Origin of the sequence: Nostoc parmelioides FACHB-3921, assembly GCF_014696625.1 — a bacterium.
Classification (GTDB): Bacteria; Cyanobacteriota; Cyanobacteriia; order Cyanobacteriales; family Nostocaceae; genus Trichormus; species Trichormus parmelioides.
The window spans coordinates 1-57,671 of the sequence record NZ_JACJQL010000005.1; the positions used below are offsets into that span (position 1 = coordinate 1).

A 57,671-nucleotide genomic window follows, 5' to 3' on the forward strand; every position below is an offset into this window, starting at 1 on the left:
TTTATCCTTTGACTTACATTCACTATTTATCTAAGACAATTGGCTTTATTCTAGATGTTTGAATTTGCTTCCCAATTCTTATTAGCAATTAAGATGCGTTCGCCCTGTTGTGGCTGCACAAAATGTAAAAATGCCTTCATCAAGAAATATTTTTTCTTGAATTACTTCTCTGTCATCGCCAACAACTGGAATATCACGACTCCAAAAGCTGACTTTCCCCATCTCTACTTGGACTGTTTTACCTGCATCTTTGATCGCAGATTCCACTAGTCCACCTACAGTTTCAATTGAGAATGGATTTTCATCAACTAGTCCCATATCCCATAAATAACGGGAGAAAATCCGCAGTCCATTACCGCTTTTTTCTGCCTCACTTCCGTCGGGGTTGAAAATGCGTAAGGCGAATTGTGCTTTTGTTGATGCTAAAGGCCCCAACAAAATACCATCAGATCCAATACCAAAATTTCGATGGCAAATTATTTTAATTTTTTCAGGCGTTAGGCTAAATTTTAAATCCTGAGGATTGATAACTAAATAATCGTTACCAAGAGCATGATATTTATAGAACTTCATTCGTTGAAGTAAATAATTAGGAGAAATAAATAAACCCAACTTGTAGTGAGTTGGGTTTATTTTAAGTTTTATGCTGTTACTTCTGTTTGCTTATCTTGAGTCTGCAAGGATGCGTATAAACGATTTAGGGCGTTAACGTAGGCTTGTGCAGAGGCGACGATGATATCGGTGTTGGCCGCATGACCGGAAAATACTCGTGATTCATACCGCAAACGAATTGTCACTTCCCCGATAGCATCTATCCCGGCTGTTACTGACTGCACGGAGAACTCAATTAATTGGTTGGGGACGTTGACCACGCGGTTAATCGCTTTATATACCGCGTCTACTGGCCCTGTACCAATGGCTGCGTCGGTGAGTTCTTCGCCGTCTGGGGTGCGGAGGGTAACTGTTGCTGTTGGACGTGCATTGCTACCGCAGGAAACTTGTACCAACTCTACGCGGAATAAATCGGGGGCTTGTTGGATTTCGTCGTTAACAATTGCTTCCAAATCCCAATCGGAGATTTCTTTCTTTTTATCGGCGACTTCTTTGAATTTGACGAAGGCTTTATTTAACTCAGTTTCTGATAGTTCAAAGCCTAATTCTTTCAAGCGGGTACGGAAAGCATTACGCCCAGAATGTTTGCCTAAAACTATTTGATTGTCTGTTAAGCCAATCAATTGGGCATCCATGATTTCGTAGGTGAGTTTGTTTTTCAAAACTCCATCTTGGTGAATTCCTGATTCATGGGCGAAGGCGTTAGCCCCAACGATCGCCTTATTGGGTTGTACTAACATTCCTGTTAAATTAGAAACCAAGCGTGAGGTTTTATATATTTGCTTGGTGTCAATATTGGTGAGTGGTTCTTCCGAATCTGGGTGTCTACCTAAGAAGGGATTAAAGTATTGTCTGCGGACGTGCATCGCCATTACCAATTCTTCTAAGGCGGCGTTTCCTGCTCTTTCACCAATACCATTGATGGTGCATTCTAGTTGTCTTGCACCATTTTTAACTGCTTCTAAGAAGTTGGCAACTGCCAAGCCTAAATCATTGTGTCCGTGAACAGAAATAATTGCTTGGTCGATGTTGGGGACATTTTCTTTAATGCCCTTAATTATTGCCCCAAATTCGCTTGGTGTGGTGTAACCAACGGTATCCGGAATGTTAATTGTTGTTGCACCGGCGGCGATCGCTCGCTCTAAAACTTGATACAAAAATTCTGGGTCTGAACGTCCAGCATCTTCTGGGGAAAATTCCACGTCATCGGTGAAACTTTTGGCATAAGCTACCATTTCTTCGGCGATCGCAATCACTTCTGGTCTGGTTTTTTTCAGCTTGTACTGGAGGTGAATATCAGAAGTAGCAATAAAGGTGTGAATTCTGCCTTTAGCTGCTGGTTTAATCGCTTCGGCTGCGGCTTTGATATCATCATGTCTAGCTCTTGCCAAACTGCAAATTACCGGGCCATTTTCTGTCCCTACAGTTTGGGCAATTTTATGGACTGCTTCAAAATCCCCAGGACTAGCAAAAGCAAAACCTGCCTCGATGATATCTACACCTAAACGGGCTAACTGTTTGGCGATCGCCAGCTTTTCATCTATATTCAGTGTTGCACCCGGACACTGCTCCCCATCACGCAGTGTTGTATCAAAAATGATGATTCTCTCTGGTTTAGTTGTCATTTTCGCTATTTGTTTAGTTGTACGTTTTGCTTAAAATATCTAGAACCTAAGTTTGTGTAGTTTTAATTTTGTAAATAATTACTAAGGATATTAACCTTCGGCTTTTTCTATACGGTCTCTAATATCATTTAAGTCTATATATCTATCCGTAGCATTACGTAATTCTCTGGCTATCATTCCTTCCGTCGATACTACTGTGATGTGTGTATTTTTTGAACGTAATAACTCAATTGCTCTTTCAAAATCACCATCACCACTAAATAGAACTACTCGGTCGTACTGGTCTACCGTATTAAACATATCAACGACAATTTCAATATCTAAATTAGCTTTTTGTGAGTAACGACCGGACGAATCATCGTAATATTCTTTGAGTATTTTAGTCCTAACTGTGTACCCTAAACTAATGAGAGCATCTCTAAAACCTCGTTGATCTTGGGGGTCTTTTAACCCAGTGTACCAAAATGCGTTAATTAATGTTGTTTCTGATTGCTCGTTTTTGAAGTATTCTAAAACCCGTCTTGGATCAAAAAACCACCCATTCTTTTGTTGAGCATAGAACATATTGTTTCCGTCTACAAAAATAGACAGACGATTCATTGGGGAACCCATAGAAAAATACACCTAATATATAGTAAAGAATTTAGAATGGACAATAGATTATAGCAATTCTCATTTGATAAATTGACTAATAGCTCTAGCGGAACTTTTCATGTATAGATTTTATCTTACCTCTTTCAATGACTAAAGTTAGGAACAATATAGGAATTCATCTGCTGGTTGTTGAACATTTTAACTCCCAACACTATGAGAAACACCCTGTAATCAAAATCTACCAATAAAATCGACACAGTAACAGGATGGTTTGCTATCCATCTATCAAGTTTACTTCTAAAGAGGTAAGGCATAGGTCTGAAGATAGGAGATTGGGGAAGTAACATATATCGGTCGTGCAATTAACAATAAAGGCGAGTGAAAAATACCAATTCTGTATAGGCGGTATAGGTAGCAGGTGAGAGGTCAATAGATTAGGGGTGAGAAGCTAGGGTCTAATATTGTTTACTCAACAGGGGCTAGGTTAACAGTATTTTTTTCAGTCAGCCATTTGCGGAGAAATCCTATGACTCAGCATGAAAAACTCTTTTATCTACACCCTATATCCTTTCACTTATTCCCTATTATTCAGACTTTACATACAACTAAAGGAGAAAAATCTCTGTTTTCTAGTGTTTAACCTTTAATCTTTAGCCCCTATTATCTTGACTGAGTGGAGATTGTTTAACATAAGTTTGGCGCAGAATAAAATTTATATTACAAATGTATAAGATTATCATTTAAGTTCTGATTTCAATGTGGTTGTAGTATAAATGAAACTAAATAAATAAAAAAATTGTACTTAAACCAATTATTAACACGATATGGCAGAAGAACCTACAGAAAAAATCAACAAAAAAAATGGGTCTACTGCCAATATAGCGTCAAATAAAACAACCAAAGCCACTTTAACAGCAGCAGCACGCCAGTCTCAGCGTCTAGTACGTTTAGGAAACATACTCACTGTTGCTTTCACAACGGGTGCAGCCTTGTTGACAACTTCTGGCTTAAGTTTAGTGCAGTTGCTGGAAAATCAAGCAATATCTGCATTTTTTCAAATCAGAGGACCACTTACCCCGCCAGAGGACATAGTGATCTTAGCAATTGATGATCAGTCCATATCAGTACCCGAACAATACTATAGAACAGATCCACAGAAATATGCCTACCTAGAACCACTGAGTAAGTTTCCATTTAAGCGTGTTGCCTATGCTCAGGTAGTGGAAAAATTGATGCAGGCTGGGGCTAAATCCGTCGCTTTGGATGTGGTTTTCGACCTTCCTGGAAGCTACGGAAATGAAGACGATCGCCAACTGCAAGCGGTATTACAAAAATATAGCAGCCAGGTGACATTAGCGGCACAATACGAAATTTCTCAATCCCACCAGGGATTCTTTACTCAATTGAGATTGCCCTATGAAAAATTTCGTCACGATGAAGCATCAATAGGTACAGTGAATTTTCCTGTAGAGGTGGATGGCAAAGTACATCGCTTAGGTAGTGAATTTGCAAAGATATTAGGCGGAGTGGATGCCCTCACAGATAAAATTCCATCCTTTGACCAAGCGGTGTTGGGAACAGCACAGGTAAAGTATCCTCGTTCAGCAGGAGAACGCATTTATTTTTGGGGGCCGGCTGGCACATTTGCCACGATTCCCTTTTGGCACGTCCTCGACCCGCAAAACTGGAATACTTATTTACAGCAAGGGCAAGTATTTCAAAACAAAATTGTGATTATTGGTGCAACTGCCCAGTTAGCAAATGATTATCATGCTGTAGCGGTTAGTAGCGCTTGGTTATCGTCTGAAAAAATGTCAGGAGTAGAAATTCACGCCAATGCGATCGCCACCTTGATGGAAGGGAAAGCGATCGCCCAAGCAATTCCAAGTCAATCTTTGCAAGCTTTGTTTGTGTTGGGATTAGTTGGTGGTACATCTTTCATCATTACCAGAAGCAAAAGCGGATTTAAGCGATTGATTTTAAGTTTGGCTGTCGCCGGTGGTTGGGGGAGTATTAGCTATATCAGCTTTGTTTATGCACAGTTACTATTTCCTACAGCTATACCAATGTTGGCGATCGCTTTTTGTGGCATATCTTATCTGGGAACAGAAGTAGCTAAAGAAAAAATCCGGACTCGCCAAATAGTTGATATTTTTCAGAAATATAAAACTTCTCCTGTTGTTCAGGAAATTATTAGCCAACAACAAGAACTGCAAGACTTATTACAGCAAAGAAATATAGCCGTATCGGGAAAAATCCTCAGTGGACGCTACAAAATTCTCAAAGTACTTGGTTACGGTGGATTTAGTGAAACATATATTGCCGAAGATACCCAGCGTCCAGGTAATCCGCAATGTGTAGTTAAGCAGCTAAAACCAGTTAACACCCAAGCAAAAGGATTGCAATTAGCTAGGCGCTTGTTTAATTTAGAAGCGCAAAGTTTAGAAAAATTGGGTTCACACCAGCAAATACCCCAACTTTTGGCTTATTTTGAACAGGAAGCAGAATTTTATCTAGTTCAAGAATATATTATTGGTCATCCTCTCAACCAAGAACTGCCGTCAGGTAGAAGTATTAGTGAAGCAGAGACGGTGGCAATTATTAGGGAAATACTGGAAATTTTAGTATTCGTGCATGAAAATGGGGTCATTCATCGAGATATTAAACCCAGCAATATTATTCGCAGAGACTCAGACCGCAAATTAGTGTTAATTGACTTTGGTGCAGTCAAAGAAATTTCCTTACCCCAAACAAACAATCAAGAGCCAGTCCCCTTTACTATTGGTATTGGTACTAAAGGTTACGCACCCAGCGAACAATGTTTTGGTCGTCCCCAATACAACAGTGATATCTATGCAGTCGGCATGATTGGCATTAAAGCCTTAACAGGTATCTCCCCCCACGACCTCCCAAAAGATGAGAATGAAGAAATAAAATGGAGCGATAAGGCACTCGTTAGCCAAGGCTTTGCCCAAATTTTGACCAACATGGTGCGGGAAGATTTTAAACAGCGTTATCAGTCTGCATCAGCAGTCCTAGCAGCACTTGATCAGTTAGCCAATACCCCAGATAAAAACTTTGGACAGCAAAATGACTCATCAATGAAGACCATGATATCCATAGATGAGTCAGATTTGCCGACTACACATTGGCCTTGAATTAATTGGGGATTGGAGATTTTAACTATACCAAGATTCTTCCTTGGCTTTATCGCTAAATAAACCCAACAATGGCCCCAGGAGTGCGCCGAAAATAAAGCCGCCAGCATGGGCCCAGTAGGCAATACCGCCACTTTCCATACCGATGTTAGTGCGTGCTTGTAAACCAGCAAGTCCGTAAAAGGATTGTTGCAGGAACCAAAAACCTAAAAAGAAGTATGCAGGAACACGGAAAGTTGGGAAGAAGAAACCTAAAGGGACTACACCGAGAATTTCGGCGTTGGGAAAACGCAGAATGTATGCACCCATCACACCAGCGATCGCCCCACTAGCACCTAAAGAAGGAATGCTAGAATCTTGGGAGAAGTACCATTGGCTTAAAGAGGCTAAAACACCACAAGCCAGATAAAACAGCAAATATCTGGCATGACCAAGTTTTTCTTCTACGTTGTTACCAAAAATCCACAAAAACAACATATTCCCCGCTAGGTGCAGAAAGCCACCGTGGAGAAATTGGGAGGTGATCAAAGTTGCCCACTCTGGTACAGGTTGATGCACAGAAACACCAGCAAAGCTTAAACTCAGTTCTCGCGGAACAACAGCCGCCAAATGTAAAAAGCCGTCCAATGCTTGGGGAGGAAGATTGGCTTCATACAAAAAAGCGAGGACATTGGCAGCAATTAGCCCATAAGTCACATAAGGCGTAATTGTTACAGGATTATTATCTCTAATGGGAACCACTGGCGTTTTTCCTGATTTTTAACTCACTAGACTCAGAGTAGTAAATTTTGCTAGTAGTTTCTTCTAGCCAGTGGATGAATAAGCTATTCTGCTTTTATATTACATAATCCATCGTGAGGGTTGTTGACCGTTGACTGTTGGCAGTTAACCGTTAGCAATCAAATCATGGTTATGTAATAAATTGACAATTATAGGAAACAGCTGCTTGACCACAATACTGGTGTTGTTCATCCAGCAGATTCCAGATGATACCGTCTTGCATATAAAAGCGTTTGCCAGTGCTGGTAATGCGTACACCAGAGTAGTAACTAAAACCTTGAGTTGCTGCTTCTGCTAACAGGCGATCGCGTTCTTGTTGTACCATCTCCTCAGCACTCTTGCGCGAAGGCATTTTCGTAAATTCATCCCAAGACAGTTCCCATAGTTCTAAAGCTTTGCGATTACCGTAGTTAAAAATTGGGTCTGGTTCCGTACCATGAGAAACTAAGACAAATGGTGCTTCAAATAATGCCAACGCTATTTCATCAGGTGATCCATGCACATCTAGTAATAAATTTCCTGTCCAATGCTGAAAACTTTTAATTAAGCGTTGACTGTGGCGAATAATTATGTATTGTTCCCCAGGATATTCTTTCAAACCAGACATAGATCAATATAAATTGAACACCAAGAACTCAGTATGACATAACAAGCTGTCTTTCCCCCCTCTCTGTGTCTGTGCGTGAATAATTTACTATCCCACTCAAATCAGCAGGATTACTTGAAAGTAGAATTAAACATAAATTAAACTGTGACGCATTTAAATCCTATATTTCGCACTCAGGTTGTCAAAAGTCCACAGTCCACAGTCCAAGCTAGCCTTTAACTCTGGACTCTTGACTATGGACAGCCCTGACGCAAGAGTATTTGATTTAGGTGCATATCACCTTATTCACTTGCAGTTTTTGATAGTTAAAATTACCATTTATAAATCATGTTATTTGCCAACTCTTTAGAAAATCAATTCCAGCAATGGAACGAAGTTATTAGTAAACAACCTAACAATCCTAATGCTTATGTCCGTCGGGGTATGGTGCAATTTCAGTTAGCGAAAATTGCAGAATCAATTGATGATTTTGACACAGCAGAAAAACTAGATAATCGAATTAAGCCTTACCTTTGGCAACGAGGGTTATCTTATTATTATGCAGATAGATTTGCTGAAGGCGCTCAACAATTTGAAATAGATTTAACAGTCAATTCCCAAGACGTGGAAGAAACAGTTTGGCGATATCTGTGCATGGTGCGTTTAGTCGGTGTAACAGAGGCGAGAAATAACTTATTAACCGTGAAAAATGACCCCAGACAATTATGCGTTCTGTCTATGATTTGTTTGCCGGAAATTGCACACCAAATGATGTATTCAATATTGGACAAGCAGAAGGTAATAAAGGTAAATTTTACAGCCATCTTTATTTGGGATTGTATTACGAGGCAGAAAATAATTTACCTTTAGCTCAAGAATATATAGTTAAGGCTGCTGAGAAATATAAACTTGATGACTATATGTGGCATTTGGCGCAAGTGCATAAAAAGCTGCGGGGTTGGATGTAGTTGCTGGATTATTCCCTGTAAAAATAAAAAGTACACCCACAAGGGGTTAGGATATTAGACCAGATTCTTTCAACAACTGACAACTGACACGCAAAGCAAAATAAAATTAAACTAGTAGAAAATAACCTTTTATTAGCAATTTCTAATTATTAGGAATGATATCGCTATAATCCTGAAATACAGGGCTATTACTAGGCTGATTTCGGGTGTTTTCTCATGAAGTTAGATTTAATCAGGTTTTTTCAGGCGTGCAACCCTAGCAAGACTTTGGCTGTCAGCAAACCGGAGGATAGACAATATTACATTGATTTCTCTAAAGTTCGGGGTAGCAAGATTATTGACGAATTAGGGCGAACTATCACCAGGCTTTCCCCAGATGAACCTACTTGTCAGTTGTTTACTGGTCATATTGGTTGTGGGAAATCAACGGAATTACTCCGCCTGAAATCAGAGTTAGAACAGCAGGGATTTCATGTAGTGTACTTTGAGTCTAGCCAAAGCCTGGATATGGCTGATGTAGACGTGACAGATATTTTATTAGCTATAGCCCGTGAGGTGAGTCAAAGTCTAGAGGCAATCAAGATTAACCTCAAACCTGGATACTTCCAAAATTTGTTTACAGAAATTGTCGGTTTTTTGCAAACACCGCTAGATATTGGCGTGGAAGCTGAGTTATCTGTGGGTATTGGCAAAATTACCGCTAAAACAAAAGATAGTCCCAAACTGCGATCGCAATTACGGCAATATCTAGAACCACGCACCAATGGTATTTTAGAGTCTATCAATAAAGAACTACTACAACCAGCGATCGCTAAACTCAAGCTGCAAGGTAAAAAAGGATTAGTCGTCATCATCGACAATCTTGACCGCATCGATAACTCATTGAAGCCTACAGGTCAAATCCAGCCTGAATATTTATTTGTAGAACGCGGCGAACAGTTAAACCAACTCAGCTGCCATGTTGTCTACACAATTCCTTTAGTTTTAATATTCTCCAATGCTTTAGGTAGATTAACAAATCGCTTTGGTATTGACCCCAAAGTCCTGCCAATGGTACCTGTAAAACTTCAGAATGGTCATAAATTTGCCCAGGGAATTAACCTACTGCAACAGATGGTCATGGCTAGGGCGTTTCCTGGGGTGAGTTGGGAACAAAACCAAACATTAATTACAGAGGTTTTTGACAGCCCTGAGACCTTAGATAGACTGTGCTTAGTTAGTGGTGGTCATTTGCGTAATTTGCTGATGATATTATTTCGCTGTCTTCAACAAGAAGACCCGCCCATTTCGCGGGAATGTCTAGACAGGGTAATTAAACAACGCTGTAATGAACTTTCTTTGGCTATTACCCCTGATGAGTGGGAAGTTCTTTACCAAGTAGCGCAAGATAAAAGCCTGAGGGGTCATGAAAAATATGAACTTTTGCTTCCCAGTATGTTTGTATTTGAATACCGGGATGAGGACGGTTCTTGGTTTGATATTAATCCGATTTTGGCAGAAGCCAAAGACTTTAAATTATAAGATGTTGTCTTGTTTATAAGATGAATAATCTACCTAATTCCCATAACTTAACCCCTGAGAATGAGCAGTCGTTACAAACTTTGGTAAGGGCAATTACTTTTTCTCAGGGAGAATTCTCCTTAATATTATTGCGTTGTAATTACGCGGCTTTGCGTAAACGCATTACCCAACAACTACACCTAATTTCTCCAATCAAAATACATGAAATCACTTTACCAGAAACAGTAAAAACACTCTACACCAATATCAATGAACAATTAAGCGATGAACAACCACCCGCATTGATTGTCTTTGGCTTAGAGTCAGCTAAAGACATTGATACTGTGCTGACTGCGGCTAACCGAGTCAGAGAAGAGTTTAGAAAAAACTTTCCCTTCCCCATACTTATCTGGGTTAATGACCAAGTTCTCCAAAAGTTTATTAGATTAGCCACTGATTTAGAAAATTGGGCAACTATTATTGCATTTGAAAGTAGTACTAATGAATTAATTAGTTTTATTCAGAAAAAAACTGACGAAGTTTTTATAGGTGATTTAATTCCCAATCCACAAATTTGTTGGGAATTAAATCGAGGAATCCAAGATTTACAAAACCGAGGTAGAGAATTAAATCAAATCATCCAGGCTAACTTGGAGTTTGTCCGGGGTTTACATGATTATTTATACGATAATACAGACTCTGCTTTGGCTCATTATCAAGATAGTTTAGATTTTTGGCAAAAAAATCATAATTTGAAACGGCAAGGAATATTACTATTTAACATCGGTTTGACTTATGTGAGACAGGCGCAGAAGAATCAGATAGATAATCAGGACTGTTACCAAAAAGCTAGGAAATATCTTCAGCGATGTATTGCAATTTTAGAAAAAGGACACTTTGATAATTTAATCGCTAAGTATATTAATACCTTAGGAGAAGTGTTAAGAAACTTAAATGCTTGGCCAGATTTATATAACCTAGCACATAAATCCTTGAAACTACATAAAAATTATGGGCAGTCTTTAAAAATAGCCCAATCTTATGGGTTTTTAGCTGAAGTTTCTTTAGAAAGTTTTCAATGGTATGAAGCTAAAAAACTTGCTCAAAAAGCATTACAAAGACTGAAGAATATTTCAAATCAAAAAGTCCCTGAACGGAGTTTATATCTATTTATTTTAGCTCGTTCTCAAAAAGAATTAAATGAGAATATCGATGCTATTAGTAATTTATTGACAGCTAAAAATGAAACCTGTGCTTACTATAATCCCAGGCTTTATATTAACATTTTAGAGATGTTAAGTAACGTCTACTTTGAACAAAGTCAATATTTAGCAGCTTTTCAAATTAAACAAGAACAACTACAAATTGAACAGCAGTATGGTTTCCGTGCTTTTGTTGGTGCATCTTATCTTAATCCTCAGCTTCAGGCGATTAATCCCGCCCAATTACAAGTATATAGAAAGGGAACAATTGCTCAAGAAATAGTTGCTTCTGGTAGAGAAAAGGATGTTCAACGTTTGCGAGAAAGGATTAGTAGTACTGAACATAAATTGACTGTTATTCATGGTCAATCAGGGGTGGGTAAAAGTTCTATTTTACAAGCTGGTTTAATACCCGCTTTGCAGGAAAAGCCAATTGCTGAACGTGATGCTTTACCTATATTGTTAAGAGTGTATACAGATTGGGTGGGGACATTAGGACAAAACTTAGCTCAAGCTGTTGAAGAAGTTAGAGGCTATAAGTTATCTCATAATCTTAATTCAGCCGTAGCCATTAGAGAGCAATTACAGAAAAATTCTGAGCGCCATCTGTTAACAGTGTTAATTTTTGACCAGTTTGAGGAATTTTTCTTCGTTTATACCGATAAAGCTAGCAGAAAAGCCTTTTACGAATTTTTACGTTTTTGTTTGGATATACCTTTTGTCAAGATTGTACTTTCGTTGCGGGAAGATTATTTACATTACTTACTAGAGTTAGAACGATTATTTAATTTGGGGTCAATTAATAATAATATTTTAGATAAAAATATTCGCTATTATTTGGGTAATTTTACCCCAGCAGATGCCAAAGCTATTATTCAAAACCTGACAGAGAAAACACACTTTTACCTAGAACCTAAACTCATAGATAAGCTAGTTGAAGATTTATCATGCCAGTTTGGGGAAGTGCGCCCCATTGAATTACAGATTGTGGGGGCGCAAATGCAAACAGAAAAAATTAATACTCTGGCAAAGTATTGTCAGTTCGGTACTAAAGAAAAATTAGTAGAAAGGTTTTTAGAAACGGTTATTAGAAATTGTGGTTCTGAAAATGAACAAATGGCGCGCCTAGTACTATATTTACTCACAGATGAAAACGGTACTCGTCCTCTGAAAACTCGGACTGATTTGGCCTCAGATTTAAAACCAGAGGTAAAAACATTAGATTTAATCTTAGAAATTTTTGTGAAATCTGGATTAGTGTTACTTTTACCAGAAGTACCAGCAGATCGCTATCAATTAGTACATGATTATTTAGTTCCGTTCATTCGTCAACAGCAGGGAAATGAGTTGTTGGCAGAACTCGAACAAGAACGGGAACAAAGAAAACAGATTGAACAAGAGCTAGAGCGGGTAGAAACCATACTAACTCAAGTCAACGCAGAATTAGAAAAACAACAAATTGTCCTCAGAGAAGTACAAGCAGGAACAACCTTAGAGCAGGAAGGAGTCAGCGCTTTACGTCAGTTCGATTTTGCACAATTAGACTCCCTTGTGTCAGCAATGCGGAGTGGAAAAGCTTTGCAAGCTTTAGTCAAAGATGGTCGCGCTCTGGCAAAGTACCCAGCAACTAGTCCATTACTAGCTTTGCAGACGATTCTAGACAATATCCAAGAGCGTAATCAGTTCCAAGGACATCAAGGCTGGGTGAGGAGCGTCAGTTTTAGTCCTGATGGTGAGTATATCCTTACGGCTTCTGATGACTGTACCGCCAGATTATGGAATCTCCAAGGCAAGCAATTAATCTCATTACAAGGGCATGAAGATACAATCTGGAGTGCCAATTTCAGCCCTGATGGCAAATACATGGCGACTGCTTCCTCTGACCGGACAGCCAGGTTATGGAACTTTAGGGGTCAACAATTAGCTAAAATCCAAGGGCATCAGGGCTATGTGCGGAGTGTGAGTTTCAGCCCTGATGGTAAGTACATCGCCACTAGTTCTGATGACCGCACAGCTAGGTTATGGAATTTTAGCGGTCAGCAGCTAGCGCAGTTTTCCGGACATCAGGGAACCGTCTGGTGTGTTAGTTTTAGCCCTGATGGTAAACACATCGCCACTGCTGCTGATGACCGAATAGTCCGGTTATGGAACCTCAAGGGTAAATTGCTTGTCCGCTTCCCAGGGCATCAAGATTGTGTTTGGGATGTAAGTTTTAGCCCCGATGGTCAGTACATTGCTACCGCCTCCTCTGACGGTACAGCCCGATTATGGAACTTAGCAGGGGAACAGATAAGCCGATTTCGCGGCCATCAAGATGTGGTTTGGAGTGTGCGTTTTAGCCCCAATGGTAAATATATCGCCACCGCTTCCTCTGACCGTACCGCTAGGGTTTGGAATCTCAATGGCCAGCAACTAGACCAATTCCCAGGACATCAGGACTACGTGCGAAGTGTGAGTTTTAGCCCTGATGGTAAATATATTGCAACTGCATCTTCTGACCGCACAGTCCGATTGTGGCACCTAAACAAGCAGCAATTCGCCCCATTTAAAGGACATCAGAGTACAGTGAGGAGCATAGATTTTAGCCCTGATGGGCAACAGGTTGTTACGGCTTCTGATGACCGGACGGTACGTTTGTGGAGTATTCAAGGTGAGGAGATTTTACAGTTCCTTGGACATCGAGGAAAAGTTTGGAGTGTGAGTTTTAGCCCCGATGGTAAATACATTGCTACTACTTCCTCTGACCGGACGGTACGATTATGGGGTGTTACAGGGCAAATGCTTCAGCAATTTCCAGGGCATCAAGGTACAGTTTGGAGTGTGAATTTTAGCCCTGATGGCCAGCATATCGCTACTGCTGCTTCTGACTTGACGGCTAGATTATGGAGTCTTGATGGTCAGGAGTTGATGCGATTTAAAGGGCATGATAAATGGGTGCGATATGTGAGTTTTAGTTGCAATAGAGAGTATATTGCGACTGCGGCTGATGATTGTACAGCTAGATTGTGGAATCTCCAGGGACAACAGGTGGGGCAATTCTTGGGGCATCAAAGTACAGTTTGGAGTGTGAATTTTAGCCCTGATTGTCAATATCTTGTGACTGCTTCGGAAGACCATACAGCCAAGTTGTGGACTCTGGATGGGCAAATACTCACCGAATTTAGAGGACATCAAGCCCCCCTGAAAAGTGCAGTTTTTAGTCATAATGGGCAGTATATCGCCACTAGTTCCGACGATCGCACAGTGAGGTTATGGAATCTTAACGGACAGCAACTAGCGCAATTCAAAGGGCATAAAGGTGCAGTCAGAAGTATTAGTATTAGTCCTAATGATCAGTATATTGCTACGGCCTCAGACGATCGCACTGTGAGATTATGGCCCATAGAAAATTTAGACCAACTACTGGCGCGTGGTTGCAATTGGCTACAAGATTATCTAGAGAATAACACTCATGTCACAGAGAGCGATCGCCGTCTCTGCGATATATTAAAGTCTTGATTGGGGCGCGATCGCTCTATGGGAAAATAATATAGGCGATCGCTGTGGCAATTAACTATACTTCTACAGGGTTTTTGATTTTTTGGTGCTGTGCGGTGGCGATTAACCATTTACCACCAGAGGGTGCTAAGGTGACACCGCGCCGGGTGGGTTTGACGGGATAGTTATCAACTAATGCTAAATCTACATTTGCTAAGACCGTCGCCAAAATTAATTTCATCTCATACAAGGCAAAGGCCATACCGACACAGCGACGGTTACTGCCACCAAATGGTAGATACTCATATAATGAATACTGCTTTTCTAAAAACCGTTCTGGTTTAAACTCCTGCGGTTGGGGATATAAATCTGGTCGGCGGTGCATTAAATAAATGCAGCCTACAAGCATTGTTCCTGGTGCAAATTGATGACCACCAATTTCTAAATTTGTCTTGGTAATACGCGGAATGGTCACCATCACAATGGGATAAATGCGTAGTGTCTCCTGACAGACAGCCGTTAAATAAGGTAAACGAGTGATTTCATTTACGTCGCCATTGTCACCAAAATTATCTAACTCAGCCAGAAGTTTCTCTCGCACTTGCGGTAATTTGTGAATCCAGTATAAAGCCCATGTCAAAGCTGAGGCGGTTGTTTCATGACCTGCGACTAACAACGTCATCAATTCATCACGCAATTCAACATCAGTCATGGCTTCGCCATTTTCATCCCGCGCCGCCATCATCAAGGACAGGATATCAGTCCGGGATGGGTCTGGATGATCTCTGCGGTCTTGAATTTCGGCGTAAAGTAGTTGGTCAATTGCAGCTCTTTGACGCAAGAAGTAACCCCAAGGACTCCAGCTACCTAAGTCTATCTGCAATGCAGGCAAGAAGGATAGGGTAGAACGTAAGGCAGAACCGCTTAAATCTAGGATGTCACAGAGGCGTTTTTGCAGTTGGGTGTAACGTTCTCCCTCACGTAAACCAAAAACAGCTTGTAAAATTACCCGCAAGGTAATTTCCTGCATGGAGTCGCGCACTGAGAAGGGTTTGCCTAATTGCCAATTACTGATGACTTCTTTGGTGATGTTAGTAATGATATCGCCGTAAGCCCTCATGCGATCGCCATGAAAAGGCGGTGTTAACAACTTGCGCTGGCGTTGGTGAGTTTCTCCAGACAGCAGCAATAAAGAATTTTCCCCTACTAAAGGTTGTAAAATTTGGGCTGTTCCTCTAGCGTCTAATTGTTCTAATGGAGTAGTAAAAAGTTCTTGAATTGCTTGTGGGTTACTCAAAAATACTAATGGTCGTTTGTTTGTCAGCCATAGTGTAAAACAATCCCCGTGAGCTTTGGCAGATGCTTCCATTAGTTGCAATGGCTGATAAATCCACCGCACTAGCTGCATAAATTTTGGTATTTTTGGACTATCTGGAAGTTCCATAACAAATGCTCCTTTTGGCACTATCCTAACTCAGCTAGCAGAAGTATAAATAAAGATAAATTATCTTAATAATATCTATCTGTAGATCATTTATACAAATAGGCGATCGCTTCTAGAATAGCCTAGCTATCCAGATTTTTTATACATAACTTATATGGTGGATATTTACATTATTGACCTATTTGTAATTGGTCTACTGTTACTGATAGTTACATTAGGTTCTGGTTGGATTGCGCGTTTACCTCTGTCTTTTGCTTTGATATATCTCTTAGTAGGCATCATCCTTGGGCCTTATGGCTTTGGGTTGATACAATTACGGCGAGATGATGTATTTAATGCAGATTTATTAGAAAGAATTACAGAATTTGTCGTTATCGTTTCCGTTTTTAGTTGTGGGTTAAAAATCATTCATCCCCGTAGACGTAGAGTTTGGAATATTACTGCACGCCTCATTGGTTTCTTAATGCCCATTTCTATTTTCGCTATAGCAATTGTAGCTAAATTGTTTTTAGGCATGAATTGGGGCGAAGCAATTCTATTAGGAGCTATTCTTGCACCTACTGACCCAGTTTTAGCATCAGAAGTTCAACTAACAGATATTAATGATAAAGATGAGCTACGCTTTGGTTTAACTTCCGAAGGTGGCTTAAATGATGCCTTAGCATTTCCTTTTGTCTATTTTGGACTTTTTGCTATTAAAGATAACAACTGGAACACCTGGTTTAAGCAGTGGGTAGCTATTGATTTAATTTGGGCGATCGCTGCTGGATTAATTATGGGTTTTGTTGTTGCTAAAGCTATTGTGTGGATTGACCAAAAAATCCAGAAGCGTCGTTCTGCTGATGCCTTGATGGAAGACTTTATTGCTCTCAGTGCAATTTTGTTAACTTATTCTCTAACAGAAGTTGTCAACGGTTATGGATTTTTAGCAGTATTTATTGCAGGATTAGTTTTCCAAGATACTTATAGAAATCCAGAAAAACCACTTGCACAATTAGAATTTATTGAACGCTTAGAAAAACTTTTAGAAGTTGGCACAATATTATTATTAGGTTCCATATTACTATGGCAACCAATAGTTAATTATAGCTATCAGTCTTTAATAGTAATTATTTTCCTGTTTTTAATTATTCGACCTATTGGAGCCTGGATTAGCACTATTGGTAAACGCCCTTTAGCATCCCATCGCCGCCGCCTCCATCCTGGAACTCGCTGGTTATTTGGCTGGTTTGGTATTCGTGGTGTTGGTTCCTTATATTATCTTGCCTATGCCTTTGGTCATGGTTTAAAGGATACAGTTGGCGAAGAAATAGCTTGGATAACTTACACTACGATTGTAGTTTCTGTCGTTATACATGGCATATCTGCTACGCCATTAATGAGTTGGTACGAACGTAATATTGCTAATGAGAAAAAAACTTCTTTACCTGAAACTTTAAATTAAATATGTTATCGTTTTTGACCGAACTAGTATGAGTGGTTAAAGAGGGGGTAGAGGAGCAGAGAAAAAATTCTGACTCAATACCCAGCACTCATGACTCAACTCTCAGCTTTGAGAATCTCGTCATCTACAGAGAAATCGATTTCTGATTTATCACGTCCACTTGCTACATAATCGTTTTCATAAGCATCAGCTAACCCAGAAATTAAATCATATTGGGGTTGCCAATTTAATTCTGTCTGTGCTTTGTTGACTGAAGCAAAGAAATGTTGCACTCGCATGGGGAAGGCTTTGCGTTTGCCAAAATCAAATTTCTTCGGGTCGTAATGGACAATTTTAAGATCATCGGCTGATTTTCCCAAGGCTTGGGCGCAAGCACGAGCTAAACCATCAAACGTGACATAGCGATCGCCGGAAATATTATATACTTGCCCAATCGCCTGTTTGTTACCAATCACTTGCGACATTGCCGTTGCTAAATCCTTGACATGACCTAGCTGAGTGATATGTAACCCGTTACCTGGAATTGGCAGGGGGCGATCGCGTACAATTCGATCAAAGAACCAGCTTTCTAAATCATTGTAGTTACGTGGGCCGTAAATGTAGGTGGGACGAATCGAGGTAAAGGGTAATCCTGTTTGCTGCAAATAAGCTTCCGTTTCATGCTTACCCTTGTGACGACTTTTGGGGTCTACCTTATCCCCTTCTATGTGCGGTAGCTGGTCGGATTTGAGATAAACCCCCGCAGAACTCATATAAACAAAATGCTGCACTCTATCTTGGAAAATTTCCGCCAGTGGTTGAGTATCCGTTAATTCCCGGCCGTTATTGTCAAAAACAACATCAAAATTTTCTGCTGATAATTTTTCTTTGAGCTGCATGGCATCCGTGCGATCGCCTATAATTTGTCCTACTCCCTGTAAAGCTGGTAACGGTCGATTACCACGATTGAAAAGTACTACCTCATGTCCTTGTTCAACCAGGATTTGCGTCAAATAGACACCAATGAACCTAGTACCACCCATTATTAAAATTCGCATAAATTACCCATTGCTATGTTTTTGAGGGAATGGTGACTGGTGACTGGTGACTGGGAAAAGACATAAGAATCAATAAAGAAAATATTATTCCCTGACTCAATCCCTAGTACCCAATCCCCAATCTCCAATCCCTGATTTGAGGTTATCAGGTTGCTGTATCCTTCTGGAACCTCCCCTCAGAGAAGTACGTCTGTATTTTTTATCTGAAGCGCTTTCCATTTCTTGCTTGCAAAAGGAAATTTGCCTGAAAAAGTCATAACTTTTGCATCAGCTTGCCAGAGAGTAATTTTTTCCGTGGCTTCAAGGTTGGAGGGGTTTAATTTGCTTCTGGCTTACTCCCTCTTTATGCCTCCTGCCTCCTTTAATTTCTACACCTTAAAGTTAGTTAACTGTGCCATTGAAATATGCTCTTGTTCATGAGTGGCTGACACCAAAAGCCACCGGCGGTTCAGAACTCGTTGTCAAAGAAATTCTGCATCATATCGATGCCGATTTATACGCCCTCATCGACTTTGAGTCTAACAATCCTGAAAGTTATTTATACCAACGTCAGATTGGCAAGACCTTCCTCCAGCACTTTCCCTTGGCCCGTAATGGTATCCAAAAGTATCTACCATTTTTACCCCTGGCAATCGAACAATTGGACTTGCGCCAGTATGACGTAATCTTGTCCTCATCTCATGCTGTCGCCAAAGGCGTATTAACCACGGCTGACCAGTTACATATTTGTTATTGCCATAGTCCCATGCGCTACGCCTGGGACTTAACCTTTGATTATTTGCGTTCCAGTCAAATGGGGAATGGTGTTGCGGGATGGGTGACTCGATACTTATTACATCGTTTACGCCAGTGGGATGTGTTAAGCGCCAATCGAGTCGATTACTTCATTGCCAATTCCCATTACACAGCTAGGCGTATATGGCGCTGCTATCGGCGAGAAGCCAAAGTTATTTATCCCCCGGTAAATGTGGCAGAATTTCCGTTTTCACCCCACAAAGAGGATTTTTATCTCACAGTTTGCCGATTAGTGAGTTATAAACAGGTATCCCTAATTGTGAGAGCGTTTAACCAATTGCAACGGCCATTAGTCATCATTGGTACAGGTTCTGAAATGAAACAGATTCGCCAGCTAGCTAATTCTAATATCCAAATATTAGGGTGGCAACCTGATGATGTAGTCAAAAAGTATATGGCCAAAGCCAAGGCTTTTGTCTATGCTGCCTGCGAAGATTTTGGTATAGCTTTAGTGGAAGCACAAGCTTGTGGTACTCCCGTAATTGCCTATGGTATCGGAGGTGCCACGGAAACAGTTAGGGATGTACGATCTTATAAAGATACAGGAACAGGTATATTTTTTAAAATGCAAACTCAAGCAGCTTTGGTGGAGGCAGTAGAAAAATTTGAAATGTATCAAGATGCTCTTGACCCTGAGTATATGCGATCGCACGCTGCCGAGTTTTCCCCGCAAAACTTTGCCAAGCACTATCTAGATTTTTTAGACCAGTGCCATCAACAAAAGCCTAATTTAGCAGGTTAGGCAGAATTTTTTGTAATTCTTTTGTATGCTTTTGGCAATTTAACCCCAGAAGCACATCCTTTTGGCTTTAAGATTGGGACTATGTGTGGTGTGGATTATTAAGGAGTATGATGACTGCCCAGAGTTCACTCCTCTCCGGCAAACGACGCTTACGGCAAGATGCTAGCTCGTCTATGCGTTCTACAGTCAAGCGTGGTCAAAAAACAAAGACACCTAAAATCAAACCCAAAGGTTTGTCTTTGCAAGGTATCAACGGAGAGTTTGCGAAAAGACTTTTCGATATTGTGTTTTCTTTATTGGTGTTGATCCTCTTCTCACCAGTCTATTTAATCCTGGCTTTGCTGATTGCTCTAAGCTCAGAAGGCCCAATTTTTTATGTCCAAGAAAGAATCGGCCAAAACTACAAACCGTTTAATTGTATTAAATTCCGGACAATGGTCAGCAACGCTGACGAAGTACTCATGCAAATGATGGAAACATCGCCACAATTGCGACAGGAATTTGAAAGTAGTTTTAAACTCAAAAAAGACCCCAGAATTACTAAAATTGGTCAATTTTTACGAATTACCAGTCTGGATGAATTTCCCCAATTCTGGAATGTTTTAAAAGGGGATATGAGTGTTGTTGGCCCGCGCCCTTTAGTAGCAGAAGAATTACCAAAATATGGTGATCATATCGAACAAGTGCTAACAATTCGACCAGGAATTACTGGATTATGGCAAGTTTCAGGAAGGAATGACATTCCCTATCCCCGAAGAGTTCAAATCGACTTGCACTATGTCAAGTCTAGAACTCTCTGGTTGGACTTATGGATTATATTGAAAACAATTGATGTAGTAATCATGCCCAAAAATAACGGAGCATACTGACAAAAAGCATTTTTTTGCTAGGGGGCATTATTTCCCCCTTCACACAAATAATATTATGTTCGTCTGGACAATATATTTTTGGTAGTTGGTAATCAGAAATTGGTATTAGAAAAAATTCACCTATTACCTATTAGCTATTACCAATTACCGACCATTAGACTATTATTTATTATCTAACTGTGTGAACTAAATCCTCTGACTTATTCTAATCTAGCTATAATCTATATCCATTAATAGTCAGTATTTGATTAATTCCAACTTAATAAAAGTGACATTTGTGTAAAGTTTTGGCCAAGAAAAATCTTTGTAAAATCGCTGAAAGAAAGGGTAAAGTGCCTTAAAAAACTTAGCTTGTGAGTCTTAAAGCTCAGTTGCCAGAAAAAATTGCTCTTTATTAAGTATATTTATTTACGATACAATCCGGGTACTCTTTAAAACGCGTAAGTTTACCGTTAGGCAATTGAGTTATTACCTGCTAGGTTTTATCAATTGACCTGCGAAAATTTCATCACCGAGAACAAGGAATAAACAAAGCATGAACCAACACAAGCGAGCATTAATAACGGGGATTACTGGTCAAGATGGTTCATACCTGAGCGAATTTCTCATAGAACAAGGTTATGAAGTTCATGGTATTATTCGCCGGACTTCCACATTCAATACAGACCGCATCGATCACATTTATGAAGATCCCCACCAAGAAGGAGCGCGGTTATTTCTTCACTACGGTGACTTAACCGATGGTACAACGCTACGCCGAATTCTTGAAGAAGTTCAACCAACAGAAATATATAACTTAGGCGCTCAATCTCATGTGCGAGTAAGCTTTGATTCGCCAGAATATACAGTAGATGCCGTAGGTATGGGAACACTACGGTTATTAGAAGCAATCCGTGACTACCAGCACCGCACAGGTATTCAAGTGCGATTTTATCAAGCAGGTTCTTCGGAAATGTACGGTTTAGTACAAGCCGTACCCCAAAGTGAAACTACACCATTTTATCCCCGTAGCCCCTACGCTTGTGCCAAAGTTTATGCCCACTGGCAAACAGTAAATTACCGAGAATCTTACGGTTTATTTGCTTGTAATGGCATACTTTTTAACCATGAATCACCCCGTCGCGGTGAAACTTTTGTCACCCGCAAAATTACAAGAGCTGTCGCCCAGATTGTAGCCGGCAATCAGAAAAACATCTATATGGGTAATCTTGATGCTAAAAGAGATTGGGGTTACGCCAAAGATTATGTCCGCGCAATGTGGCTGATGTTACAGCAAGAGCAACCAGATGATTATGTAATTGCTACAGGAGAAACCCACTCAGTACGCGAATTTCTAGAGTTAGCGTTTGGCTATGTAAATCTTAACTGGCAAGATTATGTAGAGTTTGATGAGCGTTATCTGCGTCCAGCAGAAGTAGATTTATTAATTGGTGACCCTGCCAAAGCACAACAAAAATTGGGATGGAAGCCTTCGGTCACCTTTAAAGAATTGGTAGCACTAATGGTAGAAGCCGACCTGCAAGCTTTAGGTCAGACTTCGCCCAATGGTAATACTTCAATCCTACCGCAGGATATTGCTACTATTCGCCAACAACTGGGTGTACTCCACTTCTGATTAATTCTTGCCAAGGATGAAAGTATGACCGCCTTAGAACTAAAAAATAAACGGATTCTTGTCACTGGTGGGGCAGGGTTTCTAGGTCGTCAGGTAATAGATCAGCTGTGTCAAGCTGGGGCTGATACGGCGAAAATTAGTGTACCGCGATCGCGTGACTTGGATTTACGTGTTTGGGAAAATTGCCAACGCGCAGTAGATCAACAAGATATTATTATCCACTTAGCTGCTCATGTGGGTGGTATTGGACTCAACCGGGAAAAACCCGCAGAGTTGTTCTACGATAACTTGATTATGGGTACTCAATTAATCCATGCTGCCCATCAAGCTGGAGTAGAAAAATTTGTGTGTGTGGGTACAATCTGTGCCTATCCCAAATTTACCCCAGTACCATTTAAAGAAGACGACCTGTGGAACGGTTACCCAGAAGAAACTAACGCCCCATACGGAGTTGCTAAAAAAGCTCTTTTAGTTCAATTGCAATCTTACCGTCAGCAGTATGGCTTTAATGGCGTTTACTTGCTGCCGGTAAATTTATATGGGCCGGAAGATAACTTTGACCCCGGTAGTTCTCACGTCATCCCAGCATTAATTCGCAAAGTCTATGAAGCCCAAGTTAGGGGTGATAAAGAACTTCCAGTTTGGGGGGATGGTAGCCCTACCCGCGAGTTTCTTTATTCTGAAGATGCAGCGCGGGGTATTGTGATGGGAACTCAATTCTACAATGACTCCGAACCAGTCAATTTGGGTACTGGTTACGAAATCTCCATCCGCGATTTAGTTACACTCATTTGCGAATTGATGGAGTTTAAAGGTGAAATTGTTTGGGAAACCGATAAACCCAACGGTCAACCCCGGCGTTGTTTGGATACCGAACGAGCAAAGCAAGCTTTTAATTTCACGGCCCAAGTAGACTTTAAACAGGGATTGAAAAATACCATTGATTGGTATCGGCAAAACGCTGCTTAGTTAACACTCCCACACTTTCCAGGTGTGGGATTCTTCTTTAAGAGAGCTAACTGTATAGCTGTTGACGGTTGACTGTTGACAGACTTAAAGGCCTTTTATTGTCAGGCTTTTATCTTAGCTTGATGTCCAAAGCTATCTAGATATAGCTATACATTCAATTTGTGAATGTACATTATTTACTTTACTTATATTGTTAAAGCCAGCAGTCGGATTTGAACCGACGACCTTCCGATTACAAGTCGGATGCACTACCACTGTGCTATGCTGGCAACTTAGTAATTGCTTTAACGCACTCACCGATTTTTAATTATATCACAGGTAATTTATTTGTCTACCCCTAAAGCAACTTAATTTGGCTTGGTGGATACAAGGGAATTGGGAGGAGGAAGAGAAGCCCTCCTTGTGGATTTACCTACCGAAAAACACGGAAATTTGAGACTACGCATCAACTCCTTACTGGTAGGTGAGGGGGTTATTTTTGTTCAAGCTAACTGTATTTTTTTTGCTTGACTGGGTCAAGGAATAGAGATTTATAATTATTCTTTAACAGATCACAAGCATGGCAGCATTGTTAGGACGAGATTTGTTAAGTCTGGCAGACTTGACTCCTACAGAACTTCAGGAACTTCTGCAATTGGCGACCCAATTGAAATCACAACAGTTGAAGTTGCGGTGTAATAAGGTATTGGGTTTGTTATTTTCTAAGGCTTCAACTCGGACACGAGTCAGTTTTACCGTGGCGATGTACCAACTGGGTGGACAAGTAATTGATCTTAACCCTAATGTTACTCAGGTTAGTCGGGGAGAACCAGTACAAGATACTGCACGAGTATTAGAGCGATATTTGGATGTTTTGGCAATTCGCACTTTTGAACAGCAGGAGTTAGCAACTTTTGCTGAATATGCGAAAATTCCTGTGATTAATGCACTGACAGATTTAGAACATCCTTGCCAGATATTAGCGGATTTATTAACTGCACAAGAATGTTTTGACTCAATTTCTGGGCTAACTTTGACCTATGTTGGTGATGGTAATAATGTCGCTAATTCTTTGATGCTTGGCTGCGCTTTGGCAGGGATGAATGTGAGAATTGCCACACCTAGTGGATATGAACCAAATCCGCAAGTTGTCGCACAAGCACAAGCAATAGCTGATGGGAAAACGGAAATCCTGCTAACCAATGACCCAGAATTAGCAACCAAAGGTGCATCGGTACTTTACACTGATGTTTGGGCGAGTATGGGGCAAGAAGCAGAAGCAGACGATCGCTTTCCTATTTTCCAACCTTATCAAATTTCTGAGCAGTTATTAAGTCTGGCTGAACCAAATGCAATTGTTTTACATTGCTTACCAGCCCATCGTGGTGAAGAAATTACCGAAGAAGTAATCGAAGGTTCTCAATCACGAGTTTGGCAACAAGCCGAAAATCGATTGCACGTTCAAAAAGCTTTGCTTGCTAGTATCTTGGGGGCAGAGTGAAAAGTTAAAGGTCGAAAATAAAAAGGCAAAAGAACAGTAACTTATCTTTCTTTTGCCTTTTAAATTTTTATTTTTATCTTGTTATTAGAGATATTTTGTAGTACTAATGTTCTAGGGACATTTATATTTACCTCCCTATTATTTTATGGAACGCCTAACAGAAGCGCAACAAGAACTTTATGAATGGCTGGCAGAATATATCCGTATTCACCAACATTCACCTTCAATTCGCCAAATGATGCAGGCGATGAATTTAAAATCCCCTGCACCTATTCAAAGTCGTTTAGAACATTTACGTACTAAAGGATATATTGAATGGACTGAAGGTAAAGCCCGGACTATTCGAGTTTTACAACCTATTAAGCAAGGTGTACCGGTTTTGGGAGCGATCGCCGCAGGTGGTTTAATAGAACCATTCACTGATGCTGTCGAGCATATCGACTTTTCTAATTTCGTTTTACCTGCACAAACTTATGCTTTGCGGGTAACTGGTGACAGCATGATTGAAGATTTAATTACTGATGGGGATTTGGTATTCTTGCGTCCAGTTCCCGAACCAGATCAATTAAAAAATGGTACTATCGTCGCGGCCAGAGTGGATGGTTATGGTAATACATTAAAACGTTTTTACCGAAGTGGCGATCGCATCACTCTTAAACCAGCTAATCCCAAATACAACCCAATTGAAGTTGCGGCCATACAGGTAGAGGTGCAAGGTTCTCTTGTCGGTGTTTGGCGCGGTTATGCGTGAATGACTGGGGACTGGGGGGAGATGGGGAAGAATTTCACCTACTGGCGTGTCTAATCTAAAATAGTGCATTAGATTAGAAAAAATTAAACGCGGATGAACGCGGATAAACGCGGATAAAACTGATTTCTATTGCAACATTTTAGCCTTGACACGCCACTACCTTGCTTCCCTCATCCTTCTCATCTCTCAATGTCCAATCCCTAGAAATTTTGAATTTTGAATCGGTATTATGTACCTGAAGCAAGAACCAGTGCAGCAATTTCCTGCTTTTCGGCTCAAATTACCATTTGTCCGGGAAAGTCAAGGTAGTTATCAGACTCAGCCATTACCAGGGTGTCCTAGAATGGCGCTATCTGTGCAGTTGCGCCAGTATCAGCGTCAAGCTATGACTAACTGGTTTGCGAACAATGGCCGAGGAACGCTGAAGATGGCGACTGGTAGCGGGAAAACTATAACTGCACTGGCGATTACTTGCGAGTTATACCAGCAGATTAGCTTACAGGTGTTGTTGGTGGTGTGTCCCTATCGTCATTTGGTGACACAATGGGCGCGAGAATGCGAGAAGTTTAATTTACAACCGATATTAGCCTTTGAGAATTTACGCAGTTGGCAAAGTCAACTTTCTACCCAACTTTACAATCTGCGTTCTGGTTCTCAAGGCTTTGTGACTGTGATTACTACCAATTCCACCTTAATTGGGGATGGGTTCCAGTCACAACTCAAGTATTTTCCGGCTAAGACTTTAATTGTTGGTGATGAAGCCCATAATTTAGGCGCACCTAAGTTAGAAGAAAGTTTACCCCGGCGGGTGGGTTTGCGGCTGGCTTTATCAGCGACACCAGAAAGATATTTTGATGATGGTGGTACGCAATCTTTATTTGATTACTTCGGCCCAGTTTTACAACCAGAGTTTACTTTACGGGATGCGATCGCTCAAGGTGCTTTGGTGCATTATTTATATTATCCCATCTTAGTAGAGTTAACTGAGGCGGAAAGTATTGCTTATCTGAAACTAACTAAACGCATCGGGCGTTCTTTATTATATAGAGAACGCAATAACGGCGAATCACCTCATTTTGAAGACAACGAAGATTTAAAGCCTTTATTAATGCAACGTGCCAGATTAATTGGTGCAGCAGCAAATAAATTAAATGCTTTACGTCAATTAATGGCTACTCGTCGGGAAACCACTCATACCCTTTTTTATTGTAGTGACGGTTCACTAGAAACAGGACAACGTTCATCTCTGCATCAACTCAAAGCTGTGGCGAAAATTCTGGGCGGAGAATTAGGGTATAAGGTAAGTACATACACAGCGCAAACATCTTTACAAGAAAGAGAAGTTTTACGTCGTCAATTTGAAAGTGGCGCATTACAAGGTTTAGTGGCAATTCGCTGTTTAGATGAAGGGGTGGATATTCCGGCAATTCAAACTGCCGTGATTTTATCAAGTTCTGGTAATCCTCGTCAGTTTATTCAGCGACGGGGTAGGGTTTTACGTCCTCATCCCAGTAAGGAAAGGGCGACTATATACGACATGATTGTTTTACCGCCAGATTTGGATAGGGAAACTATAGAAGTTGAACGCAATCTGTTAAGAAAAGAGTTGCGGCGCTTTGTAGAATTTGCTGATTTAGCTGATAATGCTGGTGAAGCTCGCATCAAGTTGCTGGATTTACAAAAGCGATATGGATTATTAGATGTTTAGTCATTACTCATTCTTTTATAGTTAATTATGTAAAATTTTGTTCGCTGGCTGAAAATATTTTTAGTAAATATGCGAGAATAAAATATGATCATAATGGGATGCAAGTAAAATTTTTAAAGCAACAAACACTCCATTATAATCAAGACTTACTTTATTTAATAAGCATATCAGTGAACAGCACAAAAATAAAGTCATTTTTATCAAAAACATTTAAAATTTTCCGAGCATAATCCGCAGAAATTAAAGATAAGAGTAATAGTGGCTTCACGGATGTAAAATCAACGATAGGGAAGACTAGAATAAAGCATAACCTATTGCCGAATTAAGATGTCTCAAGAGCAAAATATCGATGATGTTCAGGAGCCAATTATTAATGCACCGCCGGAGGTACGGCAAATTATTGAGCGGGTATGGCATCTGGAAAAAAACAGACTAGATAAAAAAAGCAATAGCCCCATCAATGATGATATTTTGACAATTGTGAAGGAAGCGGTGCAATGAAGCTGACTTCAATTAAACTATGCAATTTTCGCTCCTTTTATGGCAGAACACCGGAGATAGTTATTGCTGGAGGAGATGTTCTTAACACCACAATTATTCATGGGAATAATGGCTCAGGTAAAACCAGTTTACTTAATGCCTTTACGTGGGTATTATATGAGAAGTTTAGTGCAGCATTTGCCTCGATAGAACAACTAGTTAATAAACGAGCGATCGCCGAAGCTAAACTTGGACAAGCTGTAGAATGTTGGGTAGAGATTAACTGGGAACACGAAGGTAAACGCTACAACGTTAAACGCCAATGTAAGGGCTATAAAAATAAAACCGGCTTTGCTGTGGGTAAAACTGAATTACTCATGCAGGTAGCTGGGGATGATGGCAGATGGTATTACCCAAGCCAACAACCAGAAGAAATCATCGGGCAGATTTTACCAGTTAGTTTACATCAATATTTTTTCTTTGACGGCGAACGCATAGAAGAAATCGTTCGTTCTGATAAAAAAGCAGAAATTGCCGAAGCGACTAAAATCTTTTTGGGTGTAGAAGTCATTAACCGTTCCATCAGACATTTAGGTGAAGCTAAAAAAAGTTTAGAAAATGAGTTAAAAGCCATTGGGGATTCTGAGATTAAACAGCTTTTACGTGAACAAGAGAAACTAGAACAAGAAATTGAACGCATTCACACCAGACAAACAGAAATTAAGCAAGAGTTAGAATATCAGCAAACTTTTAAAAAAGAAACTGGTAACCGTTTACAAGAACTGAGTGCTGCTAAGGAATTGCAACAAAGACGACAAGAACTAGAAAATCAAAAAAACTCCAATCAAGAAAGCGTCAGGCAAACTAGAGAATCGCTGAAGAAAATTATTTCTGCACGCGGGTACACAGTATTATTGTCAGATACTACAGCCCAATTTCGGACGATTATAAATCAACTGAAGCAACAAGGTGACTTAACTGCGGGAATTTCACGGGAATTTATTCATGAATTATTAAAATCCCAACGCTGTATTTGTGGTGCAGACTTACATGAAGGTAATCATGCTCACACAAACGTGAGTCTCTGGTTAAATCAAGCAGGTTCCTCGGCTGTAGAAGAAACAGCAATTCGTATGAGCGCTCAAGTAGACGAAATCGATAAGCAAGCCATCGCATTTTGGGAAGAAGTAGATAAGGAACAAGCGAGAATCAATCAGTTACGGCAAAATATATCTCAAGTTGAAAATGAATTAGAAACTATTCAAGAACGCTTACGCAAAGACGCTAACGAAGAAATTAGCAGTTTACAAAAGCGGTTAGATGAGATTGAAAGTAAAATTGATGAATTAAATAGAGAACAAGGTGCAAATCAGCAAGAAATTTCTCATATACAGGCTGATATTGATGCTTTAGTTAAACAAATTGCTAAACAAAAGCTCAACGAAGAAAAACAGTTGTTAGCACAAAGACGAATTAACGCCACACAAGATGCTATTGAACGCTTAACAGAAGTCAGAAATCGACAAGAAAATCAGTTTCGACTGCAATTAGAAAAGCGATTACAAGAGATATTTAACTCCGTATCTTTTACGCCTTATGTACCTAAAATTAGTGATAAATATGAATTGACTCTGGTAGAAAGTACATCAGGGATGGAAGCGTCAGTTGCAGCGTCTACTGGTGAAAACCAAATTCTCAGTTTGTCTTTTATTGCCAGTATTATTGATAAAGTCAGAGATTGGAGCGAAAAACGCAAAATCTTAACGGTACCTGATAGCAGTACTTTTCCCATCGTCATGGATTCGCCTTTTGGGAGTTTGGATGAAACTTATCGTCGGCGCATTGCTCAAACATTACCTGAGTTAGCTAATCAGTTAATAGTGTTAGTCACAAAAACTCAATGGCGGGGAGAAGTGGAAACAGAGATGACAGATAGAATTGGTAGGGAATACGTGCTGACTTACTACTCTTCTAAGCCAGATTGTGAACAAGATTATATTGAATTGAGTGGGGGAAGATTTCCTTTGGTGAAACAAAGCCCGAATGAGTTTGAATATACTGAGGTGATAGTGGTAGAGAGGGAGTGGTGATATTCGTTCGCACAATTTTGAGAGGTTATTTATAGCGATTCTTCGTGAAGTTGGGTGCAGAATTAATGTTTTTAAACGCGGAGGGGCGCGGAGGGAAACGCGGAGGGGCGCGGAGAGTTTTTATTAGTGCAGTTGAGAAAAAGGGAGTTGGTTATGGTTGCAAGTCCAGACCGGAATTATATGTCTCCTCAAGAATATTTGGAATGGGAAGAACGCCAAGATATTAAATATGAGTATGTCAATGGTGAAGTTTTTGCCAAGACTGGGGAAACTCTTCCTCACACTACTATTGCTTTAAACTTAGCCTCAGCATTAAAAAGCCATGTACGCGGTGGTTCCTGTCGTGCTTTTATGTCTGACGCGAAAGTAGCAGTATCTGAGGGTATGTCGTTTCATTACCCTGATGTTGTTGTGAGTTGTGATGAAAGAGATAGACAGGCTATTAAATTTCTTCAGTATCCTTGTCTAATTGTCGAAGTTTTATCTCCAAGTACGGAAGCTTACGACCAAGGTGCTAAATTTAAGCAATATCGCCGCATTCAAACCTTAAAAGAATACGTCCTAATTGATGCAGAAAAAATCAATTTAGATTGTTTTCGGTTAAATGAAAACGGTATTTGGGAGTTGTATTCTTACGAAGAGGGAAACGAGGTTTATTTGCAGAGTATTGATTTTCGCTTTCCCATATCTTTGGTTTATGAGGATATATTTTTGGGTTAATTTTCACGCAGAGACTAGGAGAGATTGTTAGATTAAAATTATCTACACTTTCTATTAAGTGGTTGATGAATATCAAAACTGAGGCGAATATTGAAGAATTGTACAGCTTACCTGACAATTGTAAAGCAGAAATTGTCAATGAAAAATTAGTGTTGATGTCTCCAACTGGATTTTTACCAGGACGTGCTGGGGGTGAAATTTATGCAAGTCTGCGGGACTATGAACGTCTGACAAAAAGCGGTTACGCTTTGCCTGATAATGTTGGTTTCTTGATTAATCTTCCTCATCGACGTTCGTTAAGTCCTGATGCTGCGTTTTATCGTGGACAACCTACAGGCGGAAAGTTTCTGAATGGTGCGCCTGTGTTTGCGGTTGAAGTGAGAAGTGAAAATGATTATGGGGATAAAGCTGAGGAAGAAATGGCAAAAAAACGTCGTGATTATTTTGCGGCTGGTACTTTGGTGGTGTGGGACGTAGATGTACTCAAGGACGAAGTGATTAGAGTGTATTGTGCTGACAACCCAGAACAAATGCAGGTTTATCACCGTGGTGAAGTAGCAGAAGCTGAAACTACTTTACCAGTATGGTCTATGCCGGTAGATAATTTGTTTATGTAGACTATGTGGGTGTAAGTGCAACCCATCGCTCTTTTACTTGGTATAAAATTATAAGAAGTGACACTTGTACCTTTCGGTTAAAATAGCAACAAAGTAGAGATTCAATTCATGGCTGCAAACAGAATCAGGGTTGCTAAAGATAAGGCTGAGTTAGTGAAATCACTTTTAGCATCAAAAGACACAACCGGCCCTTTTCAGACTTATGTAGAAGTCATGGTTTTTGCAGCTGCATTGGGCGTTAAATATAAAAAGCGAGTTCCTCTTGGTGAAACGACTAAAAGAGAACCTTCCCCCATTCCCCAAGAAAATTTTGCATCATTGGGACATGAGCTAATCATTAAATTATTAGCCATCAATGAAACACATGATATAGAAATAATTTCTTCTAGAGAAGAAGAGTATGAAGATAAACGTACCGAAATATTTGAAGAATATGCTAACGGAGGACTAGCAATATTAGAAACTGAATTACGTGGTTCCGTTGATTATTCAGAACGGATTCTCTTATTTTTAATTTCCGAGAGAGATAATAAAGAAACATTAGAAGAAGAATTTGATTTAAGTAAATTCTTACCCTAATTCAAATTAATATATGAAAAATATAGATTATTATTGCCAGTCATTTTCTCAGTTAAATGTAAGTAGTACTCGCAAGCGTGGTAATGCTCAATATAAACCAATTTTAGTTTTAACGGTAATTGATTTGATTACCCAAGGACTTATTACTGATAATCAAATTCGAGTTTCTGAAGAATTAATTCAAACATTTACTTGTTATTGGAGTATCTTAGGTTCTGAATCTTATAAAGGTGGTTTACACTATCCGTTCTTTCATTTACAGAGTGATGGGTTTTGGCACTTAGTATTTAAGCCCGAATTTAATGGATTACAACCAAAAACAACTAATAAGCTGAAAGAAGCTGTTGAATATGCTTATCTTGATAAAGAACTATTCAATTTTTTACAAAATGAGTCTCCCAGACAAGAATTAATTGATGCACTGGTAACAACGTTTTTTCAAGAACAACAGGATGAACTTGAAGAGATGTTACAAATTAATCAATCTTTTCAAGATGCTGACTTAGCTACAGAAACATCATCTGGCTCAATAAACTTAGAAAATAATCCAACATGGGGCTTTAGAAAAGCAATTATTAGAAATGCTTTTTTCCGAAAAACTATTGTTCGCGTTTATGACTACAAATGTGCATTTTGTGGTTTAAGAGTGACTAAAGCCATAAATCAAAATATTGTGGATGGCGCACACATCAAACCATTTGCACAATTCTATGACAGTAGAATCCATAATGGTATTGCTCTTTGCAAAAATCACCACTGGGCTTTTGACCGTGGTTGGTTTACTGTGGATGAGCAGTATAAAATCATTGTTAGCAAAGAATTACAAGAAATATCCCCCCACAGTAAACCCATGAAAGATTTTCATGGCGAAAGACTACTCCTACCAAATCAAGAGCAATATTTACCAGAGTTAGAATCCCTGCAATGGCATCGCCAAAATGTATTTCAAGCGTAGTTACAAGACGGGCGGAAGCCCTACCTCCTTTGGTTCAACTAACTCACCATTAAACCCAATTGTTTTATTTTCTACAGTCCTAGCATTAGCCAAAGCCTTACGAAGTTCAGCACGTTCCATAGAATCTTGAATTCCGCCAAGGATATAAATTAATAACTTTGTGGCCAATTCCTTTCCTGAAACCTGCACTCGCTTTTTATTAGGGTCATACAATACCCCATACCACAGAGATTGAGGGTATTCCATACCAGTAAAACCCCCTTGCTGGTCAAACTTGCGTAACTTCTTAAAAATGCTGGCTACAGACAAACCTTTTTTAAAAACTAAAAATCCTAAAGCTTGCGCTAAAGCCACTTGTGCTACAGGACGAAAAAGTATATTTGCTTCACCACCGCCCTTTTCAAAACTGAAGCGTCGTAAAATAGGTGTATCTTCGTGTTCCAAAATCTTATAACTAGGTAAGCTTGCCAAGTTATCAAAGAGTTTGGTGAATTCTGCAATTCCCTCCTCAATTTCCTCATCTTCTGGACGCATAGGAATTAAACCTTTCTCAAAAGGTTTCCAGTGTGGGAATTTTTGACCCAAGTATCTTTCTGACATATCTTGCAATGCTTGCAAAGTTGTCAAAACTGTGGAATTTGCTGCTACTGTTGCACTATTCCAATTAACGCGGGGGTTACGATTTGGTTTTTGTTCCAAAAGCGGATGAGTAACTGCAATTTTTCGCGCCACAATTGCAAAACCATCATCTTCGTTTAGCTGTGCTAACTGACCTTTAGTTAACGGTGCAGCCATTAAGTTAACATGAACAAAAACTGACCTTACCCTTCGCCTTGCTTCGGTGCGAGTCTCCCCAGCATTCACCGCGCAAATGAACTCAATACCTATTTTTTCTTTGGGTAAACTTTGTAAATAATCAGGGTCTACTTGATACTGCTCTAGCAAATCTGACACCGTGATAAAACTATCATCAGCAGTTTTATCCTTTTTATATCGCTGGAGTTTGCCAGTTTTGATTAACTCTATCAACCCCTGCACTCCCATTAATCGATGTTGACCATCTAATGCGTAAATGCTGACGTTATCCTCAGAAACGTTGAGCAAGCCGACCTTACCATCTTGATCCAGGGGTGTAAAATCAGTAGTAGACTTTCTCGCACGTCCTTCACTATCCCAATTATCAGCTTTGGGTTTATCTACCCAAGACTGATTAATTACCACTAGGACTGGTGGAAACTTATGATTTTTTCTAGCTGCTAAATACTGAACAAGGGGTGCTTGACGTGACCAGTCAAGGGGACGCTGTTGAATTTCGTCAATACTATCCGCGTCAATTTCGACGTTATCAGTCTCTGCATTATACTTTTTTTGCAGCAGAGGTAAACCAGAGGCAAAGTGAACCCTACTTGCAAACCATTCCAGAGTGACAGACCCTACATAAGCCTCTGTACCCCCCATCTCGGTTTTTTGAACGAGAATTTGGTTTTCTTTCTGTAAAAACTTGTCTAAAAGTAAAGCTAGTACCTGTTTTTCCTTGTCTTTTCGCTCTAAGTAATCTCTAGCAGTATCAGCAGTTGGGTCAGATGCAGTATCTCTCATATTAATTTTTAAAAACTTAGTCTTGTAGTGTAGCTATATTTTCCAAAAAGTTAGATACTAGTTAATCAGTTTTTAAAAACTTTTTGGCAACCCGCGCATTCCATTCGTTGGGTCAGAAAAAACGCGGTAACGCCCGAATGTTCACAGGTAGGGAGCAATGAGTACAACACAACAGCCAGAAAATAAAGGTCAGCAAAAACGTACTGTAGCAGAGTTAGTGGAGTATATCCAAGCTCTGACTACTGAAATTCAAGAATTGTATTGTTTAGATGCGATACCTTGGGTTGTTGGTTATTCAGGTGGAAAAGACAGCACTGCTACTTTACAGCTCGTTTGGAATGCCATATCATCTCTACCGCCAGAAAGGCGGAACAAAACAATATACGTTATCACCACAGATACCCTAGTAGAGAATCCTATTGTTGCTACTTGGGTACGAAATTCTCTCAAAGAAATGACTGTGGCTGCTAAAAAACAAGGAATGCCAGTTGAACCCCATTTACTACAGCCAGAGATAAAAGAAACTTTCTGGGTGAGCTTGATTGGTAAAGGTTATCCAGCGCCAAAAGGAAAATTTCGTTGGTGTACAGACCGCCTAAAAATTCATCCCTCTAACCGATTTATTCGTGATGTAGTCAGAGCCAAAGGGGAAGTCATTCTTGTTTTAGGTACGCGCAAAAATGAAAGTGTAAAACGTGCTATCTCGATGGAAAAACATCAAGCAGGCAGTCTCAGGGAACGTCTCAATTCTAATTTAATTTCATCTAAATCCTTACTATACAATAGCGCCAGCCTACCAAATTCTTTTATTTATAGTCCTCTAGAAGATTGGCGTACAGATGAAGTTTGGATTTATCTTAATCAGTGGCAAAATCCTTGGGGTTACAACAATAAAGATTTATTTTCTATGTATCGAGGAGCAACAGCCGATAACGAATGCCCCCTAGTTGTTGATACTTCTACCCCTAGCTGTGGTGATTCTCGTTTTGGTTGCTGGGTTTGTACAATTGTCAATAAAGATAAATCGATGGAGGCTATGATTCAGAATGATGAAGAAAAAGAATGGATGCAGCCTCTATTAGATATCCGTAATGAATTAGATAATGAGAATGACCAACATAAAAGAGACTTTCGCCGCCTTCGCGGGGAGGTTCAACTAGTTGAGCGTCATAAGGATGGAGAAACTCGCGTTGAACCAATTTATGGGCCTTATACTAAAGATTCGCGCGAATATTGGTTAAAACGATTATTAGAAGCACAAACCTACATTCGCCGCACAGCACCAGAAAATATGCGCGATATTACTTTGATATCTCTAGAAGAACTGAGCGAAATTCGCCGTATTTGGTTAGAAGAAAAACACGAATTTGATGATAGCTTACCCCGCATTTATCAAGAGATAACTGGTGAAGAATTCAAAGACCCGCGTCCTGGTGCAGACCTTAGTTTATTAGGTAGCGATGAATGGTCTGTGTTAGAAGAAATCTGTGCAGGCGATGGTATGCACCTGGAACTGATGGCGAAACTTTTGGACACAGAACGCCAATATCGGAAAATGTCTCGTCGTGTGGGAATCTACGAAACTTTAGAAAAATGTTTTGCTACCAGTTCTCGTTCTAAGGATGAAGCAGTTAAAAATGCTCATTTAAAACGAGATTTGAAAACAGCAGTTGAACAAGGTGATATTGAAAAAGTCAAGCAGTTAACGTTAGCAGACTTTAATACGCCTGATGTAATGACAAACGCGACCAATACACCAAGTGATGAAACTGTTAAGTAGGTCGGTGTAAATAATTATTGTTGGAATAAGGCAGGGGGCAGGGAGCAGGGAGCAGGGGGAGAAAGCGTTTGAGCCTTATTTACTTTTCTTTACATAGTTTGGTTTTATTGCATCGACTTACTTACCACAAAATCAGGTGCTAAGGCGAAGGCTTGGGCAAATAAGAAATTCAAAAATAAAGAGACAAAGGCTTAAGCTGGTTTATCATCGTCGTCACAATCTCCCAAGTACAACCTGATAAACTCCTCTGCTGCGGCTGGATTAATTTTCTTCAGCGCATCCCGAATTTCCAGCACTGCATCAGCTACAGGGTCCATTATCTCATTTACCCAACGATGAACATTAGAACGTCCTGTTCCCATTGTGACTGCTAACTTGTTTTGGCTGATGCCGTAGATTTCTAACACCTGTTTCAGCGCTTTTCCTGCTTTTCCCATGCCTCTGATTGTGTCAAAGGCTTATTACTAAGTAAATGTGCCGTATAAGCGACAAAAGGTGTAATATACTTATGTCCCTTATAAGGGACAACGCGTTTTATTTAGGAAAACATCTGAATCCCAATGACTAAAAGCTTCTTGGCAGATACCTGTATAACTCCTACACCGCTTATTTCGTCGGATGATTCAACAGAAACGACACCAGCCAGAGAGTCTGTAAAAGTAGTAATTTTCGGAACCAAAACAGGTGTCAACAACACAATTCTCACACTCTACAAACTGGGTTTTGCTCAAGTTAACGAATGGAGTCCTTTATTACCTAGTTCTAACCCTGGTGAAGTGATGAGTATATTAACAAGGCATATTGTGACGACTTAACTTAAAAAGTGGTAACGTGGGCAATGCCAACCTACCCCTGTAGTAATACCTTACTTCTCTGTGTTTCCGTGGTGAAAACCATTTTTAACCTACAGAAACACAGAGATAAAAATTGCAGTTATACATATTGAACCCATCTACACGGGTTGAACATAAATTAATGATATTCCTTGAACTCGTTCTACAAAATTTTGGCCCCTATTCTGGGAGACAAGTAATCAATCTTGATCCTAGAAGTGAAGAAAATCATCATCCAATTATTCTATTAGGGGGAATGAATGGAGGTGGAAAAACCACACTCATGGATTCTATCCGCCTTGCTTTATATGGACAACGCGCCCAATGTTCTACCCGTGGAAATTTAAGTTATAGTGATTTTTTAACTCAATGCGTTAATAGTCAAGCTAACCCTACGGAAAAAACGCGGGTTGAATTACTTTTTGAACATATTGAAGATGATAAACCAATAAAATATCGGATTGTCAGAACTTGGGAAAAAAACCCTAAAGATGGTAAAGATGCACTAGGAATTTTAGGTGATGATGACACTTGGCCTGTGGATTCTCTGGTGAATATCTGGGATGATTATATAGAAAATCTTCTCCCTTTGGGTATTTCTAATTTATTTTTATTTGATGGGGAACAAGTTAAAGAACTGGCGGAACAGGACACACCACCACAAATTGTGATTGAAGCTATTCGTGGGTTGTTGGGTTTAGAATTGGCGGATAGATTAGCTGTTGATTTGGAGATTTTGGTTAATCGCAAACGGAAGGAACTTGCTGAAACTAAAGATTTAGCTGAACTGGAAGAAATTGAGCAGAGATTAAAAGAACAGCAAGAAGATTATCAAGTTATAGAAGAAAAGTTAGTAACTTTTAAAAATGAAATTGAGGAATTAGAAACTATACAGCGAGAAGCTTTAGATAAATTTGTTTCTGAAGGTGGTAAAATTGCCGCCGAACGCAATCAGCTAGAACAACAACAAAAGGAAAAATCTAGTGCCGCCGAGAATGTTAGACAGTCAATGTGTGCATTAGCTGCTGAGGTTTTACCGTTGGCGTTAATTCCCAATTTATTGAGTCAAGTACAAACTCAGGGAGCAAAAGAATTTCGCTATCAACAAATACAATTAGCTAGAGATGTTTTATTGGAGCGAGATAAACGCTTACTGCAATGGTTAAGTGAATTAGCAATTGGTTCTGAACAGGTAGATAAAATCCAAGCTTTTTTAGTGGAAGATGTGGATAATTTATATACAGATTACGCCCAATTAGAACTACCTTGGTTATTGGCTGATGAAGAAAGTTTGAGTCAGCTAGATAATTCTATATATCACTTAAAAAATGCTAAGATTTTGGTAAAGCAGCAATTAGCTAATCTCAAAAATATAGAAGAAGAATTGATTGTGTTAGCTAGACAAGTGCAGACAGCCGCAGAACCAGAAGCTTATCAAAAGCTGCGTGAGACTGTAGAAGAAGCGCAAAATCAGGTGGTTCAAGCTAAGGCTAATTATGAAACACATCGCCGTATTTTATCGGAGTTAGCAGACTTTATTGAACAAACAAAAAAGGAATTGAAAGAATATACTGATAAGAATATTGATACTAAAAATAGAGGACACATTATTACTTCTGCTGCTAAAGTGCAAGAAACACTTAAGCTTTTTCGGGAAAAATTAACTCTAAGAAAACTTAACAAACTAGAGGAAGAGGTGAAGAATTGTTTCCTCTATCTACTGCATAAATCAGATTTAGTATATCGCCTGACTATTGATACTAAAACCTTTGCCTTATCCTTGTTCGATTTCAATGGTAAACCAGTTCCTAAACATCGCCTGTCAGCAGGGGAAAAACAACTACTAGCGATCGCCTTCCTCTGGGGATTAGCCAAAGTTTCTGGTCTGCGGTTGCCTGTAGCTATCGATACACCTCTCGGCAGGCTTGACTCCTCCCACCGCCAAAACCTAGTAGAGAAGTACTTTCCCGCCGCCAGCCACCAAGTAATTCTCTTATCTACGGATACTGAAATTGGGGAAAAGGAAGTAGAAACACTGAGAAGTAATGAAGCGATCGCCCGTGAATATCTCCTGCAATACAACTCCGCAACCCGGCAAACAACGGTTATAGAAAATAAATATTTTTGGTAGTACAAATTATTATGGAATCGCCAATCGAAAGAATTAAACTCTCGCAAACCGCTAAAGACCAACTCTTAAAACTCCGCCGCATTACCAAAATCGACCAATGGAATATCCTTTGTCGTTGGGCTTTTTGTCGTTCCCTCGCCGAAACAACTCCACCTTCCCCTGTACCCATTCCCCAAGATAGCAACGTCGAAATGACATGGCGCGTTTTTGGCGGCGAAATCTCAGATATTCTCCTCCTTGCCCTTAAGCAACGCTGTCACAATGACGGCTACCCCACAGATAAAGAAAACCTAGCAACCCAGTTTCGCCTACATTTACATCGTGGTATCGGTTATTTAGCAGGCGACCCAAATATTAAGAAAATTGAAGATTTAATTGAGCTAGCAATCAAAGATAGAAATGATATGAGTTAGCTAATTATACTTAGCCCGATTGTGGGAGAGATTTTTTTCAGTAATTATGCCACTCTAATAAGTAATTCATCGTAGGTGAGTTATGGGTAAGCGATCATCGCCAAAATATATTGACGCGTCTCAAGATATTAGAGTAGCCGCTACTACAAAGATTTGGGGGCTTACGGTTGGTATGCTCGCACTTTGTATACCTCTTTCGGCTGTAACTAGAAGTGGTGCTATCATTCCTTTGGCTGCTTTAGGAGGTGCAACGGCTGGAACTTTTGCTATATGGCGTGCTGATGAGAGAAAATCAAAACCTCACTACTTCTCTAATCAAGAAGTAGAAAGATTAGAACAAAGAATTGCCAATCTAGAAACTATCGTTAGCAGTGGTGACTCTGATTTACACGCAAAAATCCAACGTTTAGATGCTGATAATCCTTCTGGTGTCATGACTCAAGTTACTACACCAGAAAACAAAGCTTAACATCAGCAATACATCTGATTTAGCCTTGATATGCGATGAAGTTTAATTAACCTGACACAATTTCTGCTGAGTTGTCTTGATCTCAAAACCTAGTTAAATCATACTCTTCTTTAGAAATAGAACTGTTCTAGGACAACAGTATGTTTTGGTTAAGGTTAGTTAGAATTGATGGACTTCATGGAAATTATTCCTATCTCAGTCATATCAAGCAATCAAGGCTAAAAATCCTTTTAATAAGGATACTCTCTGCGAATTTCGCCTATGATTGTGTTCTATTAGACTGCGAGGATTACGGAATTTTTAATTAACTAGAAGTTATAAACTTGATTAATTGCATTGGTATAACTTACCTTAAGTATGCAAAATTGTGCCACAGGAATGCAGATGGATTGGATTAGCTTACTCAAAGCTCAACAAGCTGACTTCCTTCTCCGCGTGAAAAAACCGAAGACTTACGATCTGTCGTTGTTGACAAGTCAAGTTAAAGGTTGCCACAGCGAAATTATGGCATTTTGGGGGGAGCCATTTGCCAAAATTCAGGAAGTTTCTCGCCGACAAGCTGAAATCCTTGCTAAAAATCCGCCTCCCATCCCGCCTGAATATCCAGAACCGCCCGACTGGACGATTCCTTTCCCTATCCACTTCCAGCAGCAAGCAGAAGATTATTTCTTGCGAGAGCAAATTGTTGATCGCATCATCGTTGAACGTCTGGGTAAGTTACTGAAAAAGTTGCCCCAGGATACTGTGAAAAACATGGTACTTGATGATGAGGGCAACTTGCGCGGTGAAAGTAAATTTACTTATTTGTTAGCAGATAACCCAAAAATCAGCGTACAAGTATATGTAGCGGATGGAGAAAGTTTTAATGGTATTAAGAAAGATAAAATTAAGTGGTCAGTTACTCAAGAAGATTTGAAAAATCACCAAGTATTAATTTTTCTGTGTTTATTTTATCCATCCACAGGTAAACTTGGTTATGAAAAGCAAGCTGTAGTAGCTGGCTTTTTACCTACTAGTCAAATCGCCTTAACTGAACCAAAGCTATATTTCACCCCCAGTCATTTGTTATATGCAGGTGGACTAAGTTGGTATTTAGAATCACTAACTGCAAAAAAAGAGGCGAAACCAGATTTTCTGCCGGTAGTAATTGAAAGGACGATACCAGAAACGATTCAAACTGTACCCTCTGAACATCCCCGCAAAGAAATTATTGGTGATTGGGAATGTTGGCAGACATTAAGAGGACACACGAGAGGAATTAATTGCTTGTCTTTTAGTTCTGGTTGTGAAAATGGTTTGCCGATGTTAGCTAGTGGGAGTCGGGGAGAGACAAAACTCTGGGATTTAAGCCAGGGTGAGTTAATTGATACTTTGTCGGAATATCCTTGGATTGTCTCTGGGTTAGTAGATGAAGTAAATTCTCTGGCTTTTAGTGCTGATGGGCAAATGTTAGTGAGTGGCGGTGCAGACTCCACTATTAAAATTTGGCACACAGGCGCACTAGATTTAATTGATATTCTGCACAAACACAATGGGATTGTGCGATGTGCGGCTTTTACTCCCGATGGGCAGATGCTAGCGACTGGTGGCGATGACAGAAGAGTCTTATTTTGGGATTTGATGCACCGTCAGGTCAAAGCTATTTTGTCTTTAGATGATACGGCTGCTCATTCTTTAGTTTTGAGCAGAGATGGACAGACTTTAGTCACAGGGAGCTATCGCAAAATTAAAGTCTGGCAAAATTCTGGTTCCTGGTTGGGCAAAAATCTCAAGGATGCACAACCCTTACATACTCTGATGGGTCATGGTCATATTGTGCGGTCTTTGGTGATGAGTAAAGATGGTCAACTACTGATTAGTGGTAGTTGGGATCAGACGATTAAAATTTGGCACTTGGCGACTGGGCGATTAATTCGCACCCTCAAAGGTCATACAGATAAAGTGTATGCGATCGCCTTAAGTCCTGATGAACAAATTATCGCTAGTGGAAGCTCTGATCAAACCATCAAATTGTGGCATCTGGAAACAGGCGAGTTATTAGCTACGTTTACAGGTCACACTGATATCATCACAGCCCTAACTTTTACAACGTCAGGTGAAATGTTAGTCAGTGGCAGTTTGGATAAGACGATTAAACTTTGGCAAAGGAGTTAATCAGGAATCATTGGTCAACAGTCAATAGTTATTTGTCTGTGTTCCGTCGTTTTTTCTGTCTCTAACCCCACTCAGCAGCGCTAATCAAATTAGCGTTGTTTTTTGGCATATGTTCAAATAATGCCCACAGGATTTATTCAGCCAACAGATTCAATAACAACTGATATACGCTTCCGTAATCAAAAGCTGTCAATATCAAGTTACTATTGTGATATTTTAGAACAGATAACTGCACAAATGTGAGATCAGGATAAGTTATCGCCTAAATATTTAACGTGCGATAATGTTACACCCTACTGCTGATAATGGCTTTAAAAAGGTACTTTGCAAATTTAAGGATAAATAGCATTTTGATATTGCAGCTGGAGGAATGGGCAAAATAATGCCAGTGAGTAACACAAAGCCTTCTTTGCAGCGCCAAATTAAAACTATGATTCGTTCTAGTGTTCAAACTGCTCAAAAGCTACCTTTGCGCTTGATTTTGGTTGTTCCTTTTGTGCTGCAAATTTTCACAGCAGTAAGTCTTGTGGGTTATCTCTCTTTTAGAAATGGGCAGAAGGCAGTAAATGAACTCGCTGACCAGTTAATTATCAAAGTGAATAAACTAGTTGATCAACATCTGGATACTTACTTAGCAGCCCCTCGACAGATTAATCAAATCAATGTGGATGCTATGAATTTAGGAATTCTGAATATAGAGAATTTTCAGACTACAGGACGTTATTTCTGGCAGCAAATGCAGGTATTTAATGTTGGTTATATTAGTTTTGCTAATCCCCAAGGAGAATTTATTGGGGTTGAACGTTTAGATAAAGGTAGCCTATTAATTAATGAAGTTTCCCAAAAAAATGGTATTGGCAAACTGTATGTTTACAATACTAATAATCAAGGCGATCGCCAGCAATTAATAGCAATTAAAGATTATGATCCTCATGTGGAAGCTTGGTATGCAGATGCAGTTAAGGTAGGTAAACCTGTCTGGAGTCAGATTTATTCATGGGAAGATAAACCAGAAGTTTTATCTATATCTGCGAGCTACCCCATCAACGATAATAATAATAAATTTGTTGGGGTGATTAGTGTAGATTTAATACTATCGCAAATTAACAGCTTTTTAGCGAATTTAAAAGTCGGACAAACAGGACAAATATTTATTTTAGAACGCTCTGGAATGATAGTTGCTTCTTCTACTAGTGAAGCACCATACAAAGTAATTAATGGCAAAGCACAGAGGCTATCAGCATACCAAAGCAAAAATTATTTACTTCGAGAAACAACGGATTATCTGCAACAAAAGTTCGGTCAACTAAAAAATGTTAATAGTTATCAACAAGCTGTATTGCAACTACAACATGAAAGGCATTTTGTGCAAGTAAGACCTTGGAACGATAAATTAGGACTGGATTGGTTAGTGATTGTCGTTGTTCCTGAGAGCGACTTTATGGCACAAATTAATACTAACAATCGCACAACTATTTTACTGTGTTTGGGAGCGCTGATTATAGCGACGACAATGGGTGTATATACTTCCCGTTGGATAGCCCGTCCTATTGTACAGTTAACTCAAGCTAGTGGTGCGATCGCCTCTGGCAACCTTGACCAAGAAGTGACGATTTCTGGCTTAAAAGAATTGAGTATGCTTGCCACGTCTTTTAATCAAATGGCAGGACAACTACGTAATAGTTTCGCAGAATTAGAAAAAACCAATCAAGAATTAGAAAACAGAGTTGCAGAACGAACAGCAGAAATCACAGCAGCTAAAGAAACGGCTGATGCTGCTAACCGTGCAAAAAGTGAATTCTTGGCTAACATGAGCCATGAATTACGCACCCCACTCAATGGTATTCTTGGCTATGCACAAATTTTGCAAACTGATGCAAATACTAGTGATGAGCAAATGCAAGGTTTGAACACTATTTATGAGTGTGGTTCTCATTTGCTGACTTTAATTAATGATATTTTAGATATTGCTAAAATTGAGGCTAAAAAATTAGAACTTTATCCTCAAGAATTTGATTTAAAAAGATTATTGCTCGGCGCTTGTGAGATGTGTCGAATTAAAGCGGAGCAAAAAGAAATTAGGTTCAAATATCATTTAAATCATCATATTCCCGCTAATGTTTTTGCTGATGAAAAACGGATACGCCAGGTTTTAATTAATATTTTGAGTAATGCTATTAAGTTTACAGACAATGGTACAGTAACTTTTGATGTAGAAGTAGTTGCCTGTACAGGAACAAAATTAATTACCAATACAAATCAGATACTGCCAGTTTATAAACTGAGATTCAAAATTGAAGATACAGGTATTGGGATGACGAATGAACAACTCAAAAAAATATTTTTGCCCTTTGAGCAAGTAGGAGATAATTTACATAAATCAGAAGGAACAGGTTTAGGGCTGGCAATTAGTAGCCAAATTCTAGAATTGATGGGTAGTGACCTCAAAGTTGAGAGTGTATATGGTAAAGGAACTAAGTTTTGGTTTGATTTAAATTTACCCATAGTTGAGACTGGGAAATTCTCTTTATCAGTTGCAGGTCAAAAAAATATTATTGGCTACGAAGGCAAGACAAAAAGCATTTTAATTATTGATAATAGCTGGGAAAATCGTTCTATTTTTGTCAATTTATTGTCATCCTTAGGGTTTAATTTGACTGAGGTTAGTAGTTTACAAGAAGGTTTAGATAAGATCAAAACTGAACATCCCGATTTAATTATTGCTGATATCGCCATGTCGGAAATAAATAACTTGCAGGTAACAAAAATGATGCGATCACAAGTAAAATTTGCCAAATTGGTGATTATTGCTTTGTCGGCTGATGTATCTGAATATACTCGTCAGCAAAGTCAAGAAGCTGGTTACGATGATTTTTTAGCACAATCTGTAAAGGTTGAAGAACTATTCGATATGTTACAAACTTATTTATCTTTAAAATGGATTTACTCACTTGATGATGTTTCTCTAGTCAACATTTCATCTACAGAAGAAATTATATTTCCCCCGCCTACGGAGTTGTTTAACTTATATCAAGCTGCTAAGGCTGGTTATGTAGTTGGTATTCAAGAAGAAATCACCAGAATTCAGCAATTGGATAAAAAATATATGCGTTTTGCCGTTAAAGTTTCAGAATTAATTGCAGAGTTCGAAGATGAGGCAATTGTTGCTATGATTCAGCCTCATCTATCATATTGACATTGATCAATTATTCACTAATAACATGAAAAGTTTATTATACATATTCTTATTTAAGATAGTAAAAATGGATTTTTTTCAGGAAAGTTATTAAATAAAGATGAATCTAGAACTACGATGTTTCAGAGGATAATTTAGATGAGCAGTCCCATAAATAACTCAGTCTTAATTGTAGATGATATCCCGACTAACATCAAGGTTTTGTTTGACATTCTCAATCAGGCTGGTTTTCGAGTTTCTGTTGCTAAAAATGGTCTAAGCGCGTTGGCAAAAGTACAAGAAACATTACCAAATTTAATTTTGCTGGATGTCATGATGCCTGGTATGGATGGATTTGAAACTTGTCGCCACCTAAAAGCTAATCCTAAGACCAAGGACATTCCCGTAATTTTTATGACAGCTCTATCTGATACGGTAAATAAAGTCAAAGGGTTGCAAATTGGGGCAGTTGACTATATTACTAAACCTATTGAATATGAAGAAGTGTTAGCAAGAATCAATGTCCATTTAGAATTGCGGCGGACTCAATTGAAGTTAGCACAAGAGGAGAAAATGTCTTCGTTGGGACAGTTAGTAGCAGGAATTGCCCATGAAATTAATAATCCAGTTAATTTTATTTACGGGAATTTAGCCCATGCCCAAAATTATGTTGGAGACTTATTAAATTTATTAAAATTGTACGAAAATCATACGGTTAACCCAAGTGAGGAAATTCAAGCATTCTCAAAAAGTATCGAATTGGAGTTTATTAAACAAGATTTACCACGTCTATTATCTTCGATGCAAATGGGGACTGAGAGAGTGGAGCAAATTGTGCGATCGCTGCGTTTATTCTCTCGATTAGAAGACCCAGAATTTCAACTGTTTAACTTACATGATGGTCTTGATAGCACACTCATTATTTTAAGTCACCGCCTCAAAATTTTACCTACAGATTCAACAATTAACATTATCAAGGAATATGGTGATATCCCTTTAGTTGAGTGCTATTCTGGAAAACTTAACCAAGTATTCATGAATCTGCTGGCTAATGCCATTGATGCCTTAGAGGAATCAATAGTTAATAGAGAAACAACTGATACATTAACAATTTGGATTCGGACAAAAGTCACAGATGACCAAAAATCAGTATTAATTGAAATTACAGATAACGGTGTTGGTATTCCTCTAGAAGTACAACAGCGCATTTTTGAGCAATTTTTCACTACCAAGCCTTTAGGTAAAGGTACTGGTTTAGGGTTGGCGATCGCTCATGAGATTATAGTAGAAAAACATGGAGGTACTTTACAGGTAGAATCAACTCCCGGAAAAGGTACCCAATTGTTAATCACTCTTCCCATTCAGCAAGTGATTGGATATTAATGTTAGCTATTTTTATGGTCATAACACTTTACTATCTGTTTAGAGGAAATAATCAGGTAGTAGTAATTACCGCTTCAGCAGAAAAGTATTCAAAAGCCATGACGGCTTGATTTTTCGTACCTATATTTTATTTTTATGATTCTTTAACTAAATTAGTTATCAACTCTCACGCAGATGAGTCCAACATAAATCAACCCGGACTACGATAGATTGATGTTATAACAATTATTGGTTGTAGCTGTTGCTCTATCACGATTTCTGGGAATCATAATCTTATGGGTTATTTATAAAGCAATAATAACATTTATGTTGGGGAGGTTTTATTTATTGTAGCAACTGGTATTTTGCCAGGCACATATGTAGATATGATTAGTCAGAAAAAAGATAATTCAAGCGATTAACACACCCAAAATTTACTTTATAAATAGTCTCCTATCGCATCACCGGTGAATCAATATAAAATCCGCGAGTTCAACTTAAATGCTTGATACATCAACCGAAACTAACTTTATTTTAGTGGTAGATGATACCCTAACCAACCTCGAAATCATCTCTGAAGCATTGATTGGCGCAGGTTTTGAGGTAGCCACAGCACTTGATGGCAAAAAAGCGCTCGAACAAATAAAAAGTAGAGTGCCAGATTTAATTCTGCTGGATGTGATGATGCCGATAATGGACGGATTTGAAACCTGTAAAAACTTGAAAATTCAGCCGGAAACTCACGATATTCCCGTAATTTTCATGACAGCAATTACTGATACTAATAGTAAAGTAGAAGCTTTAAGTTTAGGTGCAGTTGATTACATTACTAAGCCATTCCATAAAGCAGAAGTATTAGCTCGTATCTCTTCCCACCTGCAACTCAGAAGCTTGAATAAAAATTTAGAAAAACGAGTTATTGAACGCACTGCTGAATTGAATCAAGCATTAAAAGACCTACAAGAGTATCAACTCCAACTTGTACAACAAGAAAAAATGTCGGTTCTTGGACAATTGGTAGCAGGGTTAGCTCATGAAATTAATAACCCAGTCAGTTGTATTTATGGCAATTTAGGTCACGCATTAACATATTTTGAGAATATGGATAAACTAATTAATTTATATCAAAGTTACTATCCTCATCCTGTACAAGAAATTCAAGACGAAATCAGCGAAATGGATTTAGATTATGTGCGCTCAGACTTACCTAATTTAATTTTCTCGATGAAAGAAGGTATTCAGCGCATCCGAGATATTAGCAGGAGTCTACGTATTTTTTCTAGATCAGACACAGAGAAAAAAATTCATTTTGATATTCACGAAGGTATTGATAGTACTATTTTAATACTCAAACATCGACTGAAAGGATCTGAGAATCATCCTGATATTGAAATTAAACGAGATTATGGTGTCATACCTGAAGTTAACTGCTTTCCTGGGCAATTGAATCAGGTATTTATGAATATTTTAGCTAATGCCATTGATGCCTTAGAAGAATCATTTAGTAATAAATATTCTTCCATAATAGGTAGTGCGGTAAACGATCATCAGAAACTGATAGTTGAGACTCCACAAATCATAATTCAGACAATGCTGAGTGAAGATAAAAGTCATGCTTTGATTAAAATTCAAGATAATGGTATAGGAATGCCACCTCAAATTAAAGCAAGAATATTTGATAATTTGTTTACTACTAAACCTGTAGGTAAAGGTACAGGTTTAGGATTATCAATTGCTCGGCAAATTATCATTCAAAAACATGGTGGTAAACTTGATGTAAATTCAGAATCAGGAAGAGGCTCAGAATTTATGATTAACATCCCCATCGAATAACTATATTAATTGTCAAATTCATTTTCTCTAGCTAATTTATGTATTTTGCTAAAACTTAGTTAAAGCTGGGATATTTCCTATCCTCCTTAAATAATTGATAAATTAATCTTTATTTGCAATATAACTTATCATAAATTTATGAGCAATTTAGTATAAATTCGTCGCTAATTTGTGTGATTTGCAAATTTATTCAGAAAACTAGGGAACTATATTGCTGTAGGGATTAATGTTTTACAGCGTAAAACTATGATGAAAATAGTAGTAGCCCACAGCAACGACCCAGATTCTCTATCAGCAGTTAAAGAGATTATTCAGCAATCAACAGATTCTCTTCAAGGAAATAATCCTCAAGCGGGAATTTTATTTGCAGCTATTGATTTTGATCACTCTCTGATACTGGAAAATATTAATCAGGCTTTTCCGGGGATTGAGTTGATTGGTGGAACCACAGATGGGGAAATTTCTTCACTGTTAGAATTTCAACAAGACTCAATAACTTTAATGCTATTTTGCTCAGATGAAATTGAAATTTTTGCAGGTGTGGGATATCAGGTTTCACACAATCCAATTGCGGCGACTCAAGAAGCTGTACAAAAAGCTAAAGCCAGAAGCAAAACCGAGCCTCAGCTCTGTTTAACCCACCCAGAAAGTCTTACAACTAGTGGTGTGTCTATCTTAGATGGCTTAAAAATGGCTTTAGGAGAAAAGTTTCCCATTTTCGGGGGTTTAGCTGCCGATCAATCAGTATATCAAAACACATACCAATTTTTTAAAACAGAAGTCTTGAGCGATGCTGTGCCAATTTTGCTCTTTTGTGGTCAAGTTTTATTTTCCCACGGTGTCGCCAGTGGTTGGCTCCCCATTGGTAAAACTAGCCAAGTGACCAAAGTAGATAAAAATATAGTCTATGAGATTGATGGTAAACCAGCTTTAGAATTTTATCGACATTATTTAGGTCAGCTTCCGCCGTCAATGGAATATCCTTTAGCCGTGTTTACTCATGATGAAACAAGTTTTTATCTGAGAGCGCCGATCGCCTATGATGAACAATCAGGTAGTATCACTTTCTTTGCGGATATTCCTGAACAAGCGAGTATTAACATGGCTGAAGCAGGCAAAAGCGATATTTTGGCTGCTGCTCAAACGTCATTTATGACGGCCTTCAATAACTACCCTGGAAAGGAACCAGCAGGTGTTCTGTTTTTCTCTTGTGTAGCTCGAAGACAACTACTAGGTACACAAGCTCAACAAGAATATCTCAATACTAAAAATATTCTTAATCAAGATTTACCATCTTGTGGTTTTTATTGTAATGGAGAAATTTCACCTATACAACCAACAGGTGAAACACACTTTCATAATGAAACTTTTGTCACTTTAATTTTAGGAATTCGTTAATAATTTAAGGATTGTATGAACTGTGAACAAGAAATCCAGAGGCTGGAAAAAGCTAATAGAATCCTCCAGAAAAAATTAATTCGTTCAGAAGTTGATAGAGTTAGGCTAGAGGAAATCAACAGCAAAAAAGAGACTTTGCTGAAGAATGTAATTAATGAATTGAAGCAATCACAAATTCAGTTAGAAGAAAGAAGCCATGAATTAGAAAAAACTCTGTTTAATCTTCAGACAATGCAGGATAAAATGTCTGCGTTAGGTAGTATGGTTGCAGATGTAGCCCACGAAATTAATAATCCTGTGGGATTTATTATGGGGAATCTGAACCCAGCATTTGAGTATATTCATGACTTATTCCGTCTGCTGGACTTGTATCAGAAATATTACCCCGAACCATTGCCAGAAATCCAGGCAGAAATAAAAGCAATGGATTATGAGTATGTGCGTGAGGATTTACCTAAACTTATTTCTTCAATGAAAGAAGGAACTGATCGCATTAGCAAGCTGAGTAATAGTTTACGGACTTTTTCCCGAACAGATGCAGAATATAAATTGCTTTTTAATATTCATGAAGGGATTGACAGCACTCTCTATATTCTCCAGCATCGTTTAAAAGCCGATCAAAACCGTCCACAAATTCAAGTAGTTAAAAAATATGCCGATATTCCTTTAATCAAATGTTTTCCCGGTCAATTAAATCAGGTATTTATGAATCTCTTGGCTAACGCTATAGATGCTTTAGAAGAGTCAAATTTTGGGTTAAGTTTTGTGGAGGTTGAGAAAAAAAATAATCAAATTACGATTATTACTAGTTTATGTGCCAATTCTATTTTAATTCAGGTTAAAGATAATGGTTTTGGTATATCAGATGAATTAAAATCTAAAATATTTGAACATTCTTTTACTACTAAACCTGTTGGTAAAGGTACAGGATTAGGGCTAGCGATCGCTCAACAAATTATTGTCCAAAAACATGGCGGAAAGCTGGAAGTTAATTCAGTTCTGGGAGAGGGTTCGGAATTTATCATTACTCTTCCTATTGAATAGTTTAAAAAATATCCCCGATTTTTCCTAAAAATCGGGGATAGATAGATTGAGATAGAGCTTACAAACCGTCTGGTTTCTCAGCAGGAATAGCACTTACCTGAGTACTGACAACTTTTGTGGCTTGCAAAATTGCAGTATTGGCAACAGAATTATTTGCCAAAGTAAAGAGTGGATTAGATAAAATTCCTGCTACGGAGGTAGCGATCAAAGTCAACACTAAACCCACTTGCAATGGTCTAAATCCAGGTAAATTCCAACGTATTTCGGGATAATTCTTGACTACATCGGACATTTCTTGGGGTTCTTTGACTACCATCATTTTGACTACGCGAATGTAGTAATAGATGGAGACAACGCTGGTTACTAAGCCTAGTAAGACCAACCAGTAAAGACCTGCTTGCCAACCAGCCCAGAATAAGTAAATTTTGCCAAAAAACCCGGCTAGTGGAGGAATACCGCCCAATGAAAGCAGGGAGATACTCAAACCTAGTGTGAGGAGTGGGTCTTTTTGATATAACCCAGAGTATTCGGCAATTTGGTCGGTTCCTGTCCGCAGAGAGAACAGAATGATGCAGGTAAAACCACACAGGTTCATGAATAGGTAAACCAGCAGGTAAAAGATCATACTGGCGTATCCGGCATCAGTTCCAGCAATCAAGCCAATCATCACAAACCCAGCTTGGGCAATGGATGAATAAGCTAGCATCCGTTTCATGCTGGTTTGAGCTAGGGCGACAACGTTACCCAAAATCATACTGAGGACGGCCAAGGCTGTGAACACAAATTTCCATTCTTCGGCGACGAAGGGGAAAACTGTGGTTAACAGACGGATAGCGAGGGCAAAGCCTGCTGCCTTGGAACCAACGGATAAAAAGGCAATCACTGGGGTGGGAGCGCCTTCATATACGTCTGGTGTCCATTGGTGGAAAGGTGCGGCGGAAATCTTAAAGCCGATACCCGCTATGACAAAAACCAGGGCAATAACTGCACCTAGTGATTGACCAACGTTAGCTGTAATAATTCCGTTAGCGATCGCACTCAGTTCTGTTTGTCCGCCAGATAGACCGTATAAAAGTGACACGCCATACAGAAATACTGCTGTACTGGAAGCCCCAATCAGCAAGTATTTCAGCGCCGCTTCATTAGAGCGGGGGTCACGCTTGGTATAACCTGTCAACAAATAGGAGGATATACTTAGGGTTTCTAGGGAGATGAAGATCATCACCAACTCACTAGCCCCAGAGACAAACATCCCGCCCAAAGTCGCAGTTAACAAAATAGCGATGAATTCCGCTAAAGCAGTTCCACTCTGTTCAACATAGCGGATTGACATCAAGATGGTAACAACGGCAGACAAGGCGATGATACCGCGAAAGATGATGCTGAGGTCATCACCAATAAACCCACCAGTAAAAGAGATGGGATTGGTAGCATCCCATTGAAAATACAGGGCGACAATCGCCGCGAGTAAGCCTGCGATCGCCAGATATCCGATCCAGCGTGAGGATGTACGCCCTAAAATCAAATCAACAATCAAAACCCCCATGAGGGTGACAATTACAATTCCCTCTGGCAAAATTGTTCCAGCATTTAACTGGGCTGCAAGATTAGCAAAATCCATGAGATATATAGGTTTTGGCGATTAGACATCAAGGCTAACTTTGTTCATTCTATCTATTGTTCTTGACCAAAGTTGCATTTATCTTTTTAGCTTTTAGTTTATGCTCGCTTTTGCCTAAAAACTGCTCACTAGTAGCGTCATAGCTTTCTGTTACGCATTGTTACTATACATACCATTGGATGAAATGATGCTTAGATGTAGTATTTGTAACTTTTAAAGTGACTTATCTAGGTCGTCCCAGAGTTGTAATATATATGACTGCTTCATCACTGGGAATGCCTAGTACTTCGTTGACTTGATCATCAAAGAAACCACCAATACCACTAACACCTAAGTTGAGTTGAATGGCGGCTAAATTCAAGCGTTGTCCCAAATGTCCGGCATCCATATGTAAGTAACGATAAACGCGATCGCCATATTGAGCGATCGCGGATTTAAGATCAGATGTATGAAAAATTACGGCGGCAGCATCTCGGCCTAGTTCCTGTCCCAAACAGAGGAAGTGTAACTCTCGCCGGAAGTTTTTAAACCGGATTTGCCTTAATTCTTGAGCTTTAGGCGCGTAATAGTAACAACCAGCCTCCAGTCCTTGGATTCCGCAGACAGCGATAAAAGTTTCAATTAAATTTAAATCAAAATAATCCGGGGAATTATCTAGACTTTGGTCAATATAATTTTGGGGTTGATAAGTAAAATCAAGTAAAGCCTTGAGTTCATCAAAGGTCAATTCGTCACCATTGTAAGCACGAGTAGAACGTCGCTTGTGCATAGTGATTTCCAAATCTGACAGATTTTCTCCCCAGTATATGGGTGCGGAGACGGTGGAGATTTTCAAGCAGAAAGGAAAATTGTATTTATCCTCCAAAGATTTTTCTTGGATGACCGTTGGTAAGTTCAGTTTGCCAGTGATGCTAGCCGAAATTTGAGTATGGCGATGAAAATATTTTAGCAATTCACCATCGGGAACTTGGGGATAATTAGTTTCAGTAGCCGAGGGGAGAGCTGTACATCCTGGAGATATATTTTGCTGGATGTCTAATAAATCTGCTAGGGGTAAAACAGCGATCGCTCCTTCCTGTAGCGGATCGATATATAGTAGATCATTAACTGCTTCATCAATGAAACCACCGATCAAGTGGGGACGATAATCAGTGATAGCAGCACCTAACTCAATATTTCCCAACAGATGTCCTGTATCTAGACAAATGCGACGATAAGCCCGGTCTTCATAGCGCCACGCCGAACGATAGAAAACAACCGTCACAATAATGGCTAATTGAGTACTTTCTAAAGCAGGATGCCAGAAACAAGCCTCTTGCAAACTTTGCCAAATATCACTTTCCCAATAGTGCATCAGGGAATGAGTCCGACATTGGTAGTTATAAAGCCCCGGTGATAGTAGCGGAGTACCACGGGAAACCAAGTACACCTCTGCCGGATATAGTCCCCCCGCACTGGGTGCAGCACGTAAATACACTGTATTCCCCATAGAAGGCATTCTGGCAGTCAGCCCATAACTGCGAAACAGTAACCGCGACAGCCTTTGCCACCATCGACCATTGGCATCATTGACAAATACCTCTGGTGTTTCTTGTAAGTAGGGTTTGAGGTCAATCGCAGAACCGATTTTATACTCCTTAAACGGCACTGGCTGTTTAGCCCAATCTAACCTCTGACTTTTAGAGGCGATCGTCTCAGGGTCATATTTAGTACGTTCGTGATAATGTTGAGCAATTGACTGGTGTATTTCTGGCATAGTACTTTCAATACCCTTACGACATCCTCATTTTGATCTTGGCATTCATCAGTACCATTATTTCAGTCTAATCAGCACATTCCTCAGAATGACTATTGCTTAAGGAGGCAGAGGTAGCGGGAGCAGGGGGAGCAGGGAGCAGGGGGAGCAGGGAGCAGGGGGAGCAGGGGGGCAGGGGAGCAGGGGGAGCGAAGAAGAATAACGATGGACTATTGACTATTGACTATTGACTATTGACTATTGACAACTGACAACTGACTAACGACTAGCTAAATGATTACGCCGCCAACGGTAGAAGCCGTAGACTCCGGCAGCCAAAATTAACCAATAGGGACTGTACACTATTAACCAAATACCCAATTTAAGCAGCCCAACCGTAAAATTTCCCAGGGAATAAGTAGATTTATTCCAAGTTTCCTGTATTTGTGAATTTACAGCAAGTTGAGGACTAGTACTAGCGACGGCTGCCTTGAGATTGAGCGTAATAGTGGAATAGGCGACTTGATTTTGTAAGTTTTTCAATTGAGCATCAATTTGTTCAATAGATTGTCTAACATTGCTGAGTTCTTGGGCAACACTGAGTATATCCCTCACAGACCCTGAGCGATCCATAATTTTTTGCAGATTAGCTTCAGTTTTGCGGAGATTAGTGAATCTGGCTTGGAAATCAACCAATTGATTGCCCACATCTTCCGCAGTAATTTTACGATTTTCTACTGTGCCTAATTTAGCTAACTCCTCTAATGTGGGTTCTAGTGAGTTCTGCGGTACTCTTAGCTGTATTGAGGCAATATGACGGGTATTTCCCTTTGTGGGTTGTTGTTCATTTAAGCTGATTAAGTCTCCCTGCTGACGATTAACAATTTGCGTCACAGTATCAATACTTTCATCTACCGAGTTGACAATTAGAGTTATGGCCGCTTTTTTAATTAATTGGGGACGGGAACGGGGTATAGGTGCAGCTTGCGCCTTTTGTGCCACATTATCAGCAAGCTCAGAAGCAGAAACAGGTACAGGTGCTGATGCTTGATTTGTAGACTGTGGTGCAGAGGCGCAACTGGTAAAAATCACTCCCCCTATTAGCGCAGTAATAAATAAAGCTGATTTATGTGGTAATTGAATAGACTTTTGCATAATCTAACCCCAGATAGTTGGATTAATCACAAGTATTACTGAGGACGCAACCTAAACCTGGGATTGTTGCAATTTCGGTAACTCAGCTATTCTGTTTTTAAGTTGCATGATCCATCGTGAGGGCTTTTGACAGTTGACAGTTAACAGTTAACAGTTAACTGTCCTTATTTACGTAGTTATGCAATTTAGACGCGCATTACCTTATACAGTGTTACTCGTCGCCTGAAGACAAGTATATGGGGAAAATCTGGCGCAGGCCAGAGATGAGACTTAACCCACCCATACCAAAACTCATCCACGGTAGCAAGTCTTCATAGAAATCCACTAGACGCGCAGTAGTCCTTGGTTGCTTGGGGTCATAACGTACTGCTACTATTTTGCCGTTACTGGAACGGGAAGATTGATAATTACCTGTAAAACGGATGCGATCGCCTTTGACTAAAAACTCAACTACAGGTGCATAGGTTTCTTTTTGCTTATCCTTACTGTCGCGTTCACGACGACGAAGGCTATCTACTACAGTACCCTGTGTTTGTTTTAACGTCGCGCGTTCCTGGGTGACTTGATTACCTACTAAAAAACCACCCCCAATAAACACACATCCAATCACCAGTCCAAGAATGCCACTAAATATATCTTCAAAGGTAATTTGGCGAAATTTCAAATTCATGGGTTTGACAATATCATAACAGATGAAGATTTTCGAGAATTAAGCTCATCCCACCTCTAAAAGGGGATGGGATTTCACGTTGACGGTTGACGGTTGACGGTTAACCGTCATCAGTCAGCAGTTAACGGTGGCGGGGCGGCTATCCCTCCCGCTCCTTGAAGGAAGTGGGTTTCCCGCCGCCTTCGGTGACTACAACTTTTAAAGTACTCAGACTAGTATCGGCACAACCAGTAATGAATCCGCCTAAACTTTGGATGTGTTGCAAATATTCAATGGCAGGTTTTGTAATGATTTCTCCTGGCATCAGGACGGGGATTCCTGGGGGATAAGGACAGACAATTTCTGCACAAATGCGATCTCTCGCCTGTTCGATGGATAATGTTTCACTATCGGCGAAAAAGGCATCACGGGGAGAAATTTCTGAAAAATATTCCAGATTGCTATTAATTATTGGGTTGACTAATGCCTTAGCGGGTGGTGTTGTTTCTGCTAAAGTTGTGAAACTTTGGATTAACTGCTCAATATCAGCAGCTGTGTTTCCCAAGCTAATAATAAAGGTGAGATGTTGCAACGTAGCAAATTCAGCCGTTACACCCAGTTTTTCATCTAAAATTTCTTCCGCCGCAAAACCTGTTAAACCCAAGCCGGAAACAGTGACAGTTAACCGTGTTTTATCCAAAGTTGTAAACCCTGGTGATGGTATCTGGGTAGGAGACTGTAACACTGATAAGCCAGGAATTTGACTAATTCTTTCTCTGGCTTCATTTGCTAGCTGTAAGGTACGGGACATTAACTGTTTCCCAGACAAAGCCATTTGTTGACGAGCTGCATCTAGGGAAGCGAGAAGTACATAACTGGGGCTAGTAGACTGTAGCAGCTGCAAAGCCTGACTAACTCGAACCGCATTTATTCTGTCACCTTGGATGTGAAGCATTGAAGCTTGCGTCATTGCACCCAGTACCTTGTGAATGGACTGTACAGTTAAGTCTGCACCAGCAGCTAAGGCCGGGGTGGGTAATTCTGGGTGAAAAGCAAAGTGTGCGCCGTGGGCTTCATCTACAAGTAGAGGAATATTGTATTGGTGGGTGATTTGGGCGATCGCTTCTAAATCCCCACATACACCATAATATGTAGGGTAAACTGTCAACACCGCTTTAGCATCAGGATGTTGTTGTAAAGCAGCTTGTACAGCCTCAGGTGTCATACTGTGGGCAATATCTAAAACTGGGTCATATTCAGGATGAATAAAAATTGGGATAGCACCAGAGAGAATTAAACCAGCGATCGCTGATGAATGTACATTCCGAGGCAAAATAATTTTATCCCCTGGTCTACAAGTAGCCAGAATTGCCGCCTCGACACCGCAAGTAGAACCATTGACTAAAAACCATGTTCGTGAAGCACCAAAGGCTGCCGTCGCTAATTGTTGGGCTTCCTGAATCACTCCTTGGGGTGCAGATAAATTATCTAAATTAGCCAACTCCGTCAAATCAGCACCAAAC

Annotated in this window: 41 protein-coding genes, 1 tRNA gene and 2 pseudogenes (1 of these 44 running past the window's edge); 29 read left to right on the top strand and 15 right to left on the bottom strand. The window is 39.6% G+C overall.

Features of this window, described 5'->3' with window-relative positions:
* Positions 1–93 precede the first annotated feature (93 nt).
* The 3 genes and pseudogenes from dapF to H6G14_RS05290 all read right to left on the bottom strand — a co-directional run.
* Positions 94–573: pseudogene (gene dapF, locus H6G14_RS05280) on the bottom strand (diaminopimelate epimerase); the annotation flags it as partial.
* A 68-nt stretch (positions 574–641) separates the two neighbouring features.
* Positions 642–2,237 (bottom strand): 2-isopropylmalate synthase, encoded by a 1,596-nt coding sequence (locus H6G14_RS05285; RefSeq protein WP_011318900.1) that lies wholly within the window; start codon positions 2,235–2,237, stop codon positions 642–644.
* 90 nt (positions 2,238–2,327) lie between these two features.
* A complete protein-coding gene (locus H6G14_RS05290; RefSeq protein WP_011318899.1) occupies positions 2,328–2,849 on the bottom strand; it encodes a LabA-like NYN domain-containing protein in 522 nt (173 codons plus the stop codon).
* An 806-nt stretch (positions 2,850–3,655) separates the two neighbouring features.
* Between H6G14_RS05290 and H6G14_RS05295 the strand changes: the two genes are divergently transcribed.
* Complete coding sequence (locus H6G14_RS05295; RefSeq protein ID WP_190566076.1) at positions 3,656–5,989, top strand: CHASE2 domain-containing serine/threonine-protein kinase; 2,334 nt, start codon at positions 3,656–3,658, stop codon at positions 5,987–5,989.
* A gap of 21 nt (positions 5,990–6,010) precedes the next feature.
* On the opposite strand, the gene H6G14_RS05300 is transcribed toward H6G14_RS05295, so the two are convergent.
* Positions 6,011–6,730: a rhomboid family intramembrane serine protease gene (locus H6G14_RS05300; RefSeq protein ID WP_190566077.1), complete on the bottom strand. Its 720-nt coding sequence runs from the start codon at positions 6,728–6,730 to the stop codon at positions 6,011–6,013.
* Positions 6,731–6,899: 169 nt separating this feature from the next.
* Entirely contained in the window at positions 6,900–7,376 is a 477-nt protein-coding gene (locus H6G14_RS05305) for an MEKHLA domain-containing protein (RefSeq protein WP_190566078.1), read from the bottom strand.
* Positions 7,377–7,703: 327 nt separating this feature from the next.
* On the opposite strand from H6G14_RS05305, the pseudogene H6G14_RS05310 reads away from it, so the two are divergent.
* From H6G14_RS05310 to H6G14_RS05320, 3 genes and pseudogenes are all read left to right on the top strand, one after another.
* A pseudogene (locus H6G14_RS05310) lies at positions 7,704–8,323 on the top strand (tetratricopeptide repeat protein).
* Between the two features lie 216 nt (positions 8,324–8,539).
* Positions 8,540–9,844, top strand: a complete 1,305-nt coding sequence (locus H6G14_RS05315) for a P-loop NTPase fold protein (protein WP_190566079.1) — start codon at positions 8,540–8,542, stop codon at positions 9,842–9,844.
* Positions 9,845–9,864: 20 nt separating this feature from the next.
* A complete protein-coding gene (locus H6G14_RS05320; RefSeq protein WP_190566080.1) occupies positions 9,865–14,523 on the top strand; it encodes a WD40 domain-containing protein in 4,659 nt (1,552 codons plus the stop codon).
* A 55-nt stretch (positions 14,524–14,578) separates the two neighbouring features.
* On the opposite strand, the gene H6G14_RS05325 is transcribed toward H6G14_RS05320, so the two are convergent.
* Positions 14,579–15,946, bottom strand: a complete 1,368-nt coding sequence (locus H6G14_RS05325) for a cytochrome P450 (RefSeq protein WP_190566081.1) — start codon at positions 15,944–15,946, stop codon at positions 14,579–14,581.
* Positions 15,947–16,100: 154 nt separating this feature from the next.
* Between H6G14_RS05325 and H6G14_RS05330 the strand changes: the two genes are divergently transcribed.
* Positions 16,101–17,390, top strand: coding sequence for a cation:proton antiporter (locus H6G14_RS05330; protein WP_190566082.1), 1,290 nt, complete (start codon positions 16,101–16,103; stop codon positions 17,388–17,390).
* 95 nt (positions 17,391–17,485) lie between these two features.
* Here the strand turns inward: H6G14_RS05330 and H6G14_RS05335 are convergent, their stop codons facing one another.
* Positions 17,486–18,427, bottom strand: a complete 942-nt coding sequence (locus H6G14_RS05335; protein WP_190566083.1) for an NAD-dependent epimerase/dehydratase family protein — start codon at positions 18,425–18,427, stop codon at positions 17,486–17,488.
* A gap of 391 nt (positions 18,428–18,818) precedes the next feature.
* Between H6G14_RS05335 and H6G14_RS05340 the strand changes: the two genes are divergently transcribed.
* The 4 genes from H6G14_RS05340 to H6G14_RS05355 all read left to right on the top strand — a co-directional run bounded on the left by H6G14_RS05340 (position 18,819) and on the right by H6G14_RS05355 (position 23,417).
* A complete protein-coding gene (locus H6G14_RS05340; RefSeq protein WP_190566084.1) occupies positions 18,819–19,964 on the top strand; it encodes a glycosyltransferase in 1,146 nt (381 codons plus the stop codon).
* 110 nt (positions 19,965–20,074) lie between these two features.
* On the top strand, positions 20,075–20,833 hold the full coding sequence (locus tag H6G14_RS05345) for an undecaprenyl-phosphate galactose phosphotransferase family protein (protein WP_190566238.1): 759 nt from the start codon (positions 20,075–20,077) through the stop codon (positions 20,831–20,833).
* 535 nt (positions 20,834–21,368) lie between these two features.
* Entirely contained in the window at positions 21,369–22,448 is a 1,080-nt protein-coding gene (gene gmd, locus H6G14_RS05350; RefSeq protein WP_190566085.1) for a GDP-mannose 4,6-dehydratase, read from the top strand.
* A gap of 24 nt (positions 22,449–22,472) precedes the next feature.
* Entirely contained in the window at positions 22,473–23,417 is a 945-nt protein-coding gene (locus H6G14_RS05355; RefSeq protein WP_190566086.1) for a GDP-L-fucose synthase family protein, read from the top strand.
* Positions 23,418–23,614: 197 nt separating this feature from the next.
* Here H6G14_RS05355 and H6G14_RS05360 read toward each other — a convergent pair.
* A tRNA-Thr gene (locus tag H6G14_RS05360) sits at positions 23,615–23,686 on the bottom strand.
* A gap of 290 nt (positions 23,687–23,976) precedes the next feature.
* Between H6G14_RS05360 and argF the strand changes: the two genes are divergently transcribed.
* The 9 genes from argF (at position 23,977) to H6G14_RS05405 (ending at position 32,797) form a co-directional block, all read left to right on the top strand.
* Positions 23,977–24,897, top strand: coding sequence for an ornithine carbamoyltransferase (gene argF, locus H6G14_RS05365; protein ID WP_190566087.1), 921 nt, complete (start codon positions 23,977–23,979; stop codon positions 24,895–24,897).
* Positions 24,898–25,042: 145 nt separating this feature from the next.
* A complete protein-coding gene (gene lexA / locus H6G14_RS05370; RefSeq protein WP_190566088.1) occupies positions 25,043–25,648 on the top strand; it encodes a transcriptional repressor LexA in 606 nt (201 codons plus the stop codon).
* A 229-nt stretch (positions 25,649–25,877) separates the two neighbouring features.
* Positions 25,878–27,356, top strand: coding sequence for a DNA phosphorothioation system restriction enzyme (locus tag H6G14_RS05375; protein WP_190566089.1), 1,479 nt, complete (start codon positions 25,878–25,880; stop codon positions 27,354–27,356).
* Positions 27,357–27,683: 327 nt separating this feature from the next.
* Positions 27,684–27,857, top strand: a complete 174-nt coding sequence (locus tag H6G14_RS05380) for a hypothetical protein (protein WP_011318987.1) — start codon at positions 27,684–27,686, stop codon at positions 27,855–27,857.
* On the top strand, positions 27,854–29,926 hold the full coding sequence (locus H6G14_RS05385) for an AAA family ATPase (RefSeq protein ID WP_190566090.1): 2,073 nt from the start codon (positions 27,854–27,856) through the stop codon (positions 29,924–29,926). The genes H6G14_RS05380 and H6G14_RS05385 overlap by 4 nt, the downstream gene beginning before the upstream one ends.
* Positions 29,927–30,079: 153 nt before the next feature.
* Positions 30,080–30,646, top strand: coding sequence for a Uma2 family endonuclease (locus H6G14_RS05390; protein WP_190566091.1), 567 nt, complete (start codon positions 30,080–30,082; stop codon positions 30,644–30,646).
* A 65-nt stretch (positions 30,647–30,711) separates the two neighbouring features.
* Positions 30,712–31,263, top strand: coding sequence for a Uma2 family endonuclease (locus tag H6G14_RS05395; protein WP_190566092.1), 552 nt, complete (start codon positions 30,712–30,714; stop codon positions 31,261–31,263).
* A gap of 108 nt (positions 31,264–31,371) precedes the next feature.
* Positions 31,372–31,842 carry a DNA phosphorothioation-associated protein 4 gene (locus H6G14_RS05400; protein WP_190566093.1) on the top strand — a complete coding sequence of 157 codons (471 nt, stop codon included), beginning with the start codon at positions 31,372–31,374 and terminating at the stop codon, positions 31,840–31,842.
* Between the two features lie 13 nt (positions 31,843–31,855).
* Positions 31,856–32,797: an HNH endonuclease gene (locus H6G14_RS05405; RefSeq protein ID WP_190566094.1), complete on the top strand. Its 942-nt coding sequence runs from the start codon at positions 31,856–31,858 to the stop codon at positions 32,795–32,797.
* On the opposite strand, the gene H6G14_RS05410 is transcribed toward H6G14_RS05405, so the two are convergent.
* On the bottom strand, positions 32,798–34,396 hold the full coding sequence (locus H6G14_RS05410; protein WP_190566095.1) for a DGQHR domain-containing protein: 1,599 nt from the start codon (positions 34,394–34,396) through the stop codon (positions 32,798–32,800).
* Between the two features lie 157 nt (positions 34,397–34,553).
* Here H6G14_RS05410 and dndC point away from each other — a divergent pair, with 157 nt between their 5' ends.
* Positions 34,554–36,176, top strand: a complete 1,623-nt coding sequence (gene dndC, locus H6G14_RS05415; RefSeq protein ID WP_190566096.1) for a DNA phosphorothioation system sulfurtransferase DndC — start codon at positions 34,554–34,556, stop codon at positions 36,174–36,176.
* A 191-nt stretch (positions 36,177–36,367) separates the two neighbouring features.
* Here dndC and H6G14_RS05420 read toward each other — a convergent pair whose 3' ends face one another.
* Positions 36,368–36,613 carry a helix-turn-helix domain-containing protein gene (locus H6G14_RS05420; protein ID WP_190566097.1) on the bottom strand — a complete coding sequence of 82 codons (246 nt, stop codon included), beginning with the start codon at positions 36,611–36,613 and terminating at the stop codon, positions 36,368–36,370.
* A 123-nt stretch (positions 36,614–36,736) separates the two neighbouring features.
* Here H6G14_RS05420 and H6G14_RS05425 point away from each other — a divergent pair, with 123 nt between their 5' ends.
* The 10 genes from H6G14_RS05425 to H6G14_RS05470 all read left to right on the top strand — a co-directional run bounded on the left by H6G14_RS05425 (position 36,737) and on the right by H6G14_RS05470 (position 50,988).
* Positions 36,737–36,991: a hypothetical protein gene (locus tag H6G14_RS05425; RefSeq protein WP_190566098.1), complete on the top strand. Its 255-nt coding sequence runs from the start codon at positions 36,737–36,739 to the stop codon at positions 36,989–36,991.
* Between the two features lie 160 nt (positions 36,992–37,151).
* Positions 37,152–39,140, top strand: coding sequence for a DNA sulfur modification protein DndD (gene dndD / locus H6G14_RS05430; protein ID WP_190566099.1), 1,989 nt, complete (start codon positions 37,152–37,154; stop codon positions 39,138–39,140).
* An 11-nt stretch (positions 39,141–39,151) separates the two neighbouring features.
* A complete protein-coding gene (gene dndE / locus H6G14_RS05435) occupies positions 39,152–39,553 on the top strand; it encodes a DNA sulfur modification protein DndE (protein ID WP_190566100.1) in 402 nt (133 codons plus the stop codon).
* An 82-nt stretch (positions 39,554–39,635) separates the two neighbouring features.
* Positions 39,636–40,022 carry a hypothetical protein gene (locus tag H6G14_RS05440; protein WP_190566101.1) on the top strand — a complete coding sequence of 129 codons (387 nt, stop codon included), beginning with the start codon at positions 39,636–39,638 and terminating at the stop codon, positions 40,020–40,022.
* Between the two features lie 357 nt (positions 40,023–40,379).
* Complete coding sequence (locus H6G14_RS05445; RefSeq protein WP_242053353.1) at positions 40,380–42,176, top strand: WD40 repeat domain-containing protein; 1,797 nt, start codon at positions 40,380–40,382, stop codon at positions 42,174–42,176.
* Positions 42,177–42,558: 382 nt separating this feature from the next.
* Positions 42,559–45,372 carry an ATP-binding protein gene (locus tag H6G14_RS05450; protein WP_242053354.1) on the top strand — a complete coding sequence of 938 codons (2,814 nt, stop codon included), beginning with the start codon at positions 42,559–42,561 and terminating at the stop codon, positions 45,370–45,372.
* A gap of 138 nt (positions 45,373–45,510) precedes the next feature.
* Positions 45,511–46,734 (top strand): hybrid sensor histidine kinase/response regulator, encoded by a 1,224-nt coding sequence (locus H6G14_RS05455; protein WP_190566102.1) that lies wholly within the window; start codon positions 45,511–45,513, stop codon positions 46,732–46,734.
* A 480-nt stretch (positions 46,735–47,214) separates the two neighbouring features.
* Entirely contained in the window at positions 47,215–48,546 is a 1,332-nt protein-coding gene (locus H6G14_RS05460; RefSeq protein WP_190566103.1) for a hybrid sensor histidine kinase/response regulator, read from the top strand.
* 246 nt (positions 48,547–48,792) lie between these two features.
* Complete coding sequence (locus H6G14_RS05465; protein ID WP_190566104.1) at positions 48,793–49,944, top strand: FIST signal transduction protein; 1,152 nt, start codon at positions 48,793–48,795, stop codon at positions 49,942–49,944.
* A 15-nt stretch (positions 49,945–49,959) separates the two neighbouring features.
* Complete coding sequence (locus H6G14_RS05470; protein WP_190566105.1) at positions 49,960–50,988, top strand: sensor histidine kinase; 1,029 nt, start codon at positions 49,960–49,962, stop codon at positions 50,986–50,988.
* Between the two features lie 58 nt (positions 50,989–51,046).
* Here H6G14_RS05470 and H6G14_RS05475 read toward each other — a convergent pair whose 3' ends face one another.
* From H6G14_RS05475 to H6G14_RS05495, 5 genes are all read right to left on the bottom strand, one after another.
* Entirely contained in the window at positions 51,047–52,609 is a 1,563-nt protein-coding gene (locus H6G14_RS05475; protein WP_190566106.1) for an NAD(P)H-quinone oxidoreductase subunit N, read from the bottom strand.
* Positions 52,610–52,832: 223 nt separating this feature from the next.
* Positions 52,833–54,365 carry a SagB/ThcOx family dehydrogenase gene (locus H6G14_RS05480; RefSeq protein WP_190566107.1) on the bottom strand — a complete coding sequence of 511 codons (1,533 nt, stop codon included), beginning with the start codon at positions 54,363–54,365 and terminating at the stop codon, positions 52,833–52,835.
* A gap of 258 nt (positions 54,366–54,623) precedes the next feature.
* Positions 54,624–55,499, bottom strand: coding sequence for a DUF4349 domain-containing protein (locus tag H6G14_RS05485; protein ID WP_190566108.1), 876 nt, complete (start codon positions 55,497–55,499; stop codon positions 54,624–54,626).
* A gap of 211 nt (positions 55,500–55,710) precedes the next feature.
* The gene (locus tag H6G14_RS05490) at positions 55,711–56,169 is read right to left on the bottom strand and encodes a DUF3592 domain-containing protein (protein ID WP_190566109.1); all 459 of its coding nucleotides are present in this window, start codon (positions 56,167–56,169) and stop codon (positions 55,711–55,713) included.
* A 139-nt stretch (positions 56,170–56,308) separates the two neighbouring features.
* Positions 56,309–57,671, bottom strand: partial view of an aminotransferase class I/II-fold pyridoxal phosphate-dependent enzyme gene (locus H6G14_RS05495; RefSeq protein WP_190566110.1) — the 3' portion only. The gene runs 140 nt beyond the window's last position; only the last 1,363 of its 1,503 coding nucleotides appear in the window; its start codon lies off the right edge, out of view; it ends in the stop codon at positions 56,309–56,311.

Bases quoted from the DNA above. Each gene is read 5' to 3' on its own strand.
- H6G14_RS05285 (WP_011318900.1), bottom strand. From the start codon at position 2,237: ATGACAACTAAACCAGAGAGAATCATCATTTTTGATACAACACTGCGT.
- H6G14_RS05290 (WP_011318899.1), bottom strand. From the start codon at position 2,849: ATGGGTTCCCCAATGAATCGTCTGTCTATTTTTGTAGACGGAAACAAT.
- H6G14_RS05295 (WP_190566076.1), top strand. From the start codon at position 3,656: ATGGCAGAAGAACCTACAGAAAAAATCAACAAAAAAAATGGGTCTACT.
- H6G14_RS05305 (WP_190566078.1), bottom strand. From the start codon at position 7,376: ATGTCTGGTTTGAAAGAATATCCTGGGGAACAATACATAATTATTCGC.
- H6G14_RS05315 (WP_190566079.1), top strand. From the start codon at position 8,540: ATGAAGTTAGATTTAATCAGGTTTTTTCAGGCGTGCAACCCTAGCAAG.
- H6G14_RS05320 (WP_190566080.1), top strand. From the start codon at position 9,865: ATGAATAATCTACCTAATTCCCATAACTTAACCCCTGAGAATGAGCAG.
- H6G14_RS05325 (WP_190566081.1), bottom strand. From the start codon at position 15,946: ATGGAACTTCCAGATAGTCCAAAAATACCAAAATTTATGCAGCTAGTG.
- H6G14_RS05330 (WP_190566082.1), top strand. From the start codon at position 16,101: ATGGTGGATATTTACATTATTGACCTATTTGTAATTGGTCTACTGTTA.
- H6G14_RS05335 (WP_190566083.1), bottom strand. From the start codon at position 18,427: ATGCGAATTTTAATAATGGGTGGTACTAGGTTCATTGGTGTCTATTTG.
- H6G14_RS05345 (WP_190566238.1), top strand. From the start codon at position 20,075: ATGACTGCCCAGAGTTCACTCCTCTCCGGCAAACGACGCTTACGGCAA.
- gmd (WP_190566085.1), top strand. From the start codon at position 21,369: ATGAACCAACACAAGCGAGCATTAATAACGGGGATTACTGGTCAAGAT.
- H6G14_RS05355 (WP_190566086.1), top strand. From the start codon at position 22,473: ATGACCGCCTTAGAACTAAAAAATAAACGGATTCTTGTCACTGGTGGG.
- argF (WP_190566087.1), top strand. From the start codon at position 23,977: ATGGCAGCATTGTTAGGACGAGATTTGTTAAGTCTGGCAGACTTGACT.
- lexA (WP_190566088.1), top strand. From the start codon at position 25,043: ATGGAACGCCTAACAGAAGCGCAACAAGAACTTTATGAATGGCTGGCA.
- H6G14_RS05375 (WP_190566089.1), top strand. From the start codon at position 25,878: ATGTACCTGAAGCAAGAACCAGTGCAGCAATTTCCTGCTTTTCGGCTC.
- H6G14_RS05380 (WP_011318987.1), top strand. From the start codon at position 27,684: ATGTCTCAAGAGCAAAATATCGATGATGTTCAGGAGCCAATTATTAAT.
- H6G14_RS05385 (WP_190566090.1), top strand. From the start codon at position 27,854: ATGAAGCTGACTTCAATTAAACTATGCAATTTTCGCTCCTTTTATGGC.
- H6G14_RS05390 (WP_190566091.1), top strand. From the start codon at position 30,080: ATGGTTGCAAGTCCAGACCGGAATTATATGTCTCCTCAAGAATATTTG.
- H6G14_RS05395 (WP_190566092.1), top strand. From the start codon at position 30,712: ATGAATATCAAAACTGAGGCGAATATTGAAGAATTGTACAGCTTACCT.
- H6G14_RS05400 (WP_190566093.1), top strand. From the start codon at position 31,372: ATGGCTGCAAACAGAATCAGGGTTGCTAAAGATAAGGCTGAGTTAGTG.
- H6G14_RS05405 (WP_190566094.1), top strand. From the start codon at position 31,856: ATGAAAAATATAGATTATTATTGCCAGTCATTTTCTCAGTTAAATGTA.
- H6G14_RS05410 (WP_190566095.1), bottom strand. From the start codon at position 34,396: ATGAGAGATACTGCATCTGACCCAACTGCTGATACTGCTAGAGATTAC.
- dndC (WP_190566096.1), top strand. From the start codon at position 34,554: ATGAGTACAACACAACAGCCAGAAAATAAAGGTCAGCAAAAACGTACT.
- H6G14_RS05420 (WP_190566097.1), bottom strand. From the start codon at position 36,613: ATGGGAAAAGCAGGAAAAGCGCTGAAACAGGTGTTAGAAATCTACGGC.
- H6G14_RS05425 (WP_190566098.1), top strand. From the start codon at position 36,737: ATGACTAAAAGCTTCTTGGCAGATACCTGTATAACTCCTACACCGCTT.
- dndD (WP_190566099.1), top strand. From the start codon at position 37,152: ATGATATTCCTTGAACTCGTTCTACAAAATTTTGGCCCCTATTCTGGG.
- dndE (WP_190566100.1), top strand. From the start codon at position 39,152: ATGGAATCGCCAATCGAAAGAATTAAACTCTCGCAAACCGCTAAAGAC.
- H6G14_RS05440 (WP_190566101.1), top strand. From the start codon at position 39,636: ATGGGTAAGCGATCATCGCCAAAATATATTGACGCGTCTCAAGATATT.
- H6G14_RS05445 (WP_242053353.1), top strand. From the start codon at position 40,380: ATGCAAAATTGTGCCACAGGAATGCAGATGGATTGGATTAGCTTACTC.
- H6G14_RS05450 (WP_242053354.1), top strand. From the start codon at position 42,559: ATGCCAGTGAGTAACACAAAGCCTTCTTTGCAGCGCCAAATTAAAACT.
- H6G14_RS05455 (WP_190566102.1), top strand. From the start codon at position 45,511: ATGAGCAGTCCCATAAATAACTCAGTCTTAATTGTAGATGATATCCCG.
- H6G14_RS05460 (WP_190566103.1), top strand. From the start codon at position 47,215: ATGCTTGATACATCAACCGAAACTAACTTTATTTTAGTGGTAGATGAT.
- H6G14_RS05465 (WP_190566104.1), top strand. From the start codon at position 48,793: ATGATGAAAATAGTAGTAGCCCACAGCAACGACCCAGATTCTCTATCA.
- H6G14_RS05470 (WP_190566105.1), top strand. From the start codon at position 49,960: ATGAACTGTGAACAAGAAATCCAGAGGCTGGAAAAAGCTAATAGAATC.
- H6G14_RS05475 (WP_190566106.1), bottom strand. From the start codon at position 52,609: ATGGATTTTGCTAATCTTGCAGCCCAGTTAAATGCTGGAACAATTTTG.
- H6G14_RS05480 (WP_190566107.1), bottom strand. From the start codon at position 54,365: ATGCCAGAAATACACCAGTCAATTGCTCAACATTATCACGAACGTACT.
- H6G14_RS05485 (WP_190566108.1), bottom strand. From the start codon at position 55,499: ATGCAAAAGTCTATTCAATTACCACATAAATCAGCTTTATTTATTACT.
- H6G14_RS05490 (WP_190566109.1), bottom strand. From the start codon at position 56,169: ATGAATTTGAAATTTCGCCAAATTACCTTTGAAGATATATTTAGTGGC.